The following is a 57,182-nucleotide window of genomic DNA, read 5'->3' on the forward strand; positions in this document are numbered from 1 at the left end:
CCGTGGAGTGGTGCGAGTAAATTGAAATCCACAATTCTTGCAGCGATACCGTTGTTTTCCCAGAATCTTTCCGCTTCGATATACCGTGCTGGCATGGCACTTGGGGCAGTCGGGCTTTGCTTCCATGTGTTTCTCCTTTTGGAGGGATATAACACATTTACATCATATTGTTAATACTCTCCTTGATGGAAAAGCAACAGCCAGGCAATTGGCAGATATTTTAGGTTATACCCCGGCTAGCATCTGCAATTGGGTCAGAGCTTACCGTGAAAACCAACGATTATCAGCCAAACCCAATGGCCATCGCCCAAGTTGTTTCTCATGCGAGGAGATTCGGGAATTGCAAGCCCTTCTTGATAAAAATGTTGATATGACGCTTCAGGAAATTAAAGAGCATTTTAATAAATCATGTTGCCTGGCTGCCATCCACCGTCTGCTTGTTAAACTTGGCTACAAATATAAAAAAAACTCTCAAGGCCAGCGAACAAGAACGCGAAGATGTAAGAAGGAAACGTGAGGAATGGAAACTGTTCCAGCAAAAAGCTTCATGTAATAGATTGATATTTATTGATGAAACCGGTGCCAAAACCAATATGACGAGATTATACGGCAGAGCCAGAAATGGCCAACGTTGCCATGATCATGCGTCAGACGGACGTTGGGAAAGGATAAGCATACTTTCAGCAATCCGGGTAACGGGAGAAACTTGCAGTGTTGTTTTTGATGGGGCACTGGATGGAAAAATGTACAATGCTTATATTGAAAAATTTCTTCTTCCAACGCTTAAAGCTAACGATGTTGTTATAATGGATAATTTGAATGTCCATAAATCAAAAACAGCCCAAAACTTGATAAGGGAAAAAGGCTGCGAGTATATTTTCCTTCCAGAATACAGCCCGGATTTAAATCCCATTGAAAAGATGTGGAGCAAAGTGAAACAATTACTTCGGGGTATGAAAGCAAAAACATGTGATGAACTGTACAAATCCATTGGAAAAGCATTAAGTTGTATCACACAAAAAGACGCTGAAGGATGGTTTAAATCCTGTGGCTATGTAAAAAGTTAAAAGAAAAATGCTCTATTCCCGCGTGGACGCCATGATCGCCCTGCGGATGCGCGCCAACGGCCACAGCCGGGAGGCTGTTGCCGAGGCTATCCGTGAGAATCCCAAAGGCAGAGACTGGCAACGCTACGCTGAACGCACAGTAGATTACGCTTTCGGCTATAGTCATCGTAATTATCATATGTATCGTCTATACATGCACATGATGCAAGCGATATATACAAAAATACGATGCATACCCTACGTAAAGACATACCGATAACGTGCTTAAGTATATTCGCAAATCTCCATTATCACGTTATCTATTCACAAACGAATCATCATATGTCGATTCGTAGTACAGATAAAATCCATGCTCATCTGGAATGGTATGCAAATCCAGAAAATCGCGTATACCAAACTCAACATTTGAAAGTTTTAATGCTATACTTTCATCAACTAAAATAGATGATACTTGATTTCCAAGCCCATTGTTAATGGGCTCTGTCTTCAGTATTTCTAAAGAGGGCTCATGCTGTTCTGCTTTACTTGTATAAAAAAATCCAATGACCGCAGGTAAAACACGTGCAACCTTACGTGGACGGCTGAGATCAACCCATGTGGGGGCCACAGAAACACGGTGCAGATAGGCTCCTCCTCCATCACTGCCTGGTAAAATATCCAGTGCAAGTATTGCTGACCGCTCTCGTGGTAATGTACGCTGTGAAGATATAAAATTGCCCAAAGACCAGGCAATCACACAATTCTTATTGCCCGCAGACTGCACTTCTATAGGCTGGAGTACATGAGGATGTGTGCCGATGATGGCATCCACCCCCAATTCCAGACAATAGCTGGCAATATCCCGCTGAGCAGGAGAAGGCTCTGTAGAGTATTCTTCTCCCCAATGGAAAGTTGCCACTATATAATCAGCCCCCTGCCTCCTAAGCTGGGCAATATCATCTGATATACGATTTTTATCTATGATATTTAGCGATATGGAAGCAGAATCATGATAATCTATAGGAGAATTACTGCCATAGGTATAATTAAAAATCCCTAAGCGTACACCCTTGACATCAATCAGGAGAGGTGAGGGGCAGCCCCCTGTCAGACCTGTAACCGCCAAGTTATTGGCCTGTAAAACTTCCACCGTTCGCTTGGCAGCCTGTATGCCGTGATCATAAATATGATTGTTAGCAAGAAGCAGAGTTGTAAAGCCTACATCATGCAGGGCTGTCGCCAGACTGTCAGGGGTGTTAAAATGTGGATAGCCACTGAAACCAGGCCTGGCTCCTCCAAGCACTGTTTCAAAATTCCCAATAACCAGATCTCCCTTCATCCAGGGACGAATAGCCTCAAAGCTAGAATGAAAGTCATACGCTCCATTGCTATGAGCTATCTCAAGTTGGGTGGCATGTACCATTATGTCGCCAACAAAAATCAGGCGTATGGGCATGTCTGTGCCTTTTTCACTAAAATCAGGCAAAGACACTGAGAAATTATTCGGCATGGATGCTGGCAACAAAGCATTGCTTTGCGCCAGCACCATATCCGTCATTCCGACAAGCAAGCAAAAACAGTAACATAGGCTCAGGAAGATTTTCATTTTGTTGTTAAGCATTGTCACAATATTTATCTTCATAAACCACCTATCGATACATACTTTGCTTGCCTGGCACATATATTATTTTAGAGCATTTTCTCTTTGAAAATACTCTGCTGACGCGAAAGCGGCAGCCGCCGTAATGCGGCGCACATTCAGGCGAAAACCGCGGTTTTCGCCTGAATGCCACCCTTGACTTTCATAAAAAGTCAAAGGTAATCTGCTCTAAGATGATGTTAGTTAACATGACAACTGGATAATGACGCATAATATCCAGTTGGTATATATACCATGTCGATCCCTGCATGAGATGCAGCTTCATCCATTATATCCAGGGATTTTGAGTACAATGTTTTTGTTGATGCTATACGAGCAGTATTGTCAGTATAGTTTGTATCAAAATCACTAGAAATACTATCAAGACTGGCAGAGGCTTGGCTATCAATAGCAGAAGCGTAAGCGGCTTCCTGTTTTGCAGCGTTCTGCTCAGCATCTTTCTTGGTATTATCTATCAACTGCTCCATTTGATTGATATTTTTTACTTTCGAAATTGCTTTTGTTTGCCTGGAGCGTTTTTGTTCTGCTGCGGCCAATGTACGATTTTCCTTCGGCTTAGCTTTGGCCAATTCACGCTCGGAGGCCAACGCATTACGGAATTCCTGCTCTCGCTTGACTGACTGATTGTATGCGTCATCAAGCACTGTGCTTATTTGTGTCATACCGTTCCGAATCTCTGCGTAATGACTTTTGAAGTCAGTCTCTGAAATTCTGTGAGCCTGATAACTTCCCAGGAGAATTTTGAACTCTCTGACATAGCATTGCAGACTAAGCATTGAATACAGCTCAACATGGCTCATATTTTTTATATCTGTCGTCATATCAGCACGGTAGCTGGCCAGTCTGGCTTTTACATCCTTGATTTGCTGCTGTTTTCCAGATGCGTAACCTACTGCTCCTGCTGTTATGCCGCCTATTAGCCCCCCGGCAAGCGCACCTTTCCAGTCACCACTTACCAAAGCCCCTACCGCAGCCCCACCCGCAGCGCCGACTACGCCTGATACAATCGTTCTCTGAACCAAGGCTTTCTGCGCCTCTGCCAAGTCTTGAAACGGCTTCACGCATTGCGGATAGTATTCGGCATTGATTTTAGGTATCTTGGCTTGAGGTGCGCAAGCTGTTAAAAATGCGGCTAAACATATGAGCAATAGCATCGAAAAATGAGAATTTGGCAGAGTTTTCATTATAAGCCCCCATCATTAGGTGTTTTAGGTTTCAATGTTTCACGAAGAGATAAAATAGCCTTTGTATTACGCTCTATACATACAATTGCAAATAATACTATGCAGATACATAATACGAAAAATATCATTTTTGCATCAAGTATATTTTCATCTATGGCTCTTTGAAGATTTTTATTGGTTTTATCTTGTTCATTGATCATCATGCGATTTTCTTTTATGTTTTCATCTAAATTTTGAAAATATATTTCAAGAAAATCAGTCCATAGCGCGTATTGCGGATTTAGAATATCGTTATCTGCTGACAGATTAATGTCTTGCTCAAATTTTTTTAGTTGAGCAAGGAGGTTACTGAGATTTGTTATAGGATCAATATATTCTTTTGATATTTGACAGCGATCATATAATTTATCTTTCAAGCTCTCCTTGGGTAAAATCTGCCCAGTTTTCTTTGCTATTTCAAAAATAACATCCAGTATATTATTCAAAATTGGATTACATTCCATTCTTTCTGCATCTACAGAATCGACAGGCTTTACATCCTGAGAGCTGACCTGTTCCAAACGTGCTGCAACTTTTGCAAGCTCTGCGCGAAAAGATTCATAGCTCAATGCAGTAACTGACTTTTCTGGCTCCTTAATCGATACAAAATTTGTGGCAGCCATGACTACAAAATAGAGGCAGCCAGTGAGCGTTGCCACAATACCAAGAGCAGCAACTTTTTCTACGCCGCTGAAAAAATATCGCTTCATGCTATCGTATTTCATATTTCCCCCTTAAATCAGGAATTCCATTCATTGGCATGGCGAAGAGATTTGATGCGCCAAATCAGCTTATTTCTCAATCTTTCATTTTTCGCCAAGCGAGCTGCCCTCTCAAATGCGTCTATAGCTTCAGATATTCGCTCATGCTTATTATGAATTTTACCTATATAAATATAGCATTCCATTTTTTTATTATCATCATTGCAATTTCTGATATACACTTTCAAATCGCTCAGTGCCTTTTCATCAAAATTTGCGGATTCATTGTCATTTACGTTATAATAGGCAATTCCGCGTAGATAATAAGATTCTATATCGTTACGATTATGGTAAATCGCTGCATCAGCCTCTCTCTGGGCACGTTTCCAATCTTTATTTATAGCATTACATTCTGCCATGAGCCTGTGATATTTGTACGTATCTCTTGAAGTCTGCCCCCTCTGTTCAGATATTGCTTTGTCAAGACTTAATATGGCAGCGTCAATCATACCTTGCTTATACTGTAATTGAGCCAGACGAAAATACACATTGGAACCACTCCGGCCAAGGGCTATCGCCTGTTGAACATAGCTTATAGCCTTTTCAGCACTTTCACAGTATGAAAGATAAAAGTAGGCTGTAGCCCTGATTTCTTGTGTAAGGGTAAAATCTACAGTCAGAGGAAGCAGAATACTTTTTGCTTCATCTATCTTATTTTGTTCTATCAACTCTCTCGCATGCTTGAAATTTGCATCATCACTGGTATGTGCTGTAGCAGGTAAGCATAGCAATGCTGCAATTATGAACAGAGCAAGCTTCTTCATAGTAGCTCCTTTTTGCTTCTCTGGTATGATTTTACGTACATCAATATTGGTATGCAGTCAGGGTCAGCCCTCATTAAACCACCTGCTGCAAAGCCGCCTTTTCCCGTCCGGCGGCGTTGCAAGGCCAACATTGACCTTGCGGTATGTTCAATACAGCTTCGCCCAATGTTGGCCTTGCGCCTTGCCGGCCGAAAAAATTCGGCTTTTCGCGGACGGTGTTTTCATGAGGGCTGACCCTAATCAATAAGGATAACGTCATCCTTCTGCTTTTCTGGTACCTGCTGATTATTATCTGAATTATTATCTGAATTATTATCTGAATTATTATCTATATCAGGGGCAATTACATCATTGCTGTGTGTTCCAGCCTGATTATGAACATCTTCATTATTTATGTTCATTTTGTTATTATTTGTATTTATTGTAATATATACTATTTTCGGCGTTCTGCCATTTTTTAATTCCATAAGAATGTTTTCTATTCCGGTCTGATCCGCAATGGATGGCAGCGAATTCATGGCTTTGTCAGCAATTTCTTGCATCAAAGTTATCTTGTCCAGCTTGCTTGCAGCTATTATCTGCATGGCGTAGTTTTGATACAAAGCATTTTTCTGCCCTTTGGTAATAGCATTGCTCAAAATTTGTATTACTTGCTCATATTGTTCAGCCTCAAAGTATATTTCTCCCTTGCGGTAGATATATACATATTCTGCAGGAACGAGTTTTATTGCCTGATTAATATATTTAATTTTCTCTTTTGTTGTTGATCCGAAATATGACATAAGATACATAAAGGAAGATTTATCTCTTTTTAGTTTATACTTCTCTATATAACGTTGCAGCATACTTATTACTGATTCTCTTCTATCTACCGGCTCTCTTTCCTGCCCCCAGTATTCTATCCAACCATCTTTCAATGATCGATTGATATTATCACGCCAATATGAGAAATCATCCCGCGCGGGATTAATCAAGCCTAATGGCATAAGAATTTTATCCCCCAGAGATTCTATGTCATTATCACTTTGTGATTTTTTCTTATTGGCTTTTTCAGATGCCTGTGCCAGCGACAATGCCATCTGAAGATCACCCCTGTATTCATTGATATTGGACTGATATGTGAGATTGGCCTCCAGGCTGCCTTTTTGCCCCATGCTGACTGCTTTTTTGAAATAATTTTCAGCTTCAGTCATATTACCAAGAGAATAGTTCAGTTCTCCAAGAATAAAGTATGCCAGTGCTGATTCTTTGAGAGAATTTGCAATATCTATATTTTTCTTTGCCTCATTGTGCTTGCCTTCTCTTATGAGACAGATGGATTTATACAGATACAGCCTGACATCATCCTTAAACATCTTTAGGGCAGTATTGCTTGCCTTTAGCCCCTTAGCGTATTCATCATGAGACATCAGAGCGGATATGTACTGAATATGATTTCTTATTTTATTATTGCCAAGTCGCACTGATTCTTCTGCATAGTCTACATCGTTCAAATTTGCTAAGCTTTTAAGATAGTAAATTGCACTCAGGGTATCATTATCCAAGGAGAATGATCTGTGTATGTCATCAAGAATTTCATTACATTTATCGCTATCATTTTGCTTGAAATAATCTACAGCTTTGATCAGCATTTTGGAGACATCTTTCTTCCGACCTGTTTCGTCTATGGTAGGATCAAGGCGTTTGAGCAGACTTTCTGGCACTTTCCGCTCAATGGCCTTACTGTATATCAACCTGTTGGTATGTGCTCCGTGGTCAAGCAGGAGGTGAGCTAACTCTGGCTTATCCAAGAAATATTCCAGGGCTGTACAAGGCGCGCCTTCAATTTCATTGCCCATTGCTTCGTTTCGTGGGCATGCTGGGCCTGTTATAGGCATATTGATGTTAACATTATACTTCAGCAATAAGTTTACATAGCCAATGTCTCCACCATGCAGTAAAATAAGAGTATCACCTTCAAAGCCAATTTCATTAGGATCTGCTCCATGTTTTAATAAAACTTCAACTTTTTTTAGATCATCTCCTGCGAAGCTGAGTGGTGAAACCCCGCACCTGTCGGCATCGGTATAATACTCAGGCTCAGGAGTTCCATCTATTTCATGCTCTTGTAAATTTGCATTTACATTGGCGCCTGCCCCAATCAGAATCTCCATCACTTCAGTTGAGGGGTTATTCTCAATAGCAAAATAAAGGGCACGAGTAATCTCTTCTTCTGTATACTGTCTATTGTTAAGTAACATACGAATATCATCAGGTGTTCCTGATTTAGCCATTGAAATTAAGTCACTAGAATATACAAATTCTGACATATATAAAAAGATTACAAGAAAGAACACAAATTTACGCATGGCAATTACTCCAATCTTATCATTTTATCTTCAGCGATTATGGAGCAACCTTCGCATATGTGCCTCATTCATCCTCTGTTGCATCTCAATATATTCAGGTTCTCTTGCCACCCTCGCAGCATCTTCAAGAACCTGGAGATAATATGAACAGGCACAGCTCTGCGTTAAGCATATAAACAAAAAAGTCCTCAATATAAATGCCATATCTAACCTCTTATCTATCCAGTCAAGTGTTACTGTCATTATAAATAGAGCGGTTTGGATAATTTCATTATCAAACCGCTCTAAACCATATCAATGCCAGCCTCTACAGCAGCCTTGTCCATAATTTCCATTGCCCGGAGGTGGGATACCTTGAGGCTTTCAATTTGCTGGCGAGTTTCGGCATAGCCCTGCCCATAGTCTGAAGCGATGGCATGTGCGTCCTGCTTAGGCGGAATTGCTTTGCCGGCAAAAGTCTCAAGCATCACGGTCAAGTCGTCATCATTGGCAGTCTGGGCTTTTTCCACCCTGGCCCTGTTTTCAGCAAAAACAGCTTTGATGGGTTTGTTTGCCCCCTGTTGCCGTGCAGCGGAAGCAGAAGAAACAGGGGATGGCGTGGCCGTCCCAGCTCTGGCGGCGTCTGTCCGTTGTGCTTTTTCCGCCACAGTAAAGCTGGAAGTAAATTCATTCTCAGTGCGGGCTATTTCCTGCTCCATGTTGCCGATGATTTGCCCAAGCTGCTGCATGGCCTTGCGAATTTCGGCATACCGCTTGCTGTATTCCGGTTTGAGTATCTGACCATTTTCATAGGCGTTTCGCAGTTTTTCAAATTCGGCCATATAACATTCCATGCATTCATAGGCATAGAGCTGCAAGCGGTTTGCCTCTGTCAAATCCTGATTGGCTGTGATGCGGATAGAAGCAAAGCGGGTATTTTCGTTATGAATCTGCTGCAATTTGGCAAAGCTGTAGCCCACGGCTGCGCCCGTCCCCGCGCCTACAGCCGCACCTACCAGTGGGCCAACAATATTGCCGGGCGTTACAACGATACCAATGACAGCCCCGCCCAATGCTCCCATCAGGGCAGCGCCAGCAGTTTGCTTTTGCAAATGCGAGGTGCTGTGCTGCATTTCCACAAGGGGGGACACGCATTGCCGATAGTAATGAGCATCTATGCGCGGCACATTTTGATTGGCGCAGCCAATGCATAGGCAGAATGCCAGCAATAAGCATAATGTGACAATTTGCTTAGCCATGATTCTTCTTTTCCGTTGTTTCTGTGCTGGTCTTTTGGAGTTTCTTGGATTCTATCGGCGGCAATACCTTGCGTTCTTCCTCTGTGTAATCCTGATTCTTTACCATGATATGCTTATCCACCAGTCTGTTATCTTTCAATTCAAGCAAAAACAAGAGTGGAGAATCTCCTCGGATAGTAGAAGGGAGACCAGAGGCATAAGGATGTTCATATTGCCATATTTCAGTTTTACCATACTCATGCACAAGCTGAGGTTTACCTATTTGCCTGAAGATAGCTCCTGTGGAAGCCCCATTCTTTAAGTTTTGAAATGTTTGAATAAATTTGTCATCATCAACCTTATCTGGTGCCTTGATCAAATCATATTTTGTTTGATAGCCTAATGAGTTTTCATTATACACAACATTTTTCAGTATTCCGTTTTTATTGAAAATGAAGAGGCAGGATTTAGCTGTTGAAAGCATATATTGGACTTCAGTTGTGAGTCCTGTACTCTTTTTTTCAAGGGGGACATCTTTTCTGAAGGTATACATGTATCCGATTAATCCGCTGTCTGACACATATCTAACTGTTGGATATTGAAGGAATTTTAGCACATCAATATTTGTTGTCTCGCCAACCTTGGAATAAGCATATATACTTTCCTTTGTTTGCTGTGGGAATGAAGATGGTTCTACTTTGTCTTCACTTTTATAGGCTTTATAGGCACATCCAGAGATAAATAACATTGACAGTATCAAAGCAGACATTATTTTCATGGCTTACTTCACTCCTTTTGAAGAGATAAAGGAACCCTTAATTACCTCTACAATCTTATACGCTGTTCCTTTTATTACAGAAGAACCTTTCCCCTCACTGGTCTCTTCTGCCATATCAGCAGCAGCCGTAATGCCTGTAGCTAATAGCCAAATAAGTGGATCCCCCCCAGAACTGTTAGACCCATAACGTTCTTCAGCACTTTCGGTGTCTCCAGAAGGGAGCTTAACTATACGGTTTGCAACAATATATTCACCGTTATGCTTTTTTATCGCACTGAGATAGGCCTCAACTCTCAATACACTGGTTCCACCATCTCCAAACCCGGTAATTCCTTGCAATGCTCTTTTTGCAGCACTTCCCGGTTGAAAATACTCTATATTTACAACAAGCATATATTTATTAATATCTTGTTCATAATCTGTTAAATATAAATTTTCTTTTTTCAAATTTTCCACAAGCCTGGCATGGAGCAACTCTCCAACTTCTATGGCATTGGCAGAACCTTCTTTATTATATTTTATTTTTCCAGTAACCTTAACATCAAGCAAGAATGGCTCTTCTATGCGCTCTGGATTATTTGCATCATAATACACCATATATGTTGTTTTTTGTATACATCCAAAAGACAGCATACTTGCTACAAGAATGGCAAGGCAGAAAATTTTTCTCATCATCTCCCCCCCAGAGAATTTTTTGCGTCAATACCGTACGAAAACTCACGCATTGCCTTAGGTTTTTACATTCCAATATGCCATCAGCCTTTGCAGCAGCCAATCCGGCAGCATATCCTGCAAGTCCTGCCTGTCTGTTCTCTGGGCAGCCAGTCCATAGCTCCCTGCAATATGTTTCTGTAAAACGGCCAAACGGCGGCCCATACTGCGACTGAAGCCATCATCATGGGAAAACTGCACGTGCAATGCTTCAATTTGCTGCAGCATCCGTCCCGTATCCATTTGGGAAGCAGATCTGAGCATATTGCGGTAATAGTAGAGTGCGCCCTGGATCCCTTTTACAAATCCGCTGATTTCGTGCCGCATCTTGTCTGTTTTGTGTTCACTGGCGCGTTGCTCTTCAGGTGAAAGGGCTTGAAAAGCCTCCATGAGCTTAATGAGCTGGTAGCAACGGGAAGCGTAGTTGGCGATAGTTTCCAGCGAGAAGGCAGCCCCCAGAAGCATTTCGCGCATCATGCGTTCTTCGTTGACGTTGACCTGCTCATGGTAACGCGCTGCCACTTCTTCTGCTTCAGCCAGCCGCTGACGCAGGATCGGGCTTTCCACTTCACGCACGACTTCGCGAATCAGTATCCTGACGTCCTGCTTTGGTGCATCTTGCGCAGCCTGTGGACTGCGGCGTTCTTCCCATTCATGTTGCAGTGTTTCCTGCTTGTCTTTGGGGGTAAGAATCGTACCGATGCTGATACGGAAGCCCAAATCATCTCTGCGCTGGGCAGCTCCATCAGTATAGTAGGCAGCCTCTATCCGTCGCCCCGGATGCAGACTGTTTTCAGAAAAGGCCCGCCAGCTTCCCCCCTTGATGACAAAGCCCCCCTGATTGCCCATGAGATGCCCTGCTGACACCAACTGGAATGGTGTCTGTACCATTTCGGCACAGTTGCCGAGCATATCGTGGAGGAAGAGCGGGTTGGCCTTGCGGGAGCCGATGGCTGCCATGCTGGTCAGACTGGCGTCATACTGCGCGGCAATGATGTATTCGCTCATGTTGGCATTATCCGGCACCGGATGCAGGCGGGTACGTTCACGCTCCACGGCACTGACCCTGTGGCCTCCACGAGCTGCATACTCCCATTCAGCTTCGGTGGGCAGGCGTAAATAGGAAGAACGCCGTTCCTGCTGAAAATAGGGCAGGTATGCCGGATGGTTCTGCATCAGCCATTCCGAATAGCGGCGGGTAAACTCCAATGCTTCAAACCAGGAGACATTGCTGACAGGCTTGTCATCTCCTGCCTTGATACGGAATGTTCCCTCTTCCATCACAGCACGCCATTGTCCCTGGCTGACCTCATACTTGCCAATGAAATAGAGGAAGCTGCGCAGTCCGTTGCTGGCAGAAGCTCCACTGGCAGGGTCTGCCTGAAGCCAGCCCTGCACGCTCTGTCCCCAACTGGGCGGGATGTCACTCAATTCAAAAGGAGCATTGACCGAAGCTGTATAGCGGCGTTCCGCCCATGCCTCAAAAATGGTATTTCCGCTGTCTGCCTGTGCTGCCACGCCAAAGGGTTGCTGCACGTCATCAAAATACCCCCTGGCAGGGACGCAGACTGCCCGCAAAACCATTTGCAAGCCACCAGGCATGGGCAAAATGATGTCGCCTTCTGCGGGGCTGGGATTGGAAATTTTCTGAACCGAAGGCAGTTCGCTCTTGCCTGTCAGCCGCAGGGCGGCACTGGAGACTGGCACGGCAGGAATAAGCAGAAAACAGCCAGCCAGCAGCAGTGCCAGACTGCAACGGCAACAACGGACGGCATCAGGCATCACGGCGCAAAACCTCCGCAGGTTGGAGTCTGAGCAGATGGCGACAGGCAGAAACACCGCACAGGCAGGATAATACGAGTGCGCCAATGTAAAGCATGGCCACCTGTTCGCCAGGCAGGGAACAGGCACTTTCACCCGCCAGGAGCCACGGCCCGGCGACCATATCCAGCAGCATTGCCGCACAACCATAAAAGACAAGTGATGCCGATGCCGCCAGCAGTGCTACGAAGCCCATTTGCAGCAGGGGCAAGGCAAGGAGTTCCCCGCGCTTCAGCCCCATGAGGCTGCCCTGCGCGTACATACGGGCCTTGCGGCTCACATTGGCCACAGACAGACTGACCAGAGAGAAAGCCATACCCGCCAGAGTCACCCCGCCGACCAGCAGGGTCGTGAGTGTCAAGGCATGTTTCAGCCCCTGGATGGTTTCCACTTCACGGGCGAAAGTGTAGGCGTCAATCCCGCGCTGTTTGAGAGCATCACGCATGGGAATAACGTCATCCAGACTGTTCACATACATACGAAAGCCCGCATAGCTGCGATCCTGTTCCGCAGGTTCCGGCAAACCTGACCAGCCAAGCCGTGATACTTCATACCCGTCCCGATAGCGTTCCATATCCAGCAAGAGAGGCAGCGGCAGGTAGATACGGCTTTTCCAGTCTGCCGCATCCGGCAAAATGGCATGGAGGCGGACACGGCAAACAGCCTCCTGAGCCTTGCCATCATGCCGCCGGGTAACAACTAACGTCAGCTCCTGTCCCGGCACTGCCTTCGGCATGGAGCGAGCCAGTTCCTGCGTGATGACAGCTCCATGTTCTGACGGTACTGAAGCGTACCGCTCAAGCAGTGGGTCTCCCGCAGCTGTTGGCAGCACGTCAGCCAGAACAGGGGGACGCCCCTCACGCTGGACTTGCACAGTGCTGGCAAGGGTGCGGGTCAGCGGAACCACAAAGGCCACTGAAGGCAAGGCCGCCAGTTCCGCAATATCCTGCTCTGAATGGCGTTGGCTGCTATAGGGGTTGACCGCCAGGGCCGCCGGATTATCCAACAGCCGTTGCGACAGGATGCTGACAACGCCGGCCCGCAATCCTCCCAAAACCATGAGCGGGGTCAGGGCAGCGGCAAAGGCGAGTACCGCGCAGAAAGAAAGGGAACGTTCATGCCAGAAGTCCCGCCATGCCAGCAAAGCTGCGAGACGTAAATCGGGGCGGTGCGGACAGGAGGGGGCATGGGTCACACGGCTTTGAGTGTCGGCCTCCTGCCCGTCAGCCGTTGATTCGTCTGTATTGGAGGATGAGCCGACCGTTGCGGATGGAAGGGCAAGGCTATAACGAATTTCGCGTGCTGCAACTGTGGGAGCTGCCTGCATGGCAAAAGCGGGAATCCCCACAGCATTGAGCAAGGCGTGGTCATGGCTGACAACCACCAGGGCTGCGCCAAACTTCCGCGATCCTTCCAGCATGAGACGCATGACCGTGCGGGCCGCATCAGGGTCAAGTGCCGAGGTTGGTTCGTCTGCCAGAATAAGGGCCGGGCGATGGGCCAACGCACGGGCTACGGCGGTACGCTGCCGCTCTCCATAGGACAGGTTTTCCGGCAGACTGTGTGCCAGATGCTCCAAGCCTAAGAAATGCAACAACTCCGCTACACGCTCTCGCCCTGTCCCCTCATATTGTTCGGTAAGGCGCAGTGGCAGTGCAATATTGTCCTGCACGCTCAAAAAAGGATAGAGCCCTCCTGCCTGATGCACGAAGCCCATATACTTGCGGCGCACGACCGGCAATGTACCGTGTGCGTCTGACTGCCAAAGCCCGGCAAGGTCGTAAGATTTCCCCTGGCAATGCAGACTGAAGCAGTCCGCACTGTCTGGCCGGGTCAACAGGGCCAGCATTTCCAATAGAGAACTTTTGCCGCAGCCACTTGGCCCGGTAATCCCCACAGCATCGCCGGGGTAGAGGCGCAGACACTCCAGGCAAGCACGGAAAATACGCGATCGTGCTGTATGGCACTTGTTTAAGGCGCGCATTTCCAGCAGCGGCAGAGCCATGACCGTAATCCTTGCTAGAACATTTTGCTTTTGAAATTATTCAATTTCAAAAGCGGCGCTGCCATCATTTCGCCTGAAAAGCGTGGTTTTCAGGCTCATTCGGCGCGAGCGTCCGCTCCCGCGGCCGCCAGAGCGTTTAGCTCATTTCATGAGCAAAACGCTCTAAGGCAGTGAGCTTAAAGGCACACGATACAGGGCTTCAGCGGGATCGGCGGCACCAAACGAAACCCAATTATCCGTATCGTTGTGGTATTCAGCGTAAAGGCGCATCTTGGCTTCCAGCGAATAGATCAGTTCATCCTGTTCGCGGGCGCTCATGGCTATCCACCGCGCCTCAGTCAGATTCATCACCTGGCTTTTATAGGGCAAACCCTCAAGAAATTCCGGCAGCAAGCCCTGGGAAAACAGGTTGTCGCCTGACGCCCTTTGCAAACGCTCCGGGTCTCGTAATGTCTGGGAGGAAAGTGACACAATACGCTGGAACAGGCCGCGGCTGTCTGCACTGCGGGACGCGCGGGCAGCGTCCACCAGCAAGCCTATCTGTCGTGCCAGAGTATTGAGCTGGTGTTTGTTCAACAGAACAGCGGGCATCAGGGCATCTGTGGGTCTGCCTTGCACCAGGGCATTCAAATCTTTATCAGCCACCCATGCCTGCACAAGCTGGGGGGCAGCGGTCTGCTGACGTTTTCCGGCAAACTCAAGATATGCTGAGTAGCCAAGGCATTCGCCCAACCAGGCTGCCGTTTCTTCCGGCGAAGAAGCCGCTGCCGACATGGGCTTGGGAACAGGAACTCCGGCTGCTGCCTTGGCTACGGATTTTTGCAGGATATTCACCAGGGCCGTGGCAATACGTCCAAATTGCTGGCTGGCGACCTGGGCATTTTGTACAGGCAGGGCGATATATGTGCATTTTACACGCCCATCGCGAACAGTGGTCAACTGCTTGTACTGATTGACCACATCCGGCATGTTGTGGCGTTTTCCCTGAGCCGTCTGAAGATGAATAACCACTAGCCGTATCCCTTTCTGAGCCAGCAGGTCTGCCATCTCCCTTTCAGTCAGGCCCGTCGATGAAAGCGGATCACTATTGCGGATGGCCCCGGCATCGGTGATCATCACGGCCACCTTCACGGTGTAAGGTGACCAGTCAAGGCCGTCCACGGCTGCCTTGATGCCCGCAAAAGCATCTTCATTAAAAGAATGGGTAGAAACAGTGGCCTCAGCCATATGTGCAAGGCGTTCCTCTGCTGAAGCCCGCATGGAAACTGTCGTGAACGGGGCTACCACAGATGAAACATATTCCAGCCGCGCGTCATGGCGCGTACTGTTGCGGTAGGCCACAACAGCAAAGGAAACATCATTGGCAATACTGCTTTGGCCTAAAGCATCATAGGCATCACTGACAAACTTTTTGGTCTGTTCAATGTATGGCCCCATTGAAATAGTGGTATCCACAATGAAGGCCACACCCGCTGAAAATTTGGGCGCAGGCGCAGGGGCGGGGTACTGCGCCTGCTGGGGCGCCTGCTTTTTTCCGGGGTCTATGACTCCGACATTAAGGAGGCGCAAGTTATACTGCTCGTATTCATCAGAAAACGAGAATATGGGCATGAGATAAAATTGTTTGCGTGGGATTGCGGCATCCGTTGGCTCACTTGCCAGCACCGGACTGTCAGGGCCAGACGCACTGCGCTGAAGGTTGTCCACTGCCAAACGCATATCTTCGGCCCGCACCAGGTTATCCAGGGCTGAGTAATCCTGGAAAAACAGAACAGGATCGCGTCCCATACGGTCAGTGAACATCAGGGTCAGAGCCTTGTCCCAAGACGAACACTGACTTTGCCGCAGCCAGCCGGATTGCTCAGCTCCACTACTGGCCGGGGAAACCTCAAGCCATTCCTCTCCGTTGAGCACCTGTCGGGAATACACATAGAACGGGGTGAAAGCCCGCACATTACGCATCCCCGCTTCACCAGCCCGGAAGGAAAGCATTGCGCCTGGATGGCTGATAACTCGCTGGTACAATGACCTTTTGCCCTCCTGCACCAGGGGGAGGCGACTCTGCGCTGTCTGAGGCAAAGACTGGCAGGGTGCTGCCCGGACAGCCAGCAAAAGGGGCAGGAGCAGAAAGATGAAGTAAGGTTTCCGCGCTTGCATGGGACACCTCTACAACAAGTCTTCAAGCGGACGTGTCACATCCGGGGCTGGCGCAGCAGGACGCGCAGGGGCTGCCTTGGGCTGGCGCTCTGGCGCGGCAGCCGGGGGGGCAGAAGGGCTGGGGCGACTGGTCGGGGCAGATGCAGCCGGGGAAGAGGGCCTTGCACCGCCCTTGTAAGCATTGTAGGCACTCCAGGCCATAGATGCAGTACCACGGTCAAGGAGTCGATTGGATTCCAGTGCCTTAAACATCTCAAAATTGGGATAGACGCGGTTTCTTACACCAAATTTGTCTGCAAATCGGTCAAGTGCGGCGCGAGTCTGCTCGTCAAGGTGTCCAGTCACGACCACAGAGCTGTCTCCACAGGCGATGAGCTGTGACTGCATGAATGGAATGAGCAGCGGCCCCATACTTGCGTATTGCGTACGCCATTCATTCAGGACATGTCTGTCAGGTGTAAATATCTTGTGACCTTCGCCAACTCGCCAATAGGGGATATTAAGTGAACGACCAATGATTTGCACAACACTGAACTCAGTCATCATTTGCAGGGCCAGATGACGTCCGTGCATTGCCGTGGCCTCAGAGCCAAAGCCCAGACCATTGCCAAAGATGGCAAAACCAATATCCACACCATTTTTGGCATACTGCACTTCCATGCTTGCGCCATATTTGCCAGGCAGAGAAATACCGTTGGTATTATAGACACTAAAGGAGATTGCCAAACGAGAAAGGCGGGATGATTTCTCAGCCGATCCGCTTATGTCTGTGCGCGATAAGCCCTCTGCAAAATTGGCCATTGCCCGCGCCTTATCGGACTGGGATTCAAGGTTACGGTCAAACTGGGCAATACGCCCGGCAATGGTAAAATCAGGATCAGGCCGTTCAGATATTTTGATGTCACCGCGTGTGATTTTCATCATCTGGAGCTTTTGCAGCTCTACTGCCAAGTGCTGTGCATCACTGAGATCATATCGCTCAATATGTCGAACTTTGTAGGAAACCTGGGATATTGCATCCCGTACCATTGCAGTAATGTCCATAGGAATTTCACCTGTGGCGGACAGGCCAGTAGCATCTGTAACAGGCTTTACATAATAATATGTATATGGGTAATCTGGCGGCAGATATACTTCCAATACTGTATTCAGATCGTTGAGTGCCGTTGTGTAAGTTGTGCTTACAGGGGCTTGCGCTTTCATGGGATCAAGCGTTGGAACGGTTGCTTTGCACGCAGCCAAAAGACAGAAGCACACAGAACAGACGAACCATGCGGTTCCTTTTTGCACCAAAACTTTCATTGCCATGACAGCCTCAACCCATTATTTGTGTTAAGTTTATGACAGTATAAATTATTGCATTCTGTTTTTTTTATCTTTGATAATTATAACTGTTGAATTTTTTATTTCGGAGTTATTTATTATCGCTCCTGTATTTGCATTTTTATCAACTACGATATTCCCAGCACCATCAGCATGAACTTTACCGTCAGAATAGTTTTCGTTATCTATAATTATTCCTTCCTTTCGACCGCTTTCAATCAGCTCGGCCATATTCTCTCCCCACGCTTCATAAAGGCTATTTGTTTTTGCATTCGCGGGGGTATTTATATCAGCTATATAGTCGAGATGAGGATTCTCTTCTGCATAAATCAAAGCTGATGGCGAGCAAATACAGCAGTAAAGCCACATGATGATTTTTAATATTAAATTATACCTCATGGGATAACTCCGTAGAATCAATATGTTATATTATTATATCAATAATTATGCAAAAATTAAAATCTATCTCTGTTTCGTATTATAACAGGTGAATTTTTAATTTCAGTTTTGTTAATGATAGGTCCGACATTTGCCCCCTTATCAACTGTCACATTGCCTACGCCATCAGCTCTAACTTTCCCTCCTCCATAACTTCCGGCACCATCAATGACGATACCACTTTTAACGCCTTTTTCTATATGTGCCGCCATATTGTCTCCCCAAGCCTTATATACGTTGGTAGCTCTTGACTCGGCTGGCTTACGCATATCATTTTTATAGTCAGCAAAAATGTCTTCTTCAGCCACTGAAACTCCAGTCCCAATAAGGGAAAATACAACTACTATTGCCATCTTGAAAAGATTGTATCGCATTATATTGCCCCATTATCGTATATTTTTAATTCAATTTTATTTTTTTTGATTCTATTGTTATTTTTTAGGGTTATATGTTGTTGTTTTTCCATTATTGATAATTGTGACATTTTCTAATGTTGTTTTCTTTTGAATGCCATTTTTGCTTGAACTTGATCCTGTAATGCTGCCAATGGAAATCCCCTTTTCATTTACCTCAATGTCGTCCCCTGATTGCGTGTTCTCGCCCTTGGGGAGATTCGCTGTATCAATGACTTTACCTGAATCAGTCTTGATAACTATGCGTTCACCATCCACTGTGAGCTGTGCCGTAAAAGCAGAAGTCACTGACATGGATGACAAAAAAGCACATAGTAGCGATATTTTTATGATGGCATACATCGAAACACTCCTTTTACCGGGGTATCAGGAAGATATTCCTGATACCCCGCAAAAAGACTACTTACTTGCCTTGGCGGACAGTGCCGACACGCATTTCGTTACCCTCGCCGACATTGGCAAGGGTGCTGCCTTGAATTTTTGTTTCGTTCATGATGTTGGTCTGGACACCATTGCCACTATTAGATACGCCACCGACGTCCATCGTGTTGTTTTTACCGACATTGGCAAGTGTGCTGCCTTGAACAGTTGTCTCATTCATGACATTGCTCTGCACAGCCTGTCCCTGAGCCCTATTGACGCTGGACGACTGGGCCTTAACAGAAGTCTCAGACTTCCCGGCAGCCAAAGCAGGGCTGGCAACCAACATGGCGGCAATGAACAAAAGCGCAATGCGTTTCATACCTAAAACCTCCATTCTGTGCGAGAAAAGGCCGCTCCGCACGTTATATAATTGGCGGCATCACCGAAAGTATAAAGAAAGCAAAGCAAGTCTCCTCCGGCGGTGCTGCCTGGCCTCATGAATGTTTATTTATGAGGTGATAGCTATTTGTTAGCCTCAATCCCTTGATATTGATTGTATATTCTTTGTGCTTCCTGCGTGTCCATAACATCCTTTACCTTAGAGGACACACAAATCTTTCCTATTGGGTTGAAAAATGTTGACAAAGATTTTGCTATAGGAACAGCAAGTGGTATAAGGACTATTGTAGCACACAATCCAATCATTTGCAGTATTGATATTGCACAAACAAGAATTCCAAATGGTATATAAAGAATAAATGTTACTATACTTAGTGTATTCCATGCTTCACTATGATGTACATTTGCCTTCAATGATTTTTCAGAAACCATAGCCTGTGTAAATGGGGCCAGGTAAAACTTTCCAAGCTGAACGACTCCATAACCTAAAGGTGCTCCAACAACTGTAAGAATCAGAATTCCACCACAGATAAAGCATAAGATGGAATTAATGAATCCAAAGCATGGAAACCACCAAAGAATATTCCCTAATGTCCTCATTCTCTCCCCTCCTTATGGGATACGGTTGCCCTGTATGGATGGCTTTTTGGGGGGCTTCATGTTCATGCGGACATTCCCCTGATAGGTAATGCGAGGATTTTCGCCATTCTTGGATACCTCCCCAGGAAGGGAGTTATTCCACGTCCAAGCGTGTCCTTCACGTGTATCCAGAATAAAAACGAATCCACCGCTTGCCATCGGAATAGCTTTATAGCGTTCGTTCTCAGCAAACGCTTGCCCACCAGATAGCTGTAAGAAAGCCCCTGCAAGGAGTGAGGAGATCAATAAATATCTTATTATTCCCATCAGTTAGAGCCTCGTTTGAACTTTGCCGATTTAGTAAATCCCGGCGATAGCCATCCCGATTCCTCATTGACAGAATAAATGTCGGTGAATGAGGCTAAAAATCATGAGCCGATGGCTGCAACAGCCTGAAATCTAAGATGTTCTGTTTGGAAAAAATGGCAGGTGCAAATTTTCTCGCGATGAGGGCTTGCGAAATTTGGAACCGGGAAGTATTGAGAAAAGAACACTCACCGACATTTATTCTGTCAGTGAGTGTGGAAGTCTGGGTTTAGAACCTTCCCCCGTAAGTTTTTTTCTTGGCGTAAACGTATTCGCCTTATTGGAGACGTTGGCTATCGTCCTTGTAAGGTAATTTATACTGTGCGCGTAATGGCTTCTGTCACTGGATGCGAGATCGGCGCATGGTATAAGGCAAGGAAAGACGTTTCAGGTAATCTTCCTGAATATCAGGGGAAATATATATTGAGGATGGGTCGCTTGTCCTGAGAGCGTGGTAGCAGCGGATTATTGTGTGTGCCGCAAGACAGCCTGCGGCTACTGCCGTTATCCCTTCTGTGCCGTGCAAGGCAGATACTGATTTTTTGAGCAGCGGCGATCAGGGAAGACCGTGTGAGGTGGGCATAGCGTGTGGTCGTTTTGGGGTCGCTGTGTCCCAAGAGAAGCTGAACTTCGTAGAGAGAGTGACCTTCATTTACCAACAAGCTGGCAAAGGTGTGCCGTAAATCGTGGATTCGTACAGACTCAAGGCCAAGTCTGCGGCGGAGTTTATTCCAGAAGAGATAAAGGTCGGACAAGGGCTTTCCCTGAGCATGACCGGGAAACAACCACGGTGAGTTCTCCTCGCGGCGCAGGGAGAGGATAATCCGGATTGCCTCATCCGACAGAGCGATATACCTGGGTTTATTTGATTTGGATAATGGGACGATAAGCAGGTGTTGCTCAAGGTACACGTTTTCCCATCTGGCATTGAGAATTTCACTTTTGCGCGCGCCAGTAAGCAGGAGCAGCAGTAAAGCCTGAGCTTCCAGCGCACTGGATGTTTCAAGGTTTTCCTTGAGACGTTGCGCCTCTTCCCTCGAAAGGTAGCGTTCCCGCTGTCTGAGAATTTTGAATGGCCGAACACCTCTACAGGGTGACTGTCCGGCGGGCAAATTCCCTTTTGCTTCAGCAAGCTCACAAATACTTTTGAATACCGCCAGAATACGGTTGCAGGTCGATGGGGCCAGAGGGCGTTCTGTCAGGCCATGCAGCCATGCTTCCACATCCTCCCTGGTGATTTCGTGAAGCTGGCGGCCTCCAAAAGCTGGTGAGAGATGAAGCCGGGCATTCCGTTCATCCACAGCATGTGATCTTTTGTGGTGCTGGATGTGAGGCAGGTAAACCTCAGAAACAAACCTGTCAAAGGTCAGGGATTTTTTACTTCTGCGGCCATACCGACTGTCTGGCATGGCCGCAGCCTTTTGTGAGGAAGAGGTATAGATATGAGAAGCCATGCGGTTACTCCATGTGCTGTACTCTTGTGATGACATATCTTTCTTATCGTGCATATATGACGGCAGGGACTTCTGCCATCATACTTACATCCTCTTTGCCAGCTCCTCAACCAAGTCTGCCACACTGGAACAGGTATCAGCATTCACGAGGAACGTGGCATCCTCATCCGCGCCTTTCTCCGCTTTGGGCAGCTTCAGGCCAGACACAGCCAGCCCGGCATCCAGCGTGAACTCCAGTTGCCGGTCGGGATCAGCGTCTGAGGTGGCCACCAGATGCAGCTTCTGGATAGCCATGCCTTCCTCAAGCGCCTGAGACACGGCGTTCAGGCTGTTCTGCACGGCCACGGCAGCCTTTTCCTCGGCCTGTTCGGAAGCGGCCAGACTGGCGGAACCCATCGGGTGCAGGGTGTAGCCTTCGCAGGGGTAGCCTTCCCCGCGCAGGATGGCGGCAAAGAGTTTCGGCATGTCTCCCGCAGGCGTGATGGGTGTAACATCCATGCCGAACGTGGTCTTGAACAGGTCACGCACCGGCTGCACAGCCTTGGCCGAAGTTGCGCCCACAAGCAGGCCTCCTTTTTCCGCATCCCACAGGCAGTCAATCACGGACGGCACAAATTTCGCCTTGGCCGTCAGTTTGGCGGTAATGGCCTCTTTCAGCTCCTTTTTGCGCTTGCCGCCCACCTTTTTGCCGGAGGCGATTGCCTCCCGCACGGAAAGACCTTCATCAGCATGGCCCGGCCTCCGGTTCATCTTCCGTTGAGGCACAGGATACAAACTCGGTAATACGTCGCTCAATGTCCGCCAGCGCCGTCAATACTTCCACGGCTTCCGCCGCCCGCTTGCAAGTGTTGGCCCATCTCGCGAGCTGATTGATGTTCGCGCCGATGCGGGCCAGTTCCTTCAGTCGTCGTTTCTCTTCCGGCGTTTTCCGCAGGCGGATGCCAGGGCAGGTCTGGCGGATGCAATCCGACATACTCATGCCGTGCAGTCCAACGTTGAAGCGGAGGATGTCGCGCTTCTCCGGGTACACGCGCACGATGACAGCGGCGTTGCGCACGGGCTTGACGCGCCTCATTGCCTTTCCTGCCTTTTTGCCTTTTGGGGTTCGAAGGGGCTTTGCCCCTCGCCAGCCGTGAAGCATGACGCGAAGCGTCTATACGAAACGTAAGCTGACCTTCCGGGATAATGCCGGACGAATGAGCAGGCATCCGTGCGAAAACAAGGACGCATGATGCAGATATCGGGAGCGTTGCAGGTGCGTATCTGGCGGGAAACTGGATCGCATCCGACGTATCGCGGATAGGTATGTCAGCGACATCGGGCAAACATCCCGCTCACGGGAAAGCGGTATGCGGCGAAAGTCTGGGCATCATGCGGCAGCCGTCCGATCTGTATTTGGCTCACAGAATGGTCGGCAGGGTGAGCGTGACAGCGGGGGCATCCGAATGCCAGGCTGACGGTGACAGAGCGTATGGGGAGAACGCTACAAAGTATGAGCCGGGACGGGATTGTGTGTATCGCGCCCACCGCGTGTCGGTATGGAGACAAACCATGAGAAACGAGAATCGCTTTGGGGTGTCGCTGTCTTTGCGTCTCTAAAAGTAATGTTTCAATCGGGTGCGAGCCTCCTGTGTGCATGGTGAGAAAGTGCAATCTTCGTGGAATATGTGAGATTGCCATTTCCCACAGGGATGGATTATTCGTCGCAAAGAGAGCGACGTCAGCATGTCCAGCGTGCCCGAATGCGTGTCCTGGCTTGAACTTCGGAGACCGCGGGCAAGGTGCTCTGCAAAAAATGAATCAGGCGCTGGAAGTCGGCCAGAAGGTATGGCAAATGTATGGAAAATGAAAATGCCGGGAGGCGACCCGCCCGGCATGGGGAGGTTGGCTGATGAAGGGTGATAGAGTCCTCTGAAAGCCAGAAAGAATGTTGGTAATATAGTTGGTAGGAAAATACGTAAAATATTTTTCTACCAACTATTCCATAGTGTTATAGCAGTAGCGCAGCTTTTGATTGAAAATATCCATTTGAAATGAGCTGCGTTCACCCGGAAAAGTTTACAAAATCCGTGCGCTATTCATTGTACAGCGTGAGGTAAAGATCGCCCTGCCAGGGGCCGACCCGCCTGCCCAGGCCCCGCAGGCGCACGGGCTTGCCAACGCTGAAATCAGGCGGCAGGGTTATCTCAACGGTGTGCAGCTCGCCGGAAATCCCGCGGCGGATTTGCAGGCGCACATGCCTGCCCGGGGCCAGTTTGGCGGCCGGGAGGGTCAGGCTCTGCTCCTCATCGATCTGACGGCGCAGCCAGTCTTTGACGATGCCTGTAACGCCCTTGTTGAAATCCGTGTTCCATTTGGACGTGCCCCAGGCCAGATTGCCCTGATGGAGCCTGGTGTTTTTCTTTTCCCGGGCCTCGGCGGGGCGGGGCCGGGAGGTATTTTTTTTCGCCTCGTCCTGGCCATCCGCCTGTTTACGATTCAACTCACTGTAAATATCCTCAAAAACACGTCGGGCAAAAGGATCATTGAGCAGATCCCGGAGCACATCCTGTTCCGCATAGCCGTTCCGGCTTTCTTCAGCCTGTTCGCGCCGGGATGGGCCCTCCGTCGGACCGGTTTGCCCATTGGCCTTTTTTGTTTCGTGGGCAGCGGACCGGGCGTGCTCTGCCGTGCGGCTTTCTTCTGCCTTTCCTGCCCCGGTTTGTGGTCCGGAAGCCTCTTGCCCCCTCTCGGGCTCCTGCTTTTTCTGATTCTGAGGCTGCGCGCCGGCCCGCTCTGCTGTATTCTGTCGCGCCTGGGCCTCGGGCCGTCGGGTCTGCTTCTTTTCCCTGTTCTCGGCAGCGGGTTTGAGCACCCCTGAAAGGGCCACATAGGCCTCATTGAGCAATTGAAACTGTCGGCTGGCCTCGGGATTGTCAGGGTTCAAATCCGGATGCAGCTCAAAAGCGCGCCGTCGGTAAGCCCGTTTCAGGGCTTCCAGATCAGCTCCTTTCTCAAGCATGAGAATGGCGTAGCATTCCTTGACGGAGAGCTGGCGTGGCGTGCGTCGCATCTTACTTGAGAATCAGCGCGTTGGCTTCGCAGGAAGGGTCGTTTGCAATGAGCCCATGCGCACGCAAATAGCTGCGCCCCAGCCGGGAGAAAACCGCATGTTCCACCTCTGGCGCGATGCCCGGGCAAAATTTTTTGGCCAAAGCAAGGCTTGCCGGATCTTCCAGATTGCCGCGAAAAAAAGGCCAGGCCCGGCAAATGGCCGGTTTCGCCTCATGCACGCCGCAACCCTGACCCTGTCTGAAAAAAATACAACGATCGTCCTCGCCGGAGCGTATTTTCAACTTGCCGTTGGAGCGCTCGCCGTAACGCGCAATGACTTCATCGGCAGCAAGATTCAAAAACGCGCAAAGGCGCGCGAGATCCGCCGGGCTGACCACAATGCCGCCACGGCCTTCACAGCAGTGGCCGCACATGCGGCAGGCAAAAACGGTTTCCGTATTCCAAACGACCATCAGAAGGAAGCCCTGCAATTTCAATGTTGCTGCGCGTTGCCCGGAAGGCGGGCATGTTCCACCATCAGGCAGGCGTTTTCAACAATCTCAACGCCCGTGCCTGCAAGTATTTCGCTCACCTCAGGCGAGCTGATGCCCAGTTGCATCCAAAACAGTTTTGGCCGCCAGGGCAGGGCCAAGACTTCGCGCGCATGCCCCGGGCAATGCGGCGGCGCGCGAAAAACGTCAATCACATCCACCGGCTCAGGCAGAGCCGCCAGATCGGGAAAAGCCGCCAGGCCCCAGACCGTCTTGCGCGCCGGATGCACCGGATATACGATATAGCCCTGATGCAGCAGATAACGGCCCACAGTGTCCACCGGCTGGCCGGGCTTGTCCTTGGCGCCCAGAACGGCTATGCGGCGGGCATTTTGCAGGATGGTGCGAAGAGCCGTATTGTCAAGCATGAGGAAACCCGTCTCTTGCCTCGCGCGGACAAAGGCGCGGCAAAAAAAGATGCGTGAAAAATGCGGAAACCGGCGCTGCAACCGGGCCTGCATACATTTTGAAAAAGACGCGGCGCGTTCTGACTGCCGTTGCCTGTGCGCCGAAATACCGGCATTGCCGTCAGCCTTTTTCTATTGTGAGTGATTACCATAGCTGCCTCTGGGAAAATGCGCAAGCCGCCGGTTGCGCATTGTCAGGGCTGACGTATCTTCTGCGGCAGCCCTGTGTGCAGTGTGCGCTGGTCCGCCATTTGAGCGGCGCGGCCGATCTTGCCGCAAACCACGGCCTGTGGTAGGCCCTGCGGCACTGCTGCGCGAAAAAAAGGTCATAACTATGCTGTTGTGCTTGCGGACAACGAAAAACGCCTGGGCTTGGGCAGCGGCCGTACTCACGCCCTTGGCCTACTTGTGGCTGTACACGCCCTACGGCATGGACACCACGGATTTCGGCTATTTTTACGGCTATGCCTGGCGCATTCTGCAGGGGCAGGTTCCGTACCGGGATTTTTATTATATCAAGCCTGCGCTGCCTTTGTACTGGCACGCTTTCTGGATGTGGCTCACGCCAGAAAGTCTCAATGTGCTGGCTGGAAAAGCCGGTTTTGTGGCGGGCATGCTGGGCGCATCCTGGTTTGCCGCGCTTTTTCTGCGCAAATTGTACCGGCTGGAAGCTCTGGATCTGCCGCTGCCCCTGCTTGCCACTCTGGGTTTTGTCTGGGGTGTGCATAGTTTTCCGCATATGCCCTGGCATACGGTGGACGGCATTTTATTCGCCGGCGCGGCCCTTTGGGCGGCCGTATGCGGTTGGCCCTGGGCGGCAGGCATTCTTGCGGGCAGCGCCATGCTCTGCAAGCAATCCTTTTTGCTCATGCCTTTCGGCGTGCTGCTGCTGATTTGGCTGACGCGGCCCCGGCGGCGCGAAGTTCTTTATTGTCTGGCTGCCTGGCTGGCCTTGCTGGCTCTTGTTTACGCGTTCTTGCGCCATGCCGGGGCCTGGGCGCCGTTTTTACGCATGACTACCGGGCAACTGGATATCCGTGAAGCCCTGGATGCAGGCATACTGATTTATCTCCGGCAAAACTGGTGGCTGCCCGCTCTGGCCATGCTGCCCCGGCTCGCGGCGCATGCGGCTAAAAAATCCCTGCCCGCGGCGGGCCAGCCCGCTTATCTCTATCTGCTCTTGCTGGCGGGCTGTTATATCTTTGAAGTTCTGCGCAGCAAAACCTGGATCGGGTATGGTCTGTCCTGGCCCACGCTTTTTATGGTTTTGGGCGGCGTCTGCATCCTGTTCCCCCAGGTTTTTTTGACGGCCTGGCTGCGCGACGGGATTTCGCCGCATCCGCGCCTGCGCGCGTCCGCGGGTTTGGGCGTGGGGCTGCTGGCGGCCTGGTCCGTCGCGATCAGCGGCGGTTATAAGATCCCGGCTTTTTTTGCCGTTCCCCTGCTGTTTTCGCTGCTGCTGATTCACGTCCGGCTGGGCGGCAAGGCGCGCCCTCTCGCCTGGTTCGCGCTGTTGACAGGGCTGCTGATCTTCGGGATCGGGTACCAATATCCCTATGTCTTCCCCACGCGGCCCATGCCTCGAAGCGCTCTGACGCTTGACGCCGGGCAGATCTATACCAAGGCGCGCGGCGTGATGGTCGATGCGCAGATGTATGCCAAGCTGGCGGAACTGAAGCAATTGCGCGCCAAATACGGGCCGCGTTACAAGACGCTGCCCGGCTTTTCCTTTGCCTATTACCTTGCTGACGATCTGCCGATGTACGGCTCGGATTGGCTCATTGACTGGGAAATCAACGCCGAAGTCGATGCGCTGTATGCTGAACTGCTGCAAAAGAAGCTGACAGTCTTTATGGAACGGGATCAGATGGATACGCTCAAGGCAGACGCCTATGAGCGTGCCGGATACTCCGTGCCCCAGCGAGTGCGGCGTGAGTGGCGTATCGTGGAGGAAACGCCGCATTTTGTGGTTTTTCAGCCGCCCCTTGCCGCGTCTGCGCAGGATGACGGGGGCGGGCAAAGGCAGGAATAGGCTTAGAGCATTTTCAAAGAGAAAATGCTCAAAGCCCCGATTTGTGCAAATCGGGGCTTTGTCAAATGCCTGAGAGCTCGCGGCCTTCGTCCTGAAAAAAGAGCTTACCAGGTGAACAGCGGAAACTGGCGGGCAAAGTCTTCCACGTTTTTGCGGATGCGCGCAAGCTCCTCGGCATTGTTGCGTCTTTCCAGAGCATCCAGGATAAAGCCGCCCACTGTGGCCATGTGTTCCTGCCGCAGGCCGCGCGTGGTCAGGGCCGCGGTGCCCAGGCGGATGCCCGATGTCACAAAGGGCGAGCGGCTTTCAAAGGGCACGGTGTTCTTGTTCACGGTAATGCCCGCCTGATCCAGGGCCTGTTCGGCTTCTTTGCCGGTGATGTCCTTGCCGGTTAGATCAACCAACATGAGGTGGTTGTCCGTGCCGCCGGAGACGAGATCGAAACCGGCGTCCGTCAGGCAGTGCGCAAGGGCCGCGGCATTGTCGATCACCCGCTGCTGATAGGCTGCGAAGGCCGGGCGCAGGGCTTCACCGAAGGCCACGGCCTTGGCCGCCACCACATGCATCAGCGGGCCGCCCTGGATGCCCGGAAATATCTGGCTGTTCAGGGTCTTGGCGTAGTCTTCGCCGGAAAGAATCATGCCGCCGCGCGGCCCGCGCAGGGTCTTGTGCGTAGTGGTTGTGGTAACGTGGGCATGGGGCAGAGGGCTTTCGTGCAGGCCGGCGGCCACCAGGCCCGCGATATGAGCCATGTCCACCAGCAGTTTGGCTCCCACCTCGTCGGCAATGGCCCGAAAACGGGCAAAGTCGATGCGGCGCGGGTAGGCGCTGGCTCCGGCCATGATCACGGCGGGCTTGTGCTCGCGGGCCAGAGAAGCCACTTCAGCGTAATCAATGCGCCCTGTTTCCCTCTGCACGCCGTAGGAAACAACCTTGAAGAGACGGCCGGAAAAATTGACCGGGCTGCCGTGGGTCAGATGGCCGCCGTGGGAGAGGTTCATGCCCAGAATGACATCGCCGGGCTTGAGAAAAGCGAAGTAGGCGGCCATATTGGCCTGGGAGCCGGAGTGGGGCTGCACGTTGACGTATTCGCAGCCGAAAAGTTTTTTGGCGCGATCCTGGGCAAGCGTTTCCGCAATATCCACATATTCGCAGCCGCCGTAATAACGCTTGCCGGGATAGCCTTCCGCGTATTTGTGGGTCAAAATGCTGCCCTGGGCCTGCCGGACCGCCGGGGAAACGAAGTTTTCAGAGGCAATCAGCTCAAGCTTGCTTATCTGGCGATCCGCTTCCAGGGCAATGGCGCGGGCCAGTTCCGGATCCTGAAGCAAAATCTCATCCATGAAGGCTCATCCTTTGCTAAACGTATGCTGCCCGCCGAAGCGGCGGGCAGGTATGCCGGATTGACCGCACTCGTGCGCCCGGCGACTCATGCCGCGGGGCGCGCCCGTCAGGCATTCCATTTTTTCAGAATCAGGCTGGCATTGGTGCCCCCGAAACCGAAGGAATTGCACATGGCATATTCACAGGCGATTTTTTGGGAGCCGTCGGCCATGTAATCCAAATCGCACTGCGGATCGGGATTTTCCAGATTAATGGTGCCGGGCAGCATTTCATCATGCAGGGCCAGGGCCGTGAAGACCGTCTCAATGCCGCCTGCCGCCCCCAGGAGATGACCGGTCATGGATTTTGTGGCGGAAATTTTGATCTTTTTGGCATGGTCGCCAAAGACCAGCTTGATGGCCTTGGTTTCGGTGCTGTCGTTGAGTTGCGTGGATGTGGCATGGGCATTGATATGGCCCACGGCCGAGGGCGAGATGCCTGCCTCATGCAGGGCGTTTTGCATGGCCCGGGCCATGCCCTCGCCGTTTTCGCAGGGGGCGGTCATATGATAGGCGTCTCCGGACGCTCCGTAACCCGCAAGTTCAGCGTAAATTTTCGCGCCGCGGGCCTGGGCTGACTCCAGGGACTCCAGCAGAAGGAGCCCCGCGCCTTCGCCGATCACAAATCCGTCGCGTTTGGCGTCAAACGGACGTGAAGCGCGGGTGGGCTCGTCATTATAGTGGCTGGAAAGCGCTTTCAGGGCAGTAAAACCGGCCACGCCCAACGGCGTCACTGTGGCTTCCACCCCGCCGGAAATGGCAGTGGTGACCCGGCCCAGAAGAATCTCGCTGTAGGCGGTGCCCACGGCGTGAATGGCCGAGGCGCAGGCCGTGGTGGTGACGATGTTCGGGCCTTTGGCGCCGGTAAGGATGGAAATCTGCCCCGGCCCCATGTTGGAAATGAGCATGGGAATCATGAAGGGAGAAATCTTGTGGGGGCCGGATTCCAGCAGTTTGGCATGGTAGGTTTCAATAGTATGCAGGCCCCCGAGCCCGATGCCCAGAATCACCGCAGTATCATAGGCGTTGGCCTCGGTGACTTCAAAGCCGGAATCCTGCAGCAGCATTTTGGCGGCAGCCACGGCAAACTGGGTAAAGCGATCCATGCGCCGCACCTGCTTGGGCGGCATATACGCTTCAGGCGCAAAATTTTTCACTTCTCCGGCAATGCGCGAGTCGTAGGCCGAAGCGTCAAAAAGCGTGATGGGCGCAATGCCTGACTCGCCGGCGAGCAGTTTTTTCCAGGTGTTTTCAATGTCGTTGGCGAGGGGCGTAACGCCGCTTACGCCGGTGATCACTACGCGGGGACGGGTCATGCAAACTCCTTATGGGCGGAGGGGCAGACGCCCCCCGCTCTTGGGGAATAAATACCGGCCGGGGCGCCCCTCCACTTGCCCTTACACGGGAAAACAACATCCTTCCGTTGCCGCAATGCCGTGAAGCCGCCGGCGCTGGGCCGCGCCGGAGATATTCTCAGGCCGCAAGCTGCCGGAAGTCCGGGCGTTTCCCGTCCAGGCAGAGCGTGAGCATGCCCCGCTGTCGGCATGCGGCCCTTTACGCTCGGTAAAGGAGCCGCCGCCGGCACGGTTGCTACTTTTTGTTTTCAATATACGAAATGGCGTCCTGAACCTTGAGAATCTTCTGGGCGTCGTCATCGGCAATTTCAATGTCAAACTCTTCTTCCATGGCCATGATCAGCTCGGTCAGGTCCAGAGAGTCCGCGCCGAGATCTTCCACAAAAGAAGCTTCGGGCTTCACTTCATCAGCGTTCACGCCCAATTGATCAACAATGATCTTGGTTACTTTTTCCGCAACATCAGACATGGTATCCTCCAGGGTAGTATTGATTTTGTCTACTATGACCGGTTGCGCAAAAGCATTCCGGGCATGGTGGCCGGGCATTTTCAGCATGAAAATATCCGGTCCTGAAATCTTTTCAACAACGACCGGGAGCTGTGCCGACAAAAACCGTACTTTGTTTGCGGCGTCGGCCAGGCTCCTCCCCGCGAGCGCCGCATGGGCTTGACGCCTTCCTCAGCAGTACATGCCGCCATTGACGGCCAGCACCTGCCCGGTAATGTAGGCGGCTTTGTCCGAGGCGAGAAAAGCCACGGCTTCCGCCACATCCTGAGGCAAACCCATGCGCTTGAGGGGAATGGATTCCACATAGCTTGCGCGCGTCTCGTCAGGCAGGGCGGCGGTCATGTCCGTTTCAATAAAGCCCGGGGCAACGGCGTTGACGGTGATGCTGCGGGCGGCCAGTTCTTTGGCGCAGGACTTGGTAAGGCCGATCAGGCCCGCCTTGGCCGCCACATAGTTGGCCTGCCCGGCATTGCCCATCTGGCCCACCACCGACGCGATGTTGATGATCCGCCCGCTGCGGTTCCTGCTCATAATTTTGGCCGCTTCGCGGGAGCAGACAAAAGCTCCGCGCAGATTGACGGCCAGCACCCTGTCGAAATCCTCGTCTTTCATGCGGACCAGGAAACCGTCCTTGGTGATTCCGGCGTTGTTGACCAGTACAGCCAGATTCGCTTTGCCCTTGATTTCCTCTGCAAAAAAGTCCGCTACAGCGGCGCTGTCGCCCACATTGAGCGCAAAAGCCCGGGCGCGCCCTCCGGCAGCCGCGATCTCGGCCACTGTTTTTTCCGCTTCAGCGGGCCGGCTTGCGTAGGTGAGAAAAACCTGAAAGCCGTCACGGGCAAGCGTGAGGGCAATGGCCCGGCCTATGCCCCGCGAACCGCCGGTGACCAGTGCCGTGGGCGCATCGGGCGCGGGAAAGGGAGAAAGCGTGCTTTGCGCTGTGCTCATGCTGTTTCTGCCTTTGCTGTGGATCATGCGGAAGTGCTGTTTTATAGCGCAGACGAAGTTTAATTTCAATGCGCGCGGCAGCGCTTTGCCGCCAAACTCCAGTGTAATGGCTAAAAGCGCAGCAAAGCCGCGCCCCAGGTCAGACCAGCGCCGAAAGCCGTCATCAGCACGCGATCCCCGGCCTTGATCCGCCCGGCGGCGCGGGCTTCGGCCAGGGCCAGGGGAATCGAGGCGGAAGAGGTGTTGCCGTATTGATCCACATTGGTGAAAACGCGATCATTTTCAATATGCAGACGACTGCCCACGGCTTCGATAATCCGCAGATTCGCCTGATGGGGCACAAAAAGATCGACATCCGCCACAGAAAGATTGTTACGCGCCAGAATTTCCTCGCAGATGCGCACCATCTGCCGCACGGCATGCTTGTATGTCTCGCGGCCCTGCATGTGGATGAAAAAGTCCTCGTCCACCGTGTCGCCGGGGCTGTAGCGGCATGCCGTGCCGCCCCCCACAGTGATCAGATCGTGCTGTTTGCCGTCGCTGTGGCAGATGACGTCTTCCAGACCGGCCAGAGCCTTGTGGGGCGAGGCGGTCAGCACGCAGGCGGCGGCGCCGTCGCCGAACAGCACGCAGGTGGAACGGTCGCGCCAGTTGATGCGGCGGGTCAGAGCTTCCGTGCAAACAAAAAGAATACGGGCCTGCGCGTCCTGGCAGAGCAGGGCCCGGCAGATGGAAAGGCCATACAGAAAGCCCGAACAGGCCGCGCCGAAATCAAAAGCCATGACCGGCCCTGCGTTCAATTTGCCGGCCAGGATGCAGGCCACGGAAGGGGAAAGCAGATCCGGGGTGCAGGTGGCGGCAATGATGTGCGTCAGGCTTTCGGCGTCGACGCCCGCGGCCGCAAGCGCCTGATGCGCGGCCTTCAGGCCCAGGTCGGAGGCGTTCTCCTCGTCCGCCAGCCTCCGGCGCTGTCTGATGCCGGTGCGCGAGACGATCCACGCGTCATTGGTATCCACCAGCCTTGTCAGATGTTCATTGGTCAGTACGGCAGGCGGCACATAGGCGCTCAGCGAGTGCAGATGGCAGATTGGATTCATGGTGTTTACCGTCAGTTAGAACGTATTACTTTTGAAACGCGCGCTCCGGCGCGTAACGGCGCAAGGGAATTTCCTCTGCTGTCGTCATCCGTAAGACGGCACAGCCGCCGACGGCTGACGCGCGCGCGGGCGGGCATGGCTTCGCCCTGCCAGAGCGTTTAGCTAATTTCATTAGCAAAACGCTCTAGATGGCGCGGGAGAAACGGGTCAGCTCTTCATTGGCCAAAATGGTTGCAGCAAGGCGGTCATTGGTGCCCTTGCGCACAAAGGCGCCGCCCATCTTGATGGCATTGCTCATGGCCCTGGCGCTGGAACGGCCGTGGCAGACAATGGCCAGTCCCTGAAGGCCGAGCAGCGGCGCGCCGCCGTATTCGGCGTAGTCTATGGTGCGGGCAAAGTTTTTAAAGGCCTTCTTGGCCAGCATGCCCCCAAGGGCGGGAAGCAGGCCTGAAGTGAAGACGCGTTTGAGCATGCGGATCAGCGAAGCCGCAAGGCCCTCGCTCATTTTGACGACGACATTGCCCACAAAGCCATCGCAAATGACTACATCCAAATCGCCGGTAAAAATGTCCCGGCCTTCGGCATTGCCCACAAAATTGAGATTTTGGGCCATTTTCAAAAGTTCATAGGCTTCTTTGACCTGACAGTTGCCCTTGCCTTCTTCTTCGCCGATGCTCAAAAGGCTCACGCGCGGCGCGGCGTAACTCAGGAGATCGCGGGCAAAAGCATCGCCCATCAGCCCGAACTGAAAGAGATGGTAAGGGCGGCAGTCGACATTGGCTCCGGCATCCAGCACCACCACCGGATTTTTTTCAGTGGGCAGCAGAGCGGCCAGGGCCGGGCGCTCGACGCCGGGAAGCCGCCCCATGATAAACATGCCGCAAGCCACCGTGGCGCCGGAGTGTCCGGCGCTGACCACGCCGTCGGCGGCGCCATCCTTGACCAGGCGGCAAGCCACCTGGATTGAGGCGTTTTTTTTGCGGCGCAGAATATCCGAGGGCTTTTCATTCATGTGCACCACATCATCGGCCTGGACAATATCAAAATGCACGTTGGCGAGATCGAGCTTTTGCAGCTCGCTCTCCAGCTTGGGGGTATCGCCCACAAGTAAAACATGCAAATCATGCAGACGGGCGGCCTCAATGGCGCCCGGCACCACCACAGAGGGGCCGAAATCCCCACCCATGGCGTCCACGGCAATGACGGGGCGATCGCTCATTATTCGTTTTCGTTTTTGGCGAGCACCTGGCGGCCCTTGTAAGCGCCGCAATTGGGGCAGACGCTGTGGGGCAGCGTGGGTTCGCCGCAGGAGCAGTAGATGACCGCGGGAACGGCCACATGATCGTGGGAACGGCGCATCCCTTTGCGGGAACGGGATTTTTTATTCTGCTGAACAGCCATGACAGTCTCCTTTTCCGAGTTCACGGAAGGCGTTGGTTCTTTTATATTGTCGATCGCGTTATGTCCGCGGCGACGATCCCCTTGTGGTTGTGCCGCGTATCCATCCGGCACGCCGGCGCGCCGTGTGCGCATCGCGTCCGACGCCCAAGGGGCGTTGCCACCCGCACGCCCTGAACGCCGCGTCAGTGGATATGACGAAACTCACTTGCAAGACAGATTAAAATAGCCGAATGTTTTGGAATTGTCCAGATGCGTCAGCCCTGCAGTCTAAGCCCGCGCAAAACCGCCAGCCTCGGATCTCCTTCATCCCTGGAGCAGGAACAGGGCGCGACATTCAGATTGGCCCCGCACTGGGGGCACAAACCCTTGCAATCCGGGCCGCAGAGGGGATTGATCGGCAGGGCCAGCACAAATTCCTCCCAGCAGATGCCTGCCAGATCGAGCATGGGCGCATTGTGCTCATAAAAGATGTGGCTTTCGGGCGGTTGCGCGGCATCGGGGCCCGCACCACCGGAAACGGGAATCCCTTCTTCCTGTTCGGGCAATTCCTCAAATTCTTCAAAAGCGGCAGTAAGCTCCGCCACGGCATCCTCGGCGCAGCGGTTGCACGGCAGAACCACTTCACCGGTAAGCGTGCCGCGCACCAGCCAGCCGCCGTCAGCAGGCAGAATGGTCAGGCGGGCGCGCAGCGGCTTGCTTATGCGGCATTCCATTTCGAATTCCTGGAGCGGCTGCTGCCAGATAGCCTGATCATCAAGGCTGAATTCCTTGCCTCCGGGCGGGAGAGCATGAAGCGATATACGGTAGTTCTGCATGTTGCACCTCAAAGAGGCGGGTGTTCATACCCGCCATGTTATGCTCTGTCAAGAAAAACGAAGAGCGGTTCCAGGGCTGACGCATCTTCTCGGCAGCCCTGGCGGCGATGCGACGGCATCGTCCGAAGCCGCAGGCGCGGTTCAACGGCCGGTAAAGATCAGCATCACGGCAAGGCCCGTGAACACCAGACCAGCGGCGCGGTGTACCAGCATCTGGCTGCGCGGGGAGCGGTTGAGCCACAAGGCCAGCCTGCCGCCCAGCACCGCGACGGAAAAGAAAACAATGATCGTGGCCAGCATGAAAAGAGCGCCCAGGATCAACACCTGAACCGCAAGGCTGCCCCGCGCGGGATCGCAGAACTGGGGCAGAAAGGCCAGAAAAAAGAGTGAAACCTTGGGGTTGGTCACATTCATCAGAATGCCGCGACGGTAAAGCGCGGCATAGCCGGGAAAGGCAGGCCCCCCGGCCCCCCCCGTATCCGGGGTCCGGGCCGACAGGGCTCCTGCCCTGAAGGAGAGCCATGCCAGATACAGCAGATAGGCTGCGCCCACGGCTTTGAGAAGTGTAAAGGCCAGGGCCGAGCTTTGAAAAATCGCGGCCACGCCCAGGGCTACGGCCGTGGTGTGCACGCACAAGCCCGTCACCAGGCCCAAGGTCGTGAGCAGGCCCGCTCTCACTCCGTAAACCGCGGATTGGGTCAGCACAAAAATGTTGTCGGGCCCCGGCGCAATTCCCAGCAGCAGCGAAGTGCCGAAAAAGACCAGGATCACCTCGGCGCTCGGCACGATTGCTCGCCTCCGTTTTGCAGAAAATGTATTTTCTGGCTCCTGGGCCGGGATTTTACCGCGCATTCCAGACACAAGGCCGTTCCCTTGTGCGCACAGGCCAGGCTTGCCACCAGACGAACCGGGCGGCGGCCTCTGGTGTAACGGGCTCCGCCGGGCTTCAGACCGTTGTGCTGGGCCAGACGGCGCTCCAGGTTGCTGGTGACGCCGCAGTACAGGGTGCCGTCGGCGCATTCCAGAAGATACACATGCCAGACCGCCTCAGTCATGGCCGACCTCGATGAAATGAGTTCTAGTCAAAACCGCCGGACAGCCAGGCCACCAGCAGGAAAGACACAAACCAGTTGCCGATGCGCCAGACCCAGGGATTGGGTTTGTGGCCCAGCATGAGCTGGCGCATCTCGCGCAGGCTCCCGGCCACGCTGCCCAGAAGATGAAAAAAGACGAAACCGATGCCTGCCAGCACGCCAAACTGAACCAGGCAAACCAGAAACAGCACAAAGCTGATGCACGGCGCGAGACAGGCATTCTGTTCTGTGCGTCCCGTGCTCCAGATGTGTCCGAAGCGCATGCTCCCGTCGCCGAAGACATTGTGAGATTCAGGGCCGTGGGCCTTGTTGCCGAAAGTGCCGTCGTGCCGGTGATGCCTGTTGCTGTCCTGCGTGTGCTCGTGGGATGCCGTTTCCGGTCCCAGCACCTCGGCGTTGACCACGCGGGGCTGTTCCTCGCCGGAGGCGGCTGCGGGCAGCTCCGGGGCGCGTCGGGATTGCGGAGCGTCGGGGCAGGCGGGGCAGGGTGGTCGCGGATCGCCTCTGCCGCGGCCGCAGACAGGGCAGATGAGGGAAGCTTTCATGCCGCTCCTCCCGGGCAATGCAGGTCGGTTTTCACATATGGAGCACAAGGGAAAGAAAGAATTGTCGTCATGGGCTTTTTGTGCCTGTTGGACATGCCGGCGTCAAGTGTTGACTTGCGTTTGGACAGGGGCGGCGGTATTCTCTGCGCCCGTACTGCCCATTGCGAAGATGCCGGGGCAAGGAAGGAGAATTTTATGAAAAGGCAGTGTCTGGCCGCCCTGCTGGCGGCCGCGTTGGGTTTTGCGTTGACGACGTCCGTACCGGCCTGGGCCGCTCCGTCAGCCGCGCCGGAGCAGATTTTACAGGAAGCCTGGACTGCTTATCATATTGGTGAATATAAAAAAACCCTGCGCCTGATCGAGCCTTTGGCCGTGGACGGCAATCCCCGCGCCCAGGTCATGCTGGGCCAGTGCTATGAAAACGGCCTTGGCGTCAGGCAGGATCAGGCTGTGGCCGCGCAATGGTATCAATTGGCGGCGGAACAGAACGACAGTCAGGCCCAGGTGCTTCTGGCGTATTGCTATGAAGTGGGCGCCGGTGTGCCGCAGGATCCGAGAGCAGTAGTGACCTTGATGACCCGGGCCGCCAATTCGGGCAATGCCGAGGCGCAATTCAATCTGGCCCTGTATTACAGCAAGGGCCTGCACCAAACCGCCAAGGACCCGAAGGAGAGCTTCCGCTGGGCCAGACTTGCCGCGGATCAAGGGTATGCGCAGGCCGAGCGTTTTGTGGGCGCATGTTATGAGCACGGCTTCGGCGTCCCGGAAAATCAGGCCGAGGCGGCCCTCTGGTACAACAAGGCAGCCGCGCAGGGCCTGAGCAGGGAAGGCAGGATTTTCAATACGGTGCGCCACTATCCCTTGCCGTAAGTTGTCTGCCGTATCCCTAGCGGCCGTGCGCGGTCTCGCCCAGCCTGCGGTACGGAGCCTGCCCCTGCTCGTAATAATCGTTGCCTTCAGCATCAATGGCCACAATGGCCGGAAAGTCTTCCACTTCCATGGCGGCCACGGCTTCCGGCCCCAGGTCGGCATAGGCCAGCACAGTGTATTTTTTGATGCAGCCGGAGATCAGCGCGCCGGCCCCGCCCACGGCCGCCAGATAGGGCACGCCGTGTTTCTTCATGGCATCCACCACTTCAGGCGTGCGGTAGCCCTTGCCGATCATGCCCTTGAGGCCCTGATCCAGCAAACGCGGGGTATAGGCGTCCATGCGGCCCGCGGTGGTGGGCCCGGCGGCGCCGATGGCCTGCCCCGGCTTTGCCGGGGAAGGGCCCACATAATAGACCACGGCCCCGCGCAGATCCACGGGGAGTTCCTCGCCCCTGTCCAGGGCCTCCACCATGCGTTTATGCGCCGCGTCGCGCGCGGCCAGGATGGTTCCGGAAATGAGCACATGGTCACCGGCTTTGAGCGCGCGGGCCGTGGCGTCGTCAAACGGGGCGCTGATGCGCATGGGCTGTTCGGACATGACATTTTCCTTTAGAGCATTTTTTGATTGAAAATGGATATGTTCAATCAAAAAATACTCTACAAGATCGCTTCCGCATGTCGCGCGGCATGACAGTTGATGTTGACGGCCACGGGCAGGCTGGCGATATGGGTGGGATACCATTCCACATGCACTTTCAGGGCTGTCGTTTCCCCGCCCAGGCCCTGAGGGCCGATGCCGGTCCTGTTGATCAGCTCCAGCAGCTCATCCTCCAGAGCCGCGTAGCGGGGATCGGGATTGCGCGAACCGAGATCGCGCACCGCGGCTTTTTTGGCGCAGATGGCCGCCATTTCCATGTCGCCGCCCAAACCTACGCCCACCACCAGGGGCGGGCAGGAGTTGGGCCCGGCGGCCAGCACGGCGTCCAGAACCACCTGGCGCACGCCTTCAATGCCGTCGGCAGGCGTCAGCATTTTCAGCACGCTCTTGTTTTCGGAACCCGCGCCCTTGGGCGCAAGACGCAAACGCAGGCCATCGCCCGGCGCCACGCTCACATGGATCACGGCCGGGGTGTTGTCCCCGGTGTTGGCGCGCTCAAAGAGAGGCTCGGCCACGCAGGATTTGCGCAAACAGCCGTCCACATAGCCCCGGCGCACGCCTTCATGGATCGCCGCGTTGAGATCGCCGCCCACAATATGCGCGTCCTGCCCCAGCTCCACGAAAATGACGGCCAGACCGGTATCCTGGCAGATGGGCATTTGCTCGCGCGCGGCAATGTCCGCGTTGTCCATGAGTTGCGCCAGAATGTTCCGGCCCGCGGGAGAGGGCTCCTGGGCTCTGCGTGCTCCCAAACTCTCGTAAACATCTTGGGGCAGATGGCAACAGGCCCTGACGGCCAGCTCCGCAACGGCTTTGCTGATGGCCTCGGCTTGAATTTCGCGCATGATCCGTCCTGGTTTGTCGTCTGGAAGGGGCGCACGCCGTGCGCGTGCATGATCGTCCGCTTTGAAACGCCCATAATGGTGATGGATGTGATTCTAGCATTTGGGCTGGAGAAGACAAGGGGGCGGTTGCATTTGACGGCAAGCGTGGCTTTTTCACATGCCCGGACGGCTTTTGCCCTGGGCGGCTGCGGCAGACAGGCGAGCAGATGCCCGGCAGAGCAAAGCCTGAAATTTTTTCTTATATTCAAAGGTGTTATCACGAGTCCAGGAGAACTATTTCGTTGCCTTGTATTGACACGGCCGTGTTCTTTTGACACTTTCCGGATGCGGAAAGCGCCCCTCTGGGCTTAATAGGGAATCCCGTTCAATGCGGGAGCGGACCCGCCGCCGTAAGCCGAAAAACGCCTCTTTTCCTTGCGCGCCACTGGTAATGTACCGGGAAGGCCGAAAAGCTGGCCGGCAAGCCGGAAGACCTGCTTTCCACCATCGTTTTTCAGGATGGACCATCGGCAACGGGGCTTTTGCCGAAGGGTCTCCCGGCGAGCATGCCTTCGCTTTCTCCGGGCATGTCTTCGCTTCCTCCTGACGCGCCGCGTTGGAGGACTGTTTTACGCAGGCCCCGCAGTGTCCGGAGCTTTTCATGCCTGCCGCAATCATCAAGCGGGACGGCACAGCCGTTCCCTTTGACTCCGTAAAGATTCTCAATGCCATAACCAAAGCCAATCAGGCCGTGGGCGGGGAGGATATGTCCCCCACGGATCTGCTGTTCGTCACGGAAAAAGTCTGCAAAAAGCTGGATGAGCTTGGTCTTAAGCACGTTGAGGAAATTCAGGACGTGGTTGAGGAAAGCCTGATCCGCTTTGACTACGCCAAAACGGCCAAGGCCTATATTCTCTATCGGGCCGAGCATACGAAGATCCGCAATGCGGAATCGTATCTCATGGACATTTACAAAAAGCTGACCTATTCCCCGGCCCGCACGGAAGACATCAAGCGTGAAAACGCCAATATCGACGGCGACACGGCCATGGGCACCATGCTCAAATACGGCTCCGAGGGGTCCAAATTCTTCATCGACAACTATATTCTGCCCAAGGACGCCTCGGCCGCGCATTGCAACGGCGACATCCATATTCACGACAAAGATTTTTACATGCTCACTGAGACATGTTGCCAGATCGATCTGATTTCGCTGTTCAGGAACGGTTTTTCCACCGGGCACGGGCACTTGCGCGAGCCCAATTCCATTGAGAGCTATTCGGCCCTGGCCTGCATCGCCATTCAGGCCAACCAGAATGAAATGCACGGCGGCCAGAGCGTGCCGCATTTTGACTATGCCATGGCCGGGGGCGTGCGCAAGACCTTCCGCAAGGAGTACGAGCGGGCGCTCCGCGCCTGGCTGCGGATCACGCTGGGCTTGAGCGCGGACGAAGCCGCGGCCCGAACCCGCGCCCTGCTCACGGCCGCGGGCGGGCATCCGGGCATGGCCGACGTGGAGTCCTTTGGCCGCAAACTTGCGCAAAGCGCGCCGGACGACCTGCGGGAGCTTGTGCCCAAAGCGCACGCCTACGCGGCTGAGGAAGCCCTGCAAAATACGGATCGCCGGACCTATCAGGCCATGGAAGCCCTGATCCATAATCTGAACACCATGAATTCGCGGGCCGGGGCTCAGGTTCCGTTTTCTTCCATCAATTACGGCACCGATGTTTCCGCCGAGGGCCGCATGGTTATGAAAAACCTGCTTTTGGCCACGCAGGCGGGCCTGGGCAACGGCGAGACCTCCATTTTTCCGGTGCAGATTTTCAAGGTCAAGTCCGGCGTGAATTTCAACCCGGAAGATCCCAATTACGATCTCTTCAAGCTGGCCATGGCCACGTCGGCCAGGCGGCTTTTTCCAAATTTCAGCTTTATCGACGCCCCGTTCAACCTCCAGTATTACAAGGAGGGCGATTATAATACGGAAGTGGCCTACATGGGCTGCCGCACGCGCGTGCTCGGCAACGTGCACGATCCAAGCCGCCAGGTCACCTGCGGGCGCGGCAATCTGAGTTTTACCTCCGTGAATCTGCCGCGCCTGGGCCTTGAGGCCAAAGGGGACATGGAGAAATTTTACGCGCTGCTGGATGAGACGATCTCGCTGGTCTTCCGCCAGCTCATGCACAGGCTCAAGATCCAGAGCGCCAAAAAAGTGCGCAATTATCCCTTCCTGATGGGCAACGGCATCTGGCTGGATTCGGACAAATTGGACTGGGACGACAGCGTCGGGGAAGTGCTCAAACACGGCACCCTGACCGTGGGCTTCATCGGCCTGGCCGAAGCCCTCAAGGCGCTGATCGGCAAACACCACGGCGAAAGCGAGGAGGCGCAGAAACTGGGCCTGGAGATTATCGGCCACATGCGCCGGCGCACCGATGAAGAGGCGGCCAGAACCGGCCTCAATTTCTCGCTTATCGCCACCCCGGCCGAGAGCCTGAGCGGGCGCTTCGTGCCTCTGGATCGCGCCAAATACGGCAGCATCCCCGGCATTACGGATCGCGACTACTATACCAATTCTTTTCATGTGCCGGTATATTACCCGATCCGGGCCTTTGAAAAGATCCGCCTGGAGGCTCCGTACCACGCGCTGACCAACGCCGGCCACATTACCTATGTGGAACTTGACGGCGACACTTGCAAAAATCCCGAAGCCTTTGAAAGCATTATTCGTTATATGCACGATCAGAACGTGGGGTACGGTTCGATCAATCATCCCTTGGATCGCGATCCGGTGTGCGGCTATGTGGGCGTGATCAACGATCAATGCCCCCGTTGCGGCCGCCGGGAAGGCGAGGGCGTCAGCCTGGAGCTGCTCAAAACGCTCAGGAGGAAATATCCGCACATGCCCAGGTGGGAATAAGCTCCGCCCGACGCGCCCGCAACGACGGCATGCGTCTTCCGCCGCGGCAACGGGTGCGGGCGAAAGCGGGCGGACGCGCCGCGGAATACGGCGCGGGCAAGCGGGAGTCGCGTTTGTGACGCGCTCCCTTTTCGGACTGCAACGCTTCAGTTTGTAAGGAGAACGGAATATGTTGATGCAATCGCGCCTGTTTGAGGAAGCGAAAGCCGACCGGAAAATGGTGGGCCAGGGTCTGGGCTTTGAACGCACGCGCCGGATTACCGGCTACCTTGTGGGCACGCTGGATCGCTTCAATAACGCCAAGCGCGCTGAAGAACGCGACCGGGTCAAGCATCTTTAGAGCATTTTGCTCATGAAAGTAGCAAAACACTCTCGTGATCGCTGCGTCCGGCGGGCAGTATGAAGGCACATCCTCTTCAGAGAGAGAGTCCCACGGCGTGCGGCGGGCAAAACCCGCTGCACGCCGTCATGTTGCGGCTGAGCGGCATTGTGGAGGAATCCATTGTGGACGGCCCGGGGCTGCGTTATGTGCTTTTTACCCAGGGCTGCCCGCATCGCTGCAAGGGCTGTCATAACCCGCAGACGCATCCCCTTGAGGGGGGCTTTTTGCGCTCCGCCGCGAGGATCCTTGCGCAGTTCGCGGAAAATCCCCTGCTGGCGGGCATCACGTTTTCCGGTGGGGAGCCGTTCCTGCAGGCCGACGCGCTCTGCGCCGTGGCCGAGGGAGTGCGGGCCCAAGGCAAGAGCGTGCTGGTGTACACCGGCTTTACCTATGAGCAATTACTGGCCCGCGTTGAAGACGAAGCCGGCGTGCGCCGTTTGCTGGAACTGACGGATATTTTGATCGACGGCCCCTATGTGGAGGCCCTGCGGGATTTGGAATTGCACTTCAGGGGCAGCGCCAATCAACGGATTTTAGACAGGGGCGCGCGCCGGGCCTTGCGCGTGGGGCTGAGCAGCGGCACGCCGCAAGCCCATCTGTGAAGGCGGAATCTTCTTCTTCTTTCGTCCCGTGAGAGCAGAGTGCTTTTGACACGCTCGCTCCGGCGCGTAACGGCGCAAGGAAATTTCGCCTGCGCCTCTCTCTGCTGTCGTCATCCGTACAGCGGCACAGCCGCCAATGGCTGACGCTCGCTGCGGGCAGGCTTTGCCCAGCCAGAGCGTTGAGCCAATTTCATTGGCAAAACGCTCTGGCTGGTTTCATGCGCAAAACGCTCTAGTTCTTGAAGGGCGAAATGGCCCGCAGCGTTTCGATCACGCCCGGGAAGTTTTCAAGAACATAAGCAACATCGTCCTCCGTGGTGTAGCGCGAGAGGGAAAGACGCACCGAGCCGTGCGCGTAGTTGAAGGGCACGCCCATGGCCCGCAGCACATGCGAGGGTTCAAGGCTGCCTGACGTGCAGGCCGAGCCGGAGCTGGCGCAGATGCCCAAACGGTCGAGCATCAGCAAAATGGCTTCGCCCTCCACATTTTTGAAGGCGATATTGCTGGTGTTGGGCAGGCGGTTTTCCACATCGCCGTTGACCATGCAGTCGGGAATGCGCTCAAGCAGGCCTGCTTCCAGCTTGTCCCGCAGCAGGGCCACCTTGACGCGCTCTTCCTGCATAAAATCATGGGCCAGTTTGGCGGCCATGCCCAGGCCCACAATGTAGGGCACGTTCTCCGTGCCTGCCCGGCGCCCACGCTCCTGATGCCCGCCGCGCAGGAAGGGCCGGAAGCGCATCCCCTTGCGCGCGTACAGCACGCCGATACCCTTGGGCGCATGGATTTTGTGCCCGGACAGAGAAAGCATATCAACCGGCAGCTGCCTGAGATCAATGGGGGTTTTGCCCACGGCCTGCACTGCGTCGGTATGAAAGAGCACCCCGCGTTCCCTGGCCATTTCCGCCATTTTCTGAATGGGATAGATGTCGCCGACTTCATTGTTGGCGAACATGATCGAAACCAGGGCCGTGTCTTCGCTGAGGGCCTCGGCATATTCGTCAAGATCCAGCCGGCCTTTGCCGTCCACGCCCAGGTACGTCACATGCCGGCCTTCGCGTTCCCAATACTGCATCACATTGAGCACGGCCGGGTGTTCCACGCGGGTGGTGATCAAATGGTGTTTTTCCGGCTGCGTCTGTATGGCGGACCAGATGGCGGTGTTATCGCTTTCCGAGCCGCAGGAGGTAAAGATAATCTCATCCGGGCTTGCGCCCAGAAGCGCGGCCACCTGCTCGCGCGCCGTGTCCACGGCCTCGCCCACCTGCCCGCCGAAGCTGTGCATGCTGGAGGGGTTGCCGTACAATTGGCCCAGATAGGGCAGCATGGCCGAGAGCACTTCCGGGGCCACTGCCGTGGTGGCATTGTTGTCGAGATAGATTGTCTTCATTGGTTCAGGCCTCCTGGACCACAATGTCGGGCTCCACATGTTCGCGCAGCAGGCGCTCAACCAGATTGCGGATGGTCACTTCGCTGGAGCGGCACTGGGAGCAGCGCCCGCGCAGGGAAACCGTGACCCGCTTGCCGTCCACGTCCACCAGCTCGATGTCCCCGCCGTCGGCCGCAAGCTGGGGCCGGATTTCCTCGTCAATGGTCTTGAGCACCTGTTGCATGCGCTGCACATTGGTCAGGCGCGGTTTGGGCTTCAGCTCGGCGAGCGGCTTCTGCTTGAGTTCCGCGGCGAGGATCTCGGATATTTCATCCAGGCATTCGCCGCATGCGCCGCCGGCCTTGGTGTAATTGGTGACCTCTTCCACGGTTTTCAGATTGTTCTCGCGGATGGCCCGGATGATCTGGGCATCCGTGACCCCGAAGCACTTGCAGACCAGCTTGCCTTCCTCATGGGCATGGGGCACGGGCGGCTCGCCCTTCCACTGGCGGATGGCCGCTTCCAGCGCCTCCTGGCCCATGACCGAGCAGTGCATCTTCTGCTTGGGCAGGCCGCCGAGAGCCTGGGCAATGTCCTTGTTGGTCAGCTTCAGGGCCTCGTCCACCGTCATGCCCTTGATCATGTCCGTGAGCACGGAGCTGGAGGCAATGGCGCTGGCGCAGCCGAAGGTTTCAAAGCCGGCGTTCTCAATGACGCCCTGCTCGTTGATTTTCAAATAGAGTTTCAGGGCGTCGCCGCAGGCAAGACTGCCGACTTCGCCCACGGCGTTGGCGTCGGCCAAAGGCCCGGCGTTGTGCGGGTGCAGGAAATGATCATGCACTGCTTCGCTATAATTCCACATAATTGCCTCCTGAAGCGGAGCGCTTCTCCGCTTCTATGATTTCCTGAAGGGTATGGGTATGTAAAAAACCACGGATATGGCTGTCCAATTCTTTCCAGAAACTTCGCGTGGAGCATTGCTTTTCACGCTGGCAGCGCCGCCCTTTGCTCAGGCAGCGCACGGGCGATATCTCGCCTTCCAGATGCAGAAAGACGTCTTCCATGGTGATCTCGGCCGGGGATTTGGCCAGGGCGTAACCCCCGCCGGAGCCGCGAACCGCCCGCAAGATGCCCAGCGGTTTGAGAGCCCTGACGATTTGCTCCAGATATCCGGAAGAAATGTTTTCCTCGCGGGCCACTTGCCCCAACTGCAGCAGACTGTCCGGCGGCTGCGCCGCCAGGCGCAGCAAAAAACGCAAACCATAGCGTGTTCTGGTGGAAAAGCGCATACCACACCTCGTGGGCCGGCAAGGGGCCCGGTCGGTTACTCCGTCTGCGCCTCGCGATCTCCGGCAATGGACGTGAGGCTGAAAGGGGTTTCCTGATAGACATAATAGTTGAGCCAATTGCTGTAAAATAAATGAGCATGCGCCCGCCAGGTCATCAGGGGCATGGTGTCGGGATTGTCGTCGCGGTAATAGTGCCTGGGCACTGGCGGGTTGAGCCCCTTGCCCATATCCCGCCGGTATTCCGCATCAAGCGTGCCGCGATCATATTCCAGATGGCCGGTCATGAAAACCTGGGTGTGATCCACGCTCTCCACAAGCGCCAGCCCGGCCTCGCCGGATTCCGCCAGAATGCGCAAACGGGGCTTCTTGAGCACGTCCTCGGCCCGGACTTCTGTATGGCGGGAGTGCGGGGCCAGAAATTCATCGTCAAAACCGCGGAATAAACGACATTCGGGAAAAAGCACCTCGTGGCAGAAAATGCCCGAAATTTTTGCGGGCAAAAGATATTTGGGCACGCCGTAAAAATAATACAGGGCAGCCTGCGCCGCCCAGCACAGATAGAGCGTCGAATAGACATGCCCGTTGGCATAGGCCATGATTTCCAGCAATTCCTGCCAGTAATCCACGTCTTCAAAGGGCAGATGCTCCACCGGCGCGCCAGTCACGATCATGCCGTCGAAACTGCGGTGGCGAATCTCGGAGAAGGTCTTGTAGAAGCGCTCCAGATGCCGCAACGGCGTATTTTTGGACTCATGCGCCGCCGTGCGCAGCAGGGTGATATTGACCTGCAGCGGCGAATTGCCCAAAAGGCGCAGGAGCTGTGTCTCCGTGGCAATCTTGGTCGGCATGAGATTGACGATTGCAATCTCCAGCGGGCGGATGTCCTGCCGCACGGCACGATCTTCGGTCATCACAAAGATGTTTTCACTTTCCAGCGCCGCGCGGGCGGGAAGATCAGCGGGAATTTTGATGGGCATGTGCTTTCCTTGCAAAGCATCGAGCGCTTGCGCGCGTGCTGTGTCGCAGCATCATGGCTGCATATGCCGGCCGCATCGGGCCTGATACGGCTGCATGGGCATCGGCGGCAAAGCCCTGCATGATTTGCGGCAAGAGACTGTAAAAGCGTTCAGACCTGCGACCGATAAAGTATGCTATACTTTTTTTACGGTAATAAAAACTTATCATTTTGCTATGATTTGTCAAGCTGCGCCAAACCATGCCGAGGTTCCCGGATCGCGGGCAGTGCCTGTTGCAGGCGGGCCAGGCCGCGCGACAGGCACTGCCTAGAGCAATTTCACTTTGAAATTGCTCTGGCGGCCGCGGGAGCGGACGCCCGCGCCGAATGAGCGTCCAGACCGCGTTGCGGTAGCCGTTAGCAAGCTTTGCTTGCTTGCGCCAGCCGTTGGCGAGTCTGCGAGCCTTACGGATGGCGACAGCGGTTTCGTTGCATGTTTTTTGTGGTAACTCATTGCTGTCTCCATCCGTAGCTTCCTTCGTCGCAACGGCTGGAGCACGGATAGCGACAGCGGTTGCGTTGGCTGGCTGCCGCAGTAACCAGTTGCTGTCTTCATCCGTAGCTTCCTTCGTCGCAACGGCTGAAGCCTGGACGCGAAATGATGGCAGCGCCGCTTTTGAAATTGAATAATTTCAAAAGCAAAATGCTCTAGTTAGCAAAACGCTCTAGTTGCACCACATGGCAATGCAGTGCCGCGGAAGAGCCGCAGCCTTCCAGAGCTTGCCGCGCCAGCCGCTCCAGGCCCTGGCAACAGGGCACGCTCATGCGCAGCACGTTCAGCTCCACGGGCCGGGCCACGCGCAGAATGGCGCTCAGTTTTTCCTGAAGTTCCTTGTTGTCGTCCAGCTTGGGGCAGGCGATCAACGGCACGCGGCCGGCCAGCCAGTCCTGATGCAGACGGGGCAGGGCAAAACCCGCGCATTGGGCGGCCAGCAGCAGATGAGCGCCGGCAAGAAAGGGAGCCTGCGGCGGCAGTAAGCGTAACTGAATGGGCCAGGCGGGCAGATCTGCGCGCAAATGGGGCTCGGCAGCGGCAGCGCCGGTCAGAGGGCGCAAGATGCGCGCCGCGCCGCCGGGGCAGCCGCCTGCGGGCAGCCCTGCCGCCGCTTGTCCCGCGGGGCCGCGCGCGGCTTCACTTCGGGCCTTGGCGGCCAGGGCCGCGGCCTCGTCAAAAGGCGGAGCCTCACGCATTGTGAGCGTCAGCGCGCCCTGCGGGCAATTCAGGCAGGCGCCCAGGCCGTCGCAATACACTTCGTTGATCAGGCGCGCCTTGCCCTCAATGACGGCCAGCGCGTTTTCGGCGCAGTCCAGCACGCACTGGCCGCAACCATTGCATTTTGCTTCGTCTATCTCAATAATCTGGCGTTTCATATCTCTCCTGAAAATTTTCCGTCTGAAAGAATTTCGTGCGCGCTGTCCCTCCGGCATTGGGCCGCAGCCTTTTCCCGCAAAGGGCTTGCGGCCAGTTCCGTCAACTGATCCGGCGTGTCCACCAGATAGTGCGCTCCGGCGGCGCGCACTTCCGCAAGCCCCCGAAAGCCCCAGGCCACGCCCACGGAAATCATGCCCGCGTTATGCGCTGTGAGAATATCCACATCACTGTCGCCCACATAGAAGCATTGGCCTGCTTCAAGTCCGAGTTCCGTCAGCATGGCCCGCGGCCCCGCCGGGTCGGGCTTGAGCGGCATGCCCGGGCGCGCTCCCCGCACCAGCGCAAAGGGAATATCCGGAAAATAGCGCGGCAGCAGCCCTGCGGTGAAATTGTCGGGCTTGTTGGAGAGCACGGCCAGCGTGAAACCGCGCCGGGCCAGCTCCTTGAGAGCTTCGGGCACGCCGGGATAGGGGCGGGTGCATCCGCACATATGCGCGCCGTAAAAGGCGCGGGCCTCGGCCGTCAAAGCCTCCAGACGGTCGGGCGCAAGCGCCTCCCCAATGCCGGGGGGCAGAGCCCCGCGCACCAGGCGGCCAAAGCCGTTGCCCACAAGCCGCCGGTAGGCCGCGACGCTGTGCGCAGGATACTTGTGCGCGGCCAGCATTGCATTGCAGGCTGACGCAATATCCTCAAGTGTATCCAGCAGGGTGCCGTCCAGATCAAAGATAAAAGCCTTCATTGCAGCTCCAGTCAGTCCGTGTGCGCCGAAATGTGTCTGCCCTGAGCCGTTGCGGCCGGCATCTGGACAGGGCCGGGCGGCCTTGGTAAGCTCTCTGTATATCCGGCTGCGGCATAACGCCCGCGCCGTTCCGCCCCGGAGGAAACAATGCCACGACATGTACTGACCATCAAGGATCTTGGCGAGGAAGCCTGCTGGCTGCTTGTGCAGCAGGCTATCGGCATCCCTGACGCAAAAGCCCGCAGCGACTTCATGACCGAGCGGGTGGCCATGCTGATTTTCACCCGGCGATCCCTGGCCGAACGGCTCTGCGTCACGGCCGCGGTGCGCCAGATGGGCGGCTTTACGGTATACGAGGGCGAGCACGGCACCTGGCATACCGAGATTCGCGATTATCAGCGGCAAATGATGACCGTTTTCGATTATTATCTGGACTGCATGTACATCTATGGCCTGCCGGTGGGCTCCTGGGACATGAAAAACGCCAATGTGGCCTTTCCGGTGATCAATGCGGGCAGTCCGGACGCGCATCCCGCGCACGCCCTGGCCGACATCGCCTGCATGTTGCGCGCTTCGCGCTATCTGAAAGGCGTTACGGCGGGCTGGCTGGGCTGCGACAACGGCACCCTGCATTCGTTGATCGAGGCCACGGTCTGGTTTCCCTTTGCCTTGCGCGTGGCTCTGCCGCCGCACCTGGATCCGGCGCCCCTGAAAGAAAAGGCCCAACGGTTGCAAACCCCTGTGACTTTTGTGGAAACGCCTGAAGAGGCCGTGCGGGGCGTCGACTATATCTTTGCCGGTTGCCGAGGCAGCGTGAGCGAGGATGACAGCGGTCTCTGGCATCTTGACGGGGCACTGATGCGCAAGGCCAATCCTGACGCCCGCGTGCTCCTGAGCGCGGCGCCTGTGGAGGCCATTCCGGTGGATAAAGACATCCTCTCCAGCAAAGCCTCGTTTCTGGTGCGGCAGGCGGAGCATCGACTGCGCGTGCACAAGCGTATTCTGCATTGGGTCTTTATGGAAAATGAGCGTGAGATCTGAGTGTTCCCGGCCTGGCGCTGCGGCGGACCTCTGAACGCAGAGTGCGCGTCCGGCGCATCCCATGCACTGTCGGGTTTGCGAGTGGGCCCGGCAGGGCGGATGCGTCTGGCATGGCGGAAAACAGCGTGTCGATGGGGAGTCGCTCCCATACCCATGCCGAAAGGCGGCTTCCAGGGCGGCACGCTGCTACTCCGCAAGGATTTCATATTCTTCGAGCTTGTCCCAGATCGCGCTGATCACCAGGGCCATGACCGCGGCCAGGCGGGCCTGAGTCCGGGCGTCAAGCGAGGCCGAGCCGTGGGTCAGACGTTCAGAGAACAGGGCCGGGCAACGGGCCTGCTGCTCCTGGGCAAACAAGGACATATACCCGGCAAAAGGGCCGTCCACAAAGGCGTCCCGCGCGGCCTGGGAATCAGCCAAAAGCGCGGTCTCGCCGGGTTCCGCCGCGGCGCGCAGCAGGCTGCCGGTTTCTTTCAAATAGCCCGCCAGCACGCTGTTGGGCGCATGCTGCATGAGCCCGGCGGCCACGGCCGCGTGCACAAAGGCGCGCCATTCCTGGCAGAAGCGCGCCCGCGCAGTGCCGCTCCAATAGAGAGGGGGCATCCCGGCATTTTCGGCCAGGCGCAGAATGTCCACGGTTTTGCTGTTAAGCTGAAAGAGGATGCAGGCCGCTTCAATGCCCTGAGCCGCGTTGAGCTGTTTTTTGGACATCAGGCCTCCGCGCGGCCGCGCATGCTTTGGCGCGTTTCGGCGTGCGCGCCGCTTTTGTCTGTCTGCCGGGCAGCGCGGTAGGCGGCATAGCCGGCGGCCCGCAGGCGGCAGGCAGGGCAGACCCCGCAGCCGTAGCCCCAGTCATGGCGCTTGCCGCGCTCGCCCTCATAGCAGGTATGGCTTTCCTCAAGGATCACTTCCACCAGCGCCGCGCCGCCCAGTTCCTCGGCCAGTTCCCAGGCATTGCATTTGCTGCGCCACATCAGCGGCGTGTGCAGGACGAAATCCGTAGCCATGCCCAGGTTCAGAGCCGCCTGCATGGCCTTGATGCTGTCGTCGCGGCAATCCGGATAGCCGGAGGAATCACTCTGGCAGACGCCGAGCACGAGATGGCGGATATGCCTGGCATAGGCCCAGGCCGCGGCATGCAGGATGAAGAGCAGATTGCGGCCCGGCACAAAGGTATTGGGCAGGCCGTCCGGCCCGTTGTCGGCAATGGGCGCGGAGGAGGTCAGGGCCGTGTCTGCCAGTTGGCGGAAAATATCCAGCTCAAGTACAGCATCCGGCCCCAGCCGTTGCGCCCAGAGCGGAGTGCGGGCTGCCAGGGCCGCGCGAAGGCGCGCGCGGCAGGCCAGCTCCACGGAATGGCGTTGGCCGTAGTCAAAGCCCAGGGTGAACACGCGTTGAAAGCGGCTCAGAGCCCAGGCCAGGCAAGTGGCGGAGTCCTGCCCGCCGGAAAAGATGACCAGGGCCTGCTCGTGCTGTAAAGGGGTGGGGGCGTTCATGGTTGCGCGGGCCAGAACGGACAGACCCGGGCCGGAGCGTAGCCCGCAAGAAAAGCGTCCATCAGGGTACCGAAATAAATCCGGTTGCGGGGCTTGATGTGCTCGGCCTTCGGGCAGGCGGCCGGGAAGAAGCGCAGGGAAGTGCGGTTGCCGGTGTAATTCTCGCGCGCCAGCGGCAGGGAGAGCAACTGCGCCCACAGGCCCCGCCGCTCGCTGACGGCCTGCTCCTGCAGGCCGCGCAGGCGTTCCTGAAACTGCGGGCTTTGATCCTGGTGGGGATAGTAAAAGGCCGCGCCCCGGCTGAGCATCAGATCGCTGAGAGATTGGCCGTCCTCCAGGCGCACATCGGCCACAATCCGGCCGTGACGGTCCCGGCTGTTGATCCCTGCCGCGAACAGGCGCACTTTTTGGCCTTTGGCCAGGCGAGTGAGTTCCTCGCGCGACTGCCGGGCGTAGTACTGGGCTTTTTCTCCGTCATGCGCCAATTCCGGCGCGTCAATGCCCGCCAGCCGCACAATGCGCCGATCCGCAAGCATGAGCGTGTCGCCGTCAAAACAGCGGGCCACCACGCCTGCCGGCTGGGGCAGGGGAATTTCCTGCCCCAGTGCCGTCAGGGGCAAAAGCAGGCAGCAGAGTACGAGAAAAAGAGCTGCTTGCAAGCGCGGAAGATTGTTGCGCGATATTGACATCTCCACTTCCGTTACAATGGTATGTGAAAGATACCCTGGTCTGCTTTGGCGACGCCCGCTAGTTTTCGTAATAGGAGCGCAAGGGCTGGCTGCGCACCGGATGGCGGAGCTTGCGCAGGGCCTTGGCCTCAATCTGGCGGATGCGCTCGCGCGTCACATTGAAGAGCTTGCCCACTTCCTCAAGGGTGTGATCGCTCTTTTCCGCAATGCCGAAGCGCTTGCGCAAGACCTGCTCCTCGCGCGGGGTCAGATCCGCGAGCACGGCTGCCAGTTGCTCGGAAAGCTTGGTGTTGATCACTTCCTCGGCCGGGGCCACGGCCTTTTTGTCCTCAATGAAATCGCCCAGGCTGGAGTCTTCCTCGTCGCCGATGGGCGTTTCCAGGGAAATGGGCTCCTTGGCGATCTTGAGCACTTTCTTGACTTTTTCCACCGGGTATTCCATGCGCTCGGCAATTTCCTCGGGCGTGGGATCGCGGCCCAGTTCCTGCACCAGATAACGCGAGGTGCGGATCAGCTTGTTGATGGTTTCGATCATGTGCACCGGGATGCGAATGGTCCGGGCCTGATCCGCAATGGCCCTGGTAATGGCCTGGCGGATCCACCAGGTGGCGTAGGTGGAAAACTTGTAACCGCGCTGGTACTCGAATTTGTCCACGGCCTTCATCAGGCCGATATTGCCCTCCTGGATCAGATCCAGAAATTGCAGGCCGCGATTGGTGTATTTTTTGGCAATGGAGACCACCAGGCGCAGATTGGAGCGGATCAGCTCCTGCTTGGCGCGCATGGCCGCGGTATTGCCGCGCTTGATCCGCCAGAGCACCTCTTCCAGATCCCCGACGTTGTGGCAGCATTTTTCCTGGAGGCGCTTGAGAATTTCAATCTTGCCGATGATCATTTCCTTGAAGGAAAAGAGCTCGTCCACGCTGAGTTTCAGCTCGCGGGCCGCGGTGTTGGGGTTGATCTCCCGCTTTTCCAGACCGTCGAACATGGCCTGAATTTCCCCCTGCGTGCGGCCGGTGGAGAGAATATAGGCTGAGAGATCGCGCTGGCAGTTGTGCATCTGGCGCACATAATCCTCAACCGTTTCAATGATCCGGTCAATGAGGGTTTTTTCCAGCTTGATGTCGCGCAGGCGGGTGACGATTTCTTCCTTGAAGCTGATAATTTCTTTCTGGATGGCCGCGACCCGGCGCTCCAGGGTGCAGCAGTCATCCAGCTTTTTGTAGATCTTGCGTTTTTTCTTGAAAACCTGCTTGATTTCATCCAGGAGCAGAATAACCCGCGAGCGCTGGTTCATTTCATCTTCGCTGGGGTCGTCCTCCTCAATGGTTTTGACCACATCCTTGAGTTTGATGCGGTTCTGGCGCAGATCTTCGCCCACATTGATCAGTTCTTCCACTGCCACGGGCACTTCCACCAGAGCGTAGAGCACGTCCTGCTCGCCCATTTCGATCTTTTTGGCAATGACTACTTCGCCGTCGCGATCCAGCAAGGGGACTGCGCCCATTTCGCGCAGATACATGCGCACCGGGTCAGTGCTGCGGGACGAGTAATCGGCTGATTCCTCGTCCTCGGCCAGATCCAGCGCGCTTTCGCTTACGTCGTCGTCGCTTTCGGCGGCAGTGGCGGAAATTTTCTTCCCGTCCTTCTCCGAATCCACTATAACGATTTCCAGCTGTTCAAAGATGCCGATGATCTCTTCAAATTGTTCGGGCGTGCTCATTTCCACGGGCAGAGCTTTGTTGACCTCTTCAAAGGTCAAAAAGCCCGTGCCCTTGCCTTTTGCAATGAGCGATTGAATTTGCTGGATGTCTTTTAGATTACTCATGCCCTTTCTCCAAGGTTTCCTGCAGTGCGCGAAGATAATCCAAATCAGCTGCAAAGTCACCTGTGCCGGTGTTTTGACGTAACGCTGCGGAAACAGACGATTTTTGTGCCGAGACATAGTAGGCGTCCAAATCCCGGCGCAGAAATTCCAACTCCTTGTCGCCGTTGTCCCGCGGCGCTGCCTCAGGGCCGCGGCAAAACGACCAGAAATTTTTTTCCCGTTGATCCAGGTGATAGGGGGCTTCTTCTCCCATTTCCTCGATTTTGTCCCAGAGCTGCCGGGCAATGGCCGACTGCAAGGCCAGATCCGCGCCCAGGGCGCGCAGATCGGCGAGACGTTCCGGATAGCGCACCGCATACATCATGATCTGACGGTCGCGCATGTTCTGGCGGGCCAGGCTTGGCCTGGGCGCAACGCCTCTGCGCCCCCGTTCCGCCGGGGGAAAGAGGCCGCGACGCAACTCCGCCTCTGAAATCTGCAACTCCCCGGCCAGGCGCGAGGCACAGGAGTTCACCAGCTCGGGCAGCTCAATCCGGCGCAGGAAATTGCGCGCCCACTCCACGGTTTCCCGCGGGGCCAGGGCCTTGAGCACGTCCACGCAAAAGCGCAGGCCGTCAGGCGCTTTGGCCTGCAAGGCCTCAAAGGCTTCCGTGCCTGCGGTGCGCAGCAGGCTGTCAATGTCTTCCCCTTCGGGCAGCAGCACCACAGAGCAGGCCAGGCCGCGCGCAAGCAGCATTTCGCAGGAGCGCAGGGCGGCCTTGCGCCCGGCCCGGTCCCCGTCGAAGAGCAGGACGAGCTGCGAGGCAAAACCCGAAAGGCGTTTGATCTGATCCGGGGTAAGGGCCGTGCCCAGCACGCCCACGGCATTGTCATAGCCGAACTGGTGCAGGGTGAGCACGTCCATATAGCCTTCGGTCAGAAGGACGCGGCCCGAAGTGGTGATGCCCCGCCGGGCCTGGGCCAGCCCGTAAAGATGCTCGCCTTTTTTGTAAAGGGGCGTGTCCGCGCTGTTGATGTACTTGGCCTCGTCCTCCCCGGCGATGATCCGGCCCCCGAAAGCAATGATCTGGTTGGACAGGCTCTTGATGGGAAAGATCAGCCGCCCCCGGAAGCGGTCATAGGCCCGGCCGTTGCCCGACAGGCCGAGCAGGCCGGCTTCCACGGCCAGCCGGCTTGCAAAACCGGCGCGGCGCAGGGCGTCGGCTAACGATTGCCACTCGCGCCGCGCCCAGCCAAGGCCGAAACGCTGCACAATTTCCTCGCTCAGCCCGCGCTTTTCAATGTAGGCGCGGCATTCGGCGGCTTCGGGACTGGCGAGAGCCGCGCTGAAATGGCCTGCGGCCAGCTCGTACATGCGCAGCATCTGCTGCCGGGCCGAACGGCGTTGCCGCTCCTCGCCCTGCCGGGCCGGATCGCTGCCTCCGCGCTCAATGCTGATTCCGGCCTCGGCAGCCAGTTGCTCCAGACATTCTTTGAAGTCCAGGCCGTTGATCCGGCCGTAAAAATCAAAAATGTCGCCTGAGGCGTGGCAGCCGAAACAATAAAACAGGCCCTGATCCTCGTTGACCGAAAAGGAGGGTTTGGTTTCCTGATGAAAGGGGCAGGGCGCCACCCAGCGCGGGCCGTTGCGCTTAAGATCCACATAGCGGCGCACCATGTCCACGATGTTCAGGCGCTCTTTGATGGCGCGGATGGCGTCCCTGGATTGCATGCGGCTCTGTGCTCCGATCCGGCGTTGCTGCGGAAAAGCCGTAACGCGACATGGTGAACGACACGCTTGCCGAAGGCAGTCTCCGCATGGGGAAGCCCCGGCCCTGTTGCCGGTCGGCGTTTGTGCGCTGCGTCTGGCCGCAACGACAAGCGTCAACGAAAAGTGACGATGGTCATGCCGTCGCCGCCCCGATCTTCAGGCGCCACGGCAAAATGCTCCACTGCCGGAAAGGCGCGCAAAAACTGGTGGAGTTCGCGACGCAACGCGCCGGTGCCGCGCCCGTGAACGATTTCCACTTCGGAAAAACCGGCCAGAAGGGCCTTGTCCAGAAAGCGTTCCGCTTCGGCCAGGGCCTGATCCGCGCGCATGCCGCGCACATCCAGACGCAGGGAGGCGGCTTCGCCGCTGTCCTTGCGCAGGGCCGCGCGCGGGCCGGGCACAACAGCCGCGCTGGTCTTGCCCGCGCCCTGGCGCAAATCCTTCATTTCAGCCCACAGGCTGACGCCGTTCATGTCCAGGCGCACCCGCTTGCGGCGCGCGTCCACATCCGTGATCACGCCGCGTTTGTTGAAAACGCTGTGCAGCACGCTCTGTCCCGGCGCAAAATGTTGCGGCAGGGGTAAAACGGACTGCGCATCAGCGTCGTTCGCCGGGGCCAAGGAGGCGCGCAGGCGCGACATTTCCTTCAGGGCCTGCTTGTGCGTGGCGCGGCCCTCCTTCCAGGCGCGCATCAGTTCGGCGGCCTTGCCGCGCACTTCTTCGTAGAGGCGGCCGCGTTCCTTTTCCAGGCGCTCCCGCGTCTCCTGCGTGGCGCGGCGGGCTTTTTCCTGCTCAGCGCGCAGCGCGGCCAGCTCTTGCTCGCGCCGGGCCGCCAGATCGTTGAGGCGGCCCAGAAGCGCGCTGGCGTCCTGGCCGTCCTGCAACAAATAATGCTCGGCCCTGCGCAAAATGGCTTCCGGCAGGCCGTGCTCCCGCGCCACGTCCAGGGCCTGGCTGGCCCCGACCTGATCATAAGCCATCTTGAAAAGCGGCTTTTTGCTGTGCGGATCAAACAGCATGGACGCGGCCCGCGCGCCGTCGCGGGTCAGGGCGTACGTCTTGAGCGCCGGGAAATGGGTTGCCGCCAGCACAAAGGTATGTTTCTCCAGCAGTTCGTCAAGAACCGCCTGGGCCAGAGCCGCGCCCTGGGCCGGATCCGTGCCCGCGCCGAACTCATCCAGCAGCACAAGGGCCTGGCCGTCCAGATGCTTCCAGGCCTTGGCCAGATGGTCGATCTGGGCTGTGAAGGTGGAAACATTGTCCGCCAGGCTCTGCTCGTCGCCGATAAAAGCATCCATGCGGCTGAACCAGGGCAGATGCGAACCCTTGCCCACGGGCACGGGCAGGCCG

55 protein-coding genes and 1 riboswitch (1 of these 56 running past the window's edge) are annotated in these 57,182 nt (G+C 55.2%); of the genes, 7 read left to right on the forward strand and 48 right to left on the reverse strand.

Translation table 11 applies throughout. From position 1 onward, the window contains the following. The first annotated feature begins 446 nt into the window (after positions 1-446). Entirely contained in the window at positions 447-1,067 is a 621-nt protein-coding gene (locus G7Y51_RS05785; protein ID WP_165175474.1) for an IS630 family transposase, read from the forward strand. A gap of 295 nt (positions 1,068-1,362) precedes the next feature. Here G7Y51_RS05785 and G7Y51_RS05790 read toward each other — a convergent pair whose 3' ends face one another. From G7Y51_RS05790 to G7Y51_RS05900, 23 genes are all read right to left on the reverse strand, one after another. Continuing rightward, positions 1,363-2,688, reverse strand: a complete 1,326-nt coding sequence (locus tag G7Y51_RS05790; protein WP_165175476.1) for a CapA family protein — start codon at positions 2,686-2,688, stop codon at positions 1,363-1,365. Between the two features lie 197 nt (positions 2,689-2,885). Continuing rightward, positions 2,886-3,890, reverse strand: coding sequence for a hypothetical protein (locus G7Y51_RS05795; RefSeq protein ID WP_165175478.1), 1,005 nt, complete (start codon positions 3,888-3,890; stop codon positions 2,886-2,888). Further along, a complete protein-coding gene (locus G7Y51_RS05800) occupies positions 3,890-4,654 on the reverse strand; it encodes a hypothetical protein (protein WP_165175480.1) in 765 nt (254 codons plus the stop codon). The genes G7Y51_RS05795 and G7Y51_RS05800 overlap by 1 nt, the downstream gene beginning before the upstream one ends. Before the next feature lie 14 nt (positions 4,655-4,668). After that, positions 4,669-5,454, reverse strand: a complete 786-nt coding sequence (locus tag G7Y51_RS05805) for a tetratricopeptide repeat protein (RefSeq protein ID WP_165175482.1) — start codon at positions 5,452-5,454, stop codon at positions 4,669-4,671. Between the two features lie 236 nt (positions 5,455-5,690). Continuing rightward, entirely contained in the window at positions 5,691-7,802 is a 2,112-nt protein-coding gene (locus tag G7Y51_RS05810; RefSeq protein WP_165175484.1) for a hypothetical protein, read from the reverse strand. 284 nt (positions 7,803-8,086) lie between these two features. Next, the gene (locus tag G7Y51_RS05815; protein ID WP_165175486.1) at positions 8,087-9,040 is read right to left on the reverse strand and encodes a hypothetical protein; all 954 of its coding nucleotides are present in this window, start codon (positions 9,038-9,040) and stop codon (positions 8,087-8,089) included. Continuing rightward, entirely contained in the window at positions 9,033-9,797 is a 765-nt protein-coding gene (locus tag G7Y51_RS05820) for a hypothetical protein (protein ID WP_165175488.1), read from the reverse strand. Before G7Y51_RS05820 ends, G7Y51_RS05815 begins: the two co-directional genes overlap by 8 nt. 3 nt (positions 9,798-9,800) lie before the next feature. Then, positions 9,801-10,472: a hypothetical protein gene (locus G7Y51_RS05825; protein ID WP_165175490.1), complete on the reverse strand. Its 672-nt coding sequence runs from the start codon at positions 10,470-10,472 to the stop codon at positions 9,801-9,803. Between the two features lie 54 nt (positions 10,473-10,526). After that, positions 10,527-12,290, reverse strand: coding sequence for an SUMF1/EgtB/PvdO family nonheme iron enzyme (locus G7Y51_RS05830; protein ID WP_165175492.1), 1,764 nt, complete (start codon positions 12,288-12,290; stop codon positions 10,527-10,529). Next, entirely contained in the window at positions 12,283-14,334 is a 2,052-nt protein-coding gene (locus G7Y51_RS05835) for an ATP-binding cassette domain-containing protein (protein ID WP_165175494.1), read from the reverse strand. Before G7Y51_RS05835 ends, G7Y51_RS05830 begins: the two co-directional genes overlap by 8 nt. A gap of 162 nt (positions 14,335-14,496) precedes the next feature. Continuing rightward, positions 14,497-16,491 carry a vWA domain-containing protein gene (locus G7Y51_RS05840; RefSeq protein WP_165175496.1) on the reverse strand — a complete coding sequence of 665 codons (1,995 nt, stop codon included), beginning with the start codon at positions 16,489-16,491 and terminating at the stop codon, positions 14,497-14,499. Between the two features lie 9 nt (positions 16,492-16,500). After that, positions 16,501-17,799, reverse strand: a complete 1,299-nt coding sequence (locus tag G7Y51_RS05845; RefSeq protein WP_165175498.1) for a hypothetical protein — start codon at positions 17,797-17,799, stop codon at positions 16,501-16,503. A 45-nt stretch (positions 17,800-17,844) separates the two neighbouring features. Then, the gene (locus tag G7Y51_RS05850) at positions 17,845-18,213 is read right to left on the reverse strand and encodes a hypothetical protein (protein WP_165175500.1); all 369 of its coding nucleotides are present in this window, start codon (positions 18,211-18,213) and stop codon (positions 17,845-17,847) included. 56 nt (positions 18,214-18,269) lie between these two features. Further along, positions 18,270-18,626 carry a hypothetical protein gene (locus tag G7Y51_RS05855; RefSeq protein WP_206214262.1) on the reverse strand — a complete coding sequence of 119 codons (357 nt, stop codon included), beginning with the start codon at positions 18,624-18,626 and terminating at the stop codon, positions 18,270-18,272. 57 nt (positions 18,627-18,683) lie between these two features. Beyond that, positions 18,684-19,007, reverse strand: coding sequence for a hypothetical protein (locus G7Y51_RS05860; protein ID WP_206214263.1), 324 nt, complete (start codon positions 19,005-19,007; stop codon positions 18,684-18,686). A gap of 61 nt (positions 19,008-19,068) precedes the next feature. Further along, positions 19,069-19,407, reverse strand: coding sequence for a hypothetical protein (locus G7Y51_RS13565; RefSeq protein WP_206214265.1), 339 nt, complete (start codon positions 19,405-19,407; stop codon positions 19,069-19,071). Between the two features lie 143 nt (positions 19,408-19,550). After that, on the reverse strand, positions 19,551-20,027 hold the full coding sequence (locus G7Y51_RS05870) for a YccF domain-containing protein (protein ID WP_165175508.1): 477 nt from the start codon (positions 20,025-20,027) through the stop codon (positions 19,551-19,553). Positions 20,028-20,779: 752 nt separating this feature from the next. After that, complete coding sequence (locus tag G7Y51_RS05875) at positions 20,780-21,826, reverse strand: site-specific integrase (RefSeq protein WP_165175510.1); 1,047 nt, start codon at positions 21,824-21,826, stop codon at positions 20,780-20,782. An 84-nt stretch (positions 21,827-21,910) separates the two neighbouring features. Next, positions 21,911-22,537, reverse strand: a complete 627-nt coding sequence (gene rdgC / locus G7Y51_RS05880) for a recombination-associated protein RdgC (protein ID WP_206214266.1) — start codon at positions 22,535-22,537, stop codon at positions 21,911-21,913. Between the two features lie 13 nt (positions 22,538-22,550). After that, positions 22,551-22,901 (reverse strand): MobC family plasmid mobilization relaxosome protein, encoded by a 351-nt coding sequence (locus G7Y51_RS05885; protein WP_165175514.1) that lies wholly within the window; start codon positions 22,899-22,901, stop codon positions 22,551-22,553. 999 nt (positions 22,902-23,900) lie between these two features. Beyond that, entirely contained in the window at positions 23,901-24,878 is a 978-nt protein-coding gene (locus G7Y51_RS05890) for a J domain-containing protein (RefSeq protein WP_165175516.1), read from the reverse strand. Between the two features lies 1 nt (position 24,879). Further along, positions 24,880-25,332: a YkgJ family cysteine cluster protein gene (locus G7Y51_RS05895; RefSeq protein WP_165175518.1), complete on the reverse strand. Its 453-nt coding sequence runs from the start codon at positions 25,330-25,332 to the stop codon at positions 24,880-24,882. A gap of 20 nt (positions 25,333-25,352) precedes the next feature. Then, the gene (locus G7Y51_RS05900) at positions 25,353-25,778 is read right to left on the reverse strand and encodes a CoA-binding protein (protein WP_165175520.1); all 426 of its coding nucleotides are present in this window, start codon (positions 25,776-25,778) and stop codon (positions 25,353-25,355) included. A gap of 373 nt (positions 25,779-26,151) precedes the next feature. Here G7Y51_RS05900 and G7Y51_RS05905 point away from each other — a divergent pair, with 373 nt between their 5' ends. Then, positions 26,152-27,849 (forward strand): hypothetical protein, encoded by a 1,698-nt coding sequence (locus G7Y51_RS05905; protein WP_165175522.1) that lies wholly within the window; start codon positions 26,152-26,154, stop codon positions 27,847-27,849. A gap of 104 nt (positions 27,850-27,953) precedes the next feature. Here G7Y51_RS05905 and glyA read toward each other — a convergent pair whose 3' ends face one another. The 11 genes from glyA to G7Y51_RS13725 all read right to left on the reverse strand — a co-directional run bounded on the left by glyA (position 27,954) and on the right by G7Y51_RS13725 (position 36,994). Next, the gene (gene glyA / locus G7Y51_RS05910) at positions 27,954-29,192 is read right to left on the reverse strand and encodes a serine hydroxymethyltransferase (RefSeq protein WP_165175524.1); all 1,239 of its coding nucleotides are present in this window, start codon (positions 29,190-29,192) and stop codon (positions 27,954-27,956) included. A 107-nt stretch (positions 29,193-29,299) separates the two neighbouring features. Continuing rightward, a complete protein-coding gene (fabF, locus tag G7Y51_RS05915) occupies positions 29,300-30,547 on the reverse strand; it encodes a beta-ketoacyl-ACP synthase II (RefSeq protein ID WP_165175526.1) in 1,248 nt (415 codons plus the stop codon). A 274-nt stretch (positions 30,548-30,821) separates the two neighbouring features. After that, on the reverse strand, positions 30,822-31,055 hold the full coding sequence (locus G7Y51_RS05920) for an acyl carrier protein (RefSeq protein ID WP_165067166.1): 234 nt from the start codon (positions 31,053-31,055) through the stop codon (positions 30,822-30,824). A gap of 210 nt (positions 31,056-31,265) precedes the next feature. After that, positions 31,266-32,042, reverse strand: a complete 777-nt coding sequence (gene fabG / locus G7Y51_RS05925) for a 3-oxoacyl-[acyl-carrier-protein] reductase (RefSeq protein WP_165175528.1) — start codon at positions 32,040-32,042, stop codon at positions 31,266-31,268. Between the two features lie 110 nt (positions 32,043-32,152). Then, positions 32,153-33,139 (reverse strand): beta-ketoacyl-ACP synthase III, encoded by a 987-nt coding sequence (locus tag G7Y51_RS05930; protein WP_165175530.1) that lies wholly within the window; start codon positions 33,137-33,139, stop codon positions 32,153-32,155. A gap of 184 nt (positions 33,140-33,323) precedes the next feature. Continuing rightward, positions 33,324-34,358, reverse strand: coding sequence for a phosphate acyltransferase PlsX (gene plsX / locus G7Y51_RS05935; protein ID WP_165175532.1), 1,035 nt, complete (start codon positions 34,356-34,358; stop codon positions 33,324-33,326). Continuing rightward, positions 34,358-34,540 carry a 50S ribosomal protein L32 gene (rpmF, locus tag G7Y51_RS05940; RefSeq protein ID WP_165067176.1) on the reverse strand — a complete coding sequence of 61 codons (183 nt, stop codon included), beginning with the start codon at positions 34,538-34,540 and terminating at the stop codon, positions 34,358-34,360. The genes plsX and rpmF overlap by 1 nt, the downstream gene beginning before the upstream one ends. Positions 34,541-34,794: 254 nt before the next feature. Further along, positions 34,795-35,253 carry a DUF177 domain-containing protein gene (locus G7Y51_RS05945; protein WP_241160150.1) on the reverse strand — a complete coding sequence of 153 codons (459 nt, stop codon included), beginning with the start codon at positions 35,251-35,253 and terminating at the stop codon, positions 34,795-34,797. Positions 35,254-35,496: 243 nt separating this feature from the next. Continuing rightward, complete coding sequence (locus G7Y51_RS05950) at positions 35,497-36,141, reverse strand: LysE family translocator (protein WP_165175536.1); 645 nt, start codon at positions 36,139-36,141, stop codon at positions 35,497-35,499. Beyond that, on the reverse strand, positions 36,123-36,410 hold the full coding sequence (locus tag G7Y51_RS05955) for a GIY-YIG nuclease family protein (protein WP_165175538.1): 288 nt from the start codon (positions 36,408-36,410) through the stop codon (positions 36,123-36,125). Before G7Y51_RS05955 ends, G7Y51_RS05950 begins: the two co-directional genes overlap by 19 nt. A 23-nt stretch (positions 36,411-36,433) precedes the next feature. Then, positions 36,434-36,994, reverse strand: a complete 561-nt coding sequence (locus G7Y51_RS13725; protein WP_241160151.1) for a hypothetical protein — start codon at positions 36,992-36,994, stop codon at positions 36,434-36,436. A 195-nt stretch (positions 36,995-37,189) separates the two neighbouring features. Here G7Y51_RS13725 and G7Y51_RS05965 point away from each other — a divergent pair, with 195 nt between their 5' ends. Then, on the forward strand, positions 37,190-37,864 hold the full coding sequence (locus tag G7Y51_RS05965) for a tetratricopeptide repeat protein (protein WP_165175540.1): 675 nt from the start codon (positions 37,190-37,192) through the stop codon (positions 37,862-37,864). 16 nt (positions 37,865-37,880) lie between these two features. Here G7Y51_RS05965 and G7Y51_RS05970 read toward each other — a convergent pair whose 3' ends face one another. Both G7Y51_RS05970 and G7Y51_RS05975 read right to left on the reverse strand, forming a co-directional pair. Then, positions 37,881-38,462, reverse strand: coding sequence for a Fe-S-containing hydro-lyase (locus G7Y51_RS05970; RefSeq protein ID WP_165175542.1), 582 nt, complete (start codon positions 38,460-38,462; stop codon positions 37,881-37,883). Between the two features lie 59 nt (positions 38,463-38,521). Then, a complete protein-coding gene (locus G7Y51_RS05975; protein WP_165175544.1) occupies positions 38,522-39,367 on the reverse strand; it encodes a fumarate hydratase in 846 nt (281 codons plus the stop codon). A gap of 314 nt (positions 39,368-39,681) precedes the next feature. Then, positions 39,682-39,863, forward strand: a riboswitch (cobalamin riboswitch). 144 nt (positions 39,864-40,007) lie between these two features. Here G7Y51_RS05975 and G7Y51_RS05980 point away from each other — a divergent pair. From G7Y51_RS05980 to nrdG, 3 genes are all read left to right on the forward strand, one after another. Continuing rightward, the gene (locus G7Y51_RS05980) at positions 40,008-42,263 is read left to right on the forward strand and encodes an anaerobic ribonucleoside triphosphate reductase (RefSeq protein WP_165175546.1); all 2,256 of its coding nucleotides are present in this window, start codon (positions 40,008-40,010) and stop codon (positions 42,261-42,263) included. A 169-nt stretch (positions 42,264-42,432) separates the two neighbouring features. Continuing rightward, complete coding sequence (gene nrdD, locus G7Y51_RS05985) at positions 42,433-42,603, forward strand: anaerobic ribonucleoside-triphosphate reductase (RefSeq protein ID WP_165065212.1); 171 nt, start codon at positions 42,433-42,435, stop codon at positions 42,601-42,603. A gap of 59 nt (positions 42,604-42,662) precedes the next feature. Further along, positions 42,663-43,247 (forward strand): anaerobic ribonucleoside-triphosphate reductase activating protein, encoded by a 585-nt coding sequence (nrdG, locus tag G7Y51_RS05990; RefSeq protein ID WP_165175548.1) that lies wholly within the window; start codon positions 42,663-42,665, stop codon positions 43,245-43,247. A 232-nt stretch (positions 43,248-43,479) separates the two neighbouring features. Here nrdG and nifS read toward each other — a convergent pair whose 3' ends face one another. The 6 genes from nifS to G7Y51_RS06020 all read right to left on the reverse strand — a co-directional run bounded on the left by nifS (position 43,480) and on the right by G7Y51_RS06020 (position 49,028). Next, the gene (gene nifS / locus G7Y51_RS05995) at positions 43,480-44,634 is read right to left on the reverse strand and encodes a cysteine desulfurase NifS (RefSeq protein WP_165175550.1); all 1,155 of its coding nucleotides are present in this window, start codon (positions 44,632-44,634) and stop codon (positions 43,480-43,482) included. Between the two features lie 4 nt (positions 44,635-44,638). After that, a complete protein-coding gene (gene nifU, locus G7Y51_RS06000; RefSeq protein WP_165175552.1) occupies positions 44,639-45,475 on the reverse strand; it encodes a Fe-S cluster assembly protein NifU in 837 nt (278 codons plus the stop codon). Next, a complete protein-coding gene (locus G7Y51_RS06005) occupies positions 45,462-45,902 on the reverse strand; it encodes an Rrf2 family transcriptional regulator (RefSeq protein WP_165175554.1) in 441 nt (146 codons plus the stop codon). Before G7Y51_RS06005 ends, nifU begins: the two co-directional genes overlap by 14 nt. Before the next feature lie 35 nt (positions 45,903-45,937). Continuing rightward, on the reverse strand, positions 45,938-46,879 hold the full coding sequence (gene metA, locus G7Y51_RS06010) for a homoserine O-succinyltransferase (protein ID WP_165175557.1): 942 nt from the start codon (positions 46,877-46,879) through the stop codon (positions 45,938-45,940). Positions 46,880-47,565: 686 nt separating this feature from the next. Then, positions 47,566-48,288, reverse strand: coding sequence for a ferredoxin (locus tag G7Y51_RS06015; protein WP_165175560.1), 723 nt, complete (start codon positions 48,286-48,288; stop codon positions 47,566-47,568). Next, positions 48,285-49,028, reverse strand: a complete 744-nt coding sequence (locus G7Y51_RS06020) for an HAD hydrolase-like protein (RefSeq protein WP_165175563.1) — start codon at positions 49,026-49,028, stop codon at positions 48,285-48,287. The genes G7Y51_RS06015 and G7Y51_RS06020 overlap by 4 nt, the downstream gene beginning before the upstream one ends. A 147-nt stretch (positions 49,029-49,175) precedes the next feature. On the opposite strand from G7Y51_RS06020, the gene G7Y51_RS06025 reads away from it, so the two are divergent. Next, positions 49,176-50,069: an ornithine carbamoyltransferase gene (locus tag G7Y51_RS06025; RefSeq protein WP_165175565.1), complete on the forward strand. Its 894-nt coding sequence runs from the start codon at positions 49,176-49,178 to the stop codon at positions 50,067-50,069. A 186-nt stretch (positions 50,070-50,255) separates the two neighbouring features. Here the strand turns inward: G7Y51_RS06025 and G7Y51_RS06030 are convergent, their stop codons facing one another. The 6 genes from G7Y51_RS06030 to G7Y51_RS06055 form a co-directional block, all read right to left on the reverse strand. Next, positions 50,256-50,780 (reverse strand): serine/threonine protein kinase, encoded by a 525-nt coding sequence (locus tag G7Y51_RS06030; protein WP_165175567.1) that lies wholly within the window; start codon positions 50,778-50,780, stop codon positions 50,256-50,258. Continuing rightward, on the reverse strand, positions 50,780-51,565 hold the full coding sequence (gene queC, locus G7Y51_RS06035; protein WP_165175579.1) for a 7-cyano-7-deazaguanine synthase QueC: 786 nt from the start codon (positions 51,563-51,565) through the stop codon (positions 50,780-50,782). Before queC ends, G7Y51_RS06030 begins: the two co-directional genes overlap by 1 nt. Beyond that, positions 51,562-52,254: a thermonuclease family protein gene (locus G7Y51_RS06040; RefSeq protein ID WP_165175581.1), complete on the reverse strand. Its 693-nt coding sequence runs from the start codon at positions 52,252-52,254 to the stop codon at positions 51,562-51,564. The genes queC and G7Y51_RS06040 overlap by 4 nt, the downstream gene beginning before the upstream one ends. 58 nt (positions 52,255-52,312) lie before the next feature. Continuing rightward, positions 52,313-54,082, reverse strand: coding sequence for an RNA polymerase sigma factor RpoD (rpoD, locus tag G7Y51_RS06045; RefSeq protein WP_165065174.1), 1,770 nt, complete (start codon positions 54,080-54,082; stop codon positions 52,313-52,315). After that, positions 54,075-55,793 carry a DNA primase gene (dnaG, locus tag G7Y51_RS06050; RefSeq protein ID WP_165175583.1) on the reverse strand — a complete coding sequence of 573 codons (1,719 nt, stop codon included), beginning with the start codon at positions 55,791-55,793 and terminating at the stop codon, positions 54,075-54,077. Before dnaG ends, rpoD begins: the two co-directional genes overlap by 8 nt. Before the next feature lie 152 nt (positions 55,794-55,945). After that, positions 55,946-57,182, reverse strand: partial view of a Smr/MutS family protein gene (locus tag G7Y51_RS06055; protein WP_206214267.1) — the 3' portion only. It continues 1,142 nt past the right edge of the window; only the last 1,237 of its 2,379 coding nucleotides appear in the window; its start codon lies beyond the right edge, outside the window; it ends in the stop codon at positions 55,946-55,948.

The organism is Desulfovibrio sp. ZJ369, from assembly GCF_011039085.1.
Lineage (GTDB): Bacteria > Desulfobacterota > Desulfovibrionia > Desulfovibrionales > Desulfovibrionaceae > Desulfovibrio.

Bases quoted from the DNA above. Each gene is read 5' to 3' on its own strand.
- G7Y51_RS05790 (WP_165175476.1), bottom strand. From the start codon at position 2,688: ATGAAGATAAATATTGTGACAATGCTTAACAACAAAATGAAAATCTTC.
- G7Y51_RS05795 (WP_165175478.1), bottom strand. From the start codon at position 3,890: ATGAAAACTCTGCCAAATTCTCATTTTTCGATGCTATTGCTCATATGT.
- G7Y51_RS05800 (WP_165175480.1), bottom strand. From the start codon at position 4,654: ATGAAATACGATAGCATGAAGCGATATTTTTTCAGCGGCGTAGAAAAA.
- G7Y51_RS05805 (WP_165175482.1), bottom strand. From the start codon at position 5,454: ATGAAGAAGCTTGCTCTGTTCATAATTGCAGCATTGCTATGCTTACCT.
- G7Y51_RS05810 (WP_165175484.1), bottom strand. From the start codon at position 7,802: ATGCGTAAATTTGTGTTCTTTCTTGTAATCTTTTTATATATGTCAGAA.
- G7Y51_RS05815 (WP_165175486.1), bottom strand. From the start codon at position 9,040: ATGGCTAAGCAAATTGTCACATTATGCTTATTGCTGGCATTCTGCCTA.
- G7Y51_RS05820 (WP_165175488.1), bottom strand. From the start codon at position 9,797: ATGAAAATAATGTCTGCTTTGATACTGTCAATGTTATTTATCTCTGGA.
- G7Y51_RS05825 (WP_165175490.1), bottom strand. From the start codon at position 10,472: ATGATGAGAAAAATTTTCTGCCTTGCCATTCTTGTAGCAAGTATGCTG.
- G7Y51_RS05830 (WP_165175492.1), bottom strand. From the start codon at position 12,290: ATGCCTGATGCCGTCCGTTGTTGCCGTTGCAGTCTGGCACTGCTGCTG.
- G7Y51_RS05835 (WP_165175494.1), bottom strand. From the start codon at position 14,334: ATGGCTCTGCCGCTGCTGGAAATGCGCGCCTTAAACAAGTGCCATACA.
- G7Y51_RS05840 (WP_165175496.1), bottom strand. From the start codon at position 16,491: ATGCAAGCGCGGAAACCTTACTTCATCTTTCTGCTCCTGCCCCTTTTG.
- G7Y51_RS05845 (WP_165175498.1), bottom strand. From the start codon at position 17,799: ATGGCAATGAAAGTTTTGGTGCAAAAAGGAACCGCATGGTTCGTCTGT.
- G7Y51_RS05850 (WP_165175500.1), bottom strand. From the start codon at position 18,213: ATGAGGTATAATTTAATATTAAAAATCATCATGTGGCTTTACTGCTGT.
- G7Y51_RS05855 (WP_206214262.1), bottom strand. From the start codon at position 18,626: ATGCGATACAATCTTTTCAAGATGGCAATAGTAGTTGTATTTTCCCTT.
- G7Y51_RS05860 (WP_206214263.1), bottom strand. From the start codon at position 19,007: ATGTATGCCATCATAAAAATATCGCTACTATGTGCTTTTTTGTCATCC.
- G7Y51_RS13565 (WP_206214265.1), bottom strand. From the start codon at position 19,407: ATGAAACGCATTGCGCTTTTGTTCATTGCCGCCATGTTGGTTGCCAGC.
- G7Y51_RS05870 (WP_165175508.1), bottom strand. From the start codon at position 20,027: ATGAGGACATTAGGGAATATTCTTTGGTGGTTTCCATGCTTTGGATTC.
- G7Y51_RS05875 (WP_165175510.1), bottom strand. From the start codon at position 21,826: ATGGCTTCTCATATCTATACCTCTTCCTCACAAAAGGCTGCGGCCATG.
- G7Y51_RS05885 (WP_165175514.1), bottom strand. From the start codon at position 22,901: ATGAGGCGCGTCAAGCCCGTGCGCAACGCCGCTGTCATCGTGCGCGTG.
- G7Y51_RS05890 (WP_165175516.1), bottom strand. From the start codon at position 24,878: ATGCGACGCACGCCACGCCAGCTCTCCGTCAAGGAATGCTACGCCATT.
- G7Y51_RS05895 (WP_165175518.1), bottom strand. From the start codon at position 25,332: ATGGTCGTTTGGAATACGGAAACCGTTTTTGCCTGCCGCATGTGCGGC.
- G7Y51_RS05900 (WP_165175520.1), bottom strand. From the start codon at position 25,778: ATGCTTGACAATACGGCTCTTCGCACCATCCTGCAAAATGCCCGCCGC.
- G7Y51_RS05905 (WP_165175522.1), top strand. From the start codon at position 26,152: ATGCTGTTGTGCTTGCGGACAACGAAAAACGCCTGGGCTTGGGCAGCG.
- glyA (WP_165175524.1), bottom strand. From the start codon at position 29,192: ATGGATGAGATTTTGCTTCAGGATCCGGAACTGGCCCGCGCCATTGCC.
- fabF (WP_165175526.1), bottom strand. From the start codon at position 30,547: ATGACCCGTCCCCGCGTAGTGATCACCGGCGTAAGCGGCGTTACGCCC.
- G7Y51_RS05920 (WP_165067166.1), bottom strand. From the start codon at position 31,055: ATGTCTGATGTTGCGGAAAAAGTAACCAAGATCATTGTTGATCAATTG.
- fabG (WP_165175528.1), bottom strand. From the start codon at position 32,042: ATGAGCACAGCGCAAAGCACGCTTTCTCCCTTTCCCGCGCCCGATGCG.
- G7Y51_RS05930 (WP_165175530.1), bottom strand. From the start codon at position 33,139: ATGAATCCAATCTGCCATCTGCACTCGCTGAGCGCCTATGTGCCGCCT.
- plsX (WP_165175532.1), bottom strand. From the start codon at position 34,358: ATGAGCGATCGCCCCGTCATTGCCGTGGACGCCATGGGTGGGGATTTC.
- rpmF (WP_165067176.1), bottom strand. From the start codon at position 34,540: ATGGCTGTTCAGCAGAATAAAAAATCCCGTTCCCGCAAAGGGATGCGC.
- G7Y51_RS05945 (WP_241160150.1), bottom strand. From the start codon at position 35,253: ATGGAATGCCGCATAAGCAAGCCGCTGCGCGCCCGCCTGACCATTCTG.
- G7Y51_RS05955 (WP_165175538.1), bottom strand. From the start codon at position 36,410: ATGACTGAGGCGGTCTGGCATGTGTATCTTCTGGAATGCGCCGACGGC.
- G7Y51_RS13725 (WP_241160151.1), bottom strand. From the start codon at position 36,994: ATGAAAGCTTCCCTCATCTGCCCTGTCTGCGGCCGCGGCAGAGGCGAT.
- G7Y51_RS05965 (WP_165175540.1), top strand. From the start codon at position 37,190: ATGAAAAGGCAGTGTCTGGCCGCCCTGCTGGCGGCCGCGTTGGGTTTT.
- G7Y51_RS05970 (WP_165175542.1), bottom strand. From the start codon at position 38,462: ATGTCCGAACAGCCCATGCGCATCAGCGCCCCGTTTGACGACGCCACG.
- G7Y51_RS05975 (WP_165175544.1), bottom strand. From the start codon at position 39,367: ATGCGCGAAATTCAAGCCGAGGCCATCAGCAAAGCCGTTGCGGAGCTG.
- G7Y51_RS05980 (WP_165175546.1), top strand. From the start codon at position 40,008: ATGCCTGCCGCAATCATCAAGCGGGACGGCACAGCCGTTCCCTTTGAC.
- nrdD (WP_165065212.1), top strand. From the start codon at position 42,433: ATGTTGATGCAATCGCGCCTGTTTGAGGAAGCGAAAGCCGACCGGAAA.
- nrdG (WP_165175548.1), top strand. From the start codon at position 42,663: ATGAAGGCACATCCTCTTCAGAGAGAGAGTCCCACGGCGTGCGGCGGG.
- nifS (WP_165175550.1), bottom strand. From the start codon at position 44,634: ATGAAGACAATCTATCTCGACAACAATGCCACCACGGCAGTGGCCCCG.
- nifU (WP_165175552.1), bottom strand. From the start codon at position 45,475: ATGTGGAATTATAGCGAAGCAGTGCATGATCATTTCCTGCACCCGCAC.
- G7Y51_RS06005 (WP_165175554.1), bottom strand. From the start codon at position 45,902: ATGCGCTTTTCCACCAGAACACGCTATGGTTTGCGTTTTTTGCTGCGC.
- metA (WP_165175557.1), bottom strand. From the start codon at position 46,879: ATGCCCATCAAAATTCCCGCTGATCTTCCCGCCCGCGCGGCGCTGGAA.
- G7Y51_RS06015 (WP_165175560.1), bottom strand. From the start codon at position 48,288: ATGAAACGCCAGATTATTGAGATAGACGAAGCAAAATGCAATGGTTGC.
- G7Y51_RS06020 (WP_165175563.1), bottom strand. From the start codon at position 49,028: ATGAAGGCTTTTATCTTTGATCTGGACGGCACCCTGCTGGATACACTT.
- G7Y51_RS06025 (WP_165175565.1), top strand. From the start codon at position 49,176: ATGCCACGACATGTACTGACCATCAAGGATCTTGGCGAGGAAGCCTGC.
- G7Y51_RS06030 (WP_165175567.1), bottom strand. From the start codon at position 50,780: ATGTCCAAAAAACAGCTCAACGCGGCTCAGGGCATTGAAGCGGCCTGC.
- queC (WP_165175579.1), bottom strand. From the start codon at position 51,565: ATGAACGCCCCCACCCCTTTACAGCACGAGCAGGCCCTGGTCATCTTT.
- G7Y51_RS06040 (WP_165175581.1), bottom strand. From the start codon at position 52,254: ATGTCAATATCGCGCAACAATCTTCCGCGCTTGCAAGCAGCTCTTTTT.
- rpoD (WP_165065174.1), bottom strand. From the start codon at position 54,082: ATGAGTAATCTAAAAGACATCCAGCAAATTCAATCGCTCATTGCAAAA.
- dnaG (WP_165175583.1), bottom strand. From the start codon at position 55,793: ATGCAATCCAGGGACGCCATCCGCGCCATCAAAGAGCGCCTGAACATC.